Source organism: Spirulina subsalsa FACHB-351 (assembly GCF_026130165.1).
Taxonomy (GTDB): Bacteria; Cyanobacteriota; Cyanobacteriia; order Cyanobacteriales; family Spirulinaceae; genus Spirulina_A; species Spirulina_A subsalsa_A.
Window position 1 is genome coordinate 1 of the sequence record NZ_JAIHOM010000009.1, and the last position, 57,671, is coordinate 57,671.

The window sequence follows — 57,671 nt, forward strand, 5'->3', positions numbered from 1 at the left end:
AAATGCGGTCGGGCAGACCGTATCAACGCTCGTCGAGGGTAAAGATATCGGGGTTGGAGTTTATACTCCAGCTAGAGTCTCCCTGTGACACGAGAATCCCCGACCGTTTACGGCGGGGAGTTGTCAACGATAGTCTGGACGTTGGATATCCGCTAATCGGGCTTCTGGACGCAGAAAACGATCTAACTGACCCTCGAAGAAGTCCCGATTTTTTTGTAAGTGTTCAGGATCAGGATCATCTAGGGGGTAGCAGGTGGCTTGACGTAGGGCTTGAATGACGGCGGAGGTGACGTTATACATGGAACGCTGGAAGGTAATCCCTAACTGGATTAATTGGTCATCTTCCCCCCGACAATGTTGTTTGTAATACTCCTGTAAGTAGGGGGGCAGGAAATGGGACATATCCTGCATGAGTAGGGTGGGGGGAATGCCTGCACTGCCGACGGGGAACACATCGGCGTAGAGAATGCCATAGTGGAAGTCTTTTTGTTCTGAGGGAACTTGTTTGGCTTGGGCGTTATAGGATTTTGTGCCTCGGAAGGGTGCAGTACGGTAAAAGACGGCTTCTACATAGGGTAGGGCGGCTTCGTAGAGCCAAGTAAAGCCTTGGGATTTGGGAATAATTTCGTAACATTCCCCTCGGATATAAACGTGATGGTAAATGGGACGACTGGCGACGGCAAAAATCCCGTTAACGAGGAATTCCATGGCGGCGGGGACGCTGGTTAATTTGCCTTCGTCGTAGAGGTCGGACATTTCAAAGAAGACGGGGGCCATGACTTCCCAGAAGAGGCCGAGGTTGGCATAGTAGGAGAGTTGGCGCACCTGTTCTAAAAACATGGTGGGGAAGAGTTTATAGAGTCCGAGCATAAGGGGATTGCCTTTAAAATAGGCTCGGATGGCGCGATCGCAATTGGCGATATAGTCCTCACTTTCGAGGTACTCATAAAAGCCCCCCCCCATGCCTTGATGCCACAGCATGGCGCGCATACAAGCTTCCGCAAACTCCATGTTAATCCGATCATGCCAGAGGTGATGGAACAACTTGGGCATTTTGCGGGTTTCGCCCCGCTCCATAAATTCCAACAGTTCAGGATGCGCCCCGGCTCCCCCCCGCCAAACTCTTAGTTCTGATTGTTCTCCGGCATAACTATTGGGACGATCTAGATAGGATTGGGGCAGAAAATATTTAAAGGCGGGTAGGGGATTGAGAAAGACTTGTTCGGCAATATAGAGTAAGTCCCGCCAGTAAAAATCCATGGGGACAGCATAGGCTTTATAGATACCGATAATTTGCATCAGGTTTTCTGGAGTGTCGGGCAGCATGGACCCCCCGGCTTCCAGACGGTGGATAATTTCAGCATAGGGATGCTGGGAGGGGGGAAGGGGGTTTTTGGTGGGTTGGGGAGGGGATTGAACCATAATATTTAGGTAAAAGAACGATCAAAAGAGGGTTATTGGGGCTGTTGGGCAATGAGTTCCGGGGTGGGGGGTAGGGTGGAGGCAATGGCCACAGCCGTGGGCTGCATCCAACGAATCAGGGCGTTCGGTTGTAGCCCAAAGTAGAAGATTGTGGCACACAACACTAAAGCCGGCCATCGTTCGGCCCAAGTCAGACGATCATAATAGGCGAGGTTGTTGTCTAGTTTGCCGAAACAGGTACGATTGAGCAGAATGACAAAATAAACGGCGGTTAACCCCGAGGAGAGGATACAAACGAGGGTAGGTAGGGGAAACACGGGAAAACTGCCCTGAAAGACGATAAATTCAGCCGCAAACCCCACTAATCCCGGAATTCCGGCGCTGGCCATCCCGGCTGTTACCAGTAAACCACTGACGAGAGGTAGCCCACGAATGGGGTTCATTAAACCGTTGAGTTTTGAGAGTTCCCGGGTGCCGACTTTGGTTTCTACTATGCCGACGAGGTTAAAGAGGAGGGCGAGAATTAAGCCGTGGGCAATCATTTGGGCGATCGCACCTAAAATGCTCAATTCGGTCCCGGCGGCGGCAGAAACGAGGATATAGCCCATGTGACCAATGGAACTGTAGGCCACCATGCGCTTGATATCTTGTTGGGCGATCGCATTCAAAGACCCATACATCACACTAATGGCACCAATAACCGCTAATCCGGGGGCGACAATGGACCAAGTTTGGGGGAACATCTGGAGGCCAAAGCGAATTAAGCCGTAGGTGCCAAGTTTAGCCAGAATACCCCCCAAGAGAATGGCAATAGGAGGAGAAGCTTCCACATAGGCATCCGGGGACCAAGTATGGAGGGGAACCAAGGGGATTTTAATACCTAAACCCACTAACAGAAGGGTCAGGATAATCAATTGGGCTTGGAGGGAGAGGTTTTGACTCGCGAGACTGTCGTAATCAAAGTTGAGGCGACCACTGAGGACGACTACCCCCAAAAAAGCGGCCAAGATTAAAATTCCCGACAGTGCCGTATAGAGGAGGAATTTCATGGCTGCATAGCCCCGTTTTTCGCCCCCCCAGATGGCAATGAGTAAGTAAAGGGGAATTAACTCCAATTCAAAGCAGAGGACGAAGAGCAGCAGATTCTGGGCAAGGAAAGCCCCGGCCACCCCGGCATTCACCAAGAGAATGAGGGCGTAGTAGAGTTGAGAACGTCCAATCTCGGCGGTACTACTATAGACCACGACAGCCGTTAAAAAGGCATTTAAGACCAACAAGGGCAGAGACAGACCATCTACACCGAGGCTATAACTTAAACCAATGGCATCGGCCCAGGGGATATATTCGGAAAATTGCAGGCCGCTCCCGTTTAAATCAAATTGACTCAAGAGCCAGAGCGTCCAGATAAAGGCTACCGTAGCCGTCCCGAGGGCAAACTGACGGGCGGCGGTACCCGATTTGACGAGGCTAATCAGTAACGCTCCGATTAAGGGAATGAGAATCAGGGTTGTGAGCATGGTTGATTAACAAGATGTAATAGAGTTGAGCAGGATTGCTAAGGGAGTATCCCCCCTAGTTGCCAAGTTGGGGGATTTATCGCCCCTAGCCCCCCTTTGAGTGGATTTATCGCCCCTAGCCCCCCTTTGAGTGGATTTATCGCCCCTAGTTGCCAAGTTGGGGGATTTATCGCCCCTAGCCCCCCTTTGAGTGGATTTATCGCCCCTAGCCCCCCTTTGAGTGGATTTATCGCCCCTAGCCCCCCTTTGGAAGGGGGGAACAAGATGGGGGGAACAAGATGGGGGGAACAAGATGGGGGGAACAAGATGGGGGGAATAAGATGGGGGGAACAAGATGGGGATTAGAGGCTAGAAAAATAGGGGAAGATGGTTAGGACAATGAAGACAGCGACACTGAGAATAATGGAGAAAGCGTAAAATTGCGATCGCCCACTGGTGTTATATTTGAGCGTTTCCCCACTAAACACCGTCGCCAAACCGACCAAATTCACCGCCCCATCAATGATGTAGCGGTCTAACCAATACACCGCTTTAGAAATCCGATCCACCACAAAAATGATCGTTCCCTTATACAGTTGGGGAGTATAGAAATCATAGGCAAAGAAATCTTGTAGGGCTTGGGAACTGAGTTTAACGGGTTTAGGCCAGTTAGGATTCAGATAAACCATAGCCCCCAAGCCAATTCCCCCTAAACTCGACCCCGTAAGCAAAACCGCCAGAACCGGATTCACCGTCGCCCAATCGGGAAGCAGTTGCCATTGCACAAACAGTAAAGGCAAATGGAGGGTGACACCCGCGACCACAGTCATCGGCAGGACTAGCAACCAAAGCCCCTCCGGGGAACGACGGGTAAAATCCGTCACAGCCCCAGCAAACATTCGCCCAAAGAGACGAGTTACACTAAAAGCTACGATGGCGTTAACCGCCAACACTACGACAAACAATGAGGGATGACTGTCCCAGAGTGCTTCAGCAATGGGGACTAAAGACCAAAAGCCAGCAAAGGGAGGGAGAGCAATCAGGGACACACCCCCCACCATCAGACAGAGGCCCGAAATGGGACGACGGGACCATAGACCGCCATATTGGGTGAGGTCTTGGCTGATGTTGTTGAGAACAATTCCCCCGGTACTCATAATCAGGAGGGACATGGCCAGAGCATAGGTGAGGAGTAAGACTAGCGCGGCCTGAGTTGCCCCAACACCGACGGCGATGAAAATAATCCCCAGATAGGCGCTGGTGAGATAGGACAAAACCCGTTTCACATCAATTTGAGCCACAGAAATCAGGCTGGTTCCCACCGCAGTAGCTGCCCCAATGGCGAAGACAACGCTAGACCCCAAGGGGGAAAGGGCGAGAATGGGTTGCACTTTAATCAACACCCAAGCGCCTGTAGATACCACGACGGTATTCCGGAGAATGGTGGCGGGGTAGGGTCCCTCCATGGCTTCATCGAGCCAGAGGTGAAGGGGAAACTGGGCGCATTTGGCCACCGGACCGGCAATTAGAGCTAGGGCCAACAGGGTGGCTAGGGTGGGGTCAAGGTTTACCGTTTGCGCCCAGAGCGCTAGTTCCCTAAAGTTCCAGGTTCCCGAGAGGGGCAAGAGGGCAACCACGGCCATCAACAGAATCAGGTCGCCCACCCGTTTGGTGAGAAACGCATCTCGGGCCCCAGTGACCACGAGGGATTGATTGTACCAAATCCCCACAATTAGATAGGTGCCGAGGGTGAGGATTTCTAGAATGACGTAGCTGAAGAAGAGGGAGCTACAGAGGACTAGCAGACACATTCCCGCTTCAAACAGTCCCAGGAGGGAGTAAAGACGGGCCCAGCCCCAATCCATTTCTAGGTAGGCGATCGCATAAATTTGAGCGACCAAGTTTAAACCCGTAATCAGAACACAAGCCCCTAGGGCGACGCTGGAAATTTCCAAGTCTAGGCTAATGGTTAATCCGGGAGCATTGAGCCACTCGAAGGAAAGACCATAAGGCGGCTGTTTCCAGCTTTGCACTAAGGCAATCAGGCTATGGACAAACGCCATGAAGGTCATCAGGGCGTTAATATATCCGGCCGGGCGGGGTCCGGTTCGGCGAATAAATCCCGGCGACCAAGGTAGGGCAAGACCCGCACCAATCAAGGCATAGCAGGGAATGAGCCAAATGGTCTGGCTGAAAAAATCAGGCATAGAAACACTACCTCACGATTTGGGGCTGGCAATCCCACCGCTTTGGGGGATCAATGGGGACAATTTTAGGAAATTTTAATGGTTTCATCATAGACAATCGTCTAGACTTTTGTCTCTTTCGATAGGGAGAAACCAATTATTTTTTATATAAGTAAAAATTATATAAATTCACTCAGGATTTTTGCCGAGTCATGGCTACAATGTGCTCAACTGTAAGTTCTAGACCCAATCTCCTTGAGTCAAGAACTCCGTCAGAGGGGTTGTGGTGAGGGACGGCGGCATATATCTTAAGATAGGGTTTGGGGAAGACTACTGCATTTTAATAATTCATCAGGTATTGTCTACTCAAGAGAACAAGCCAACTGAATCAATTGATCCACCAACTCCGGAAAGGGGACACCCGTCGCCTCCCATAACTGAGGATACATACTGGTGGCCGTAAAACCCGGTAAGGTGTTCACCTCATTAATTAATACCTCCCCCGTGGACTCCACATAGAAAAAGTCCACCCGAGCTAATCCAGCACAGTCTAGAGTCGTGAACGCTTGAATAGCCATCTCCTGAATTTGTTGGCTAACCGACTCTGGGAGAGCAGCAGGAATAGTTAAATCCGCTCGTCCGGCCGTGTATTTCGTTTCGTAGTCGTAGAAGTCGCTGTTAAAGCTAATTTCACCCACAACAGAAGCTTGAGGCTGCTCTTTACCCAAAACCGCACATTCCACCTCCCGCGCTGTTACACCCGCCTCAATAATAATCCGGCGGTCGTAACTGGCGGCACTATCTAAGGCAGCTTCCAACTCGCTACGGGTGCGGACCTTGCTAATGCCAACGGAAGAGCCTAGATTCGCAGGTTTGACAAAACAGGGATAACCTAATGTAGCCTCAATCTCATCGCAGAGTTTGGGAAATACACAGGGATTAGACCAGACTTGGGAACGAGTCACGCCCATATACTTCACTTGGGGCAGTCCCGCTTGACCGAAAACCCCCTTCATGGCCAACTTATCCATCCCCACGGCGGATCCGAGTACCCCACTCCCCACACAGGGGACTTGCATTAAGGTTAATAAACCTTGTATGGTGCCATCTTCACCGTTGGGACCGTGGAGGATGGGGAACCAGACCTCGATTTCCGCCGCTTCTGGGGGAAATTGCCAGAGTTGGGCGGGCTGAATATCGGTTTCCGGTAGCGGAACACCTTGGGCTAAGACCTCTTGGGAGACGGTGGGAGGATGCCAGACCCCATTTTTATCAATGTAAAACAGAGTCAGGCTGTATTTGCTTTGGTTTTCGGGGGCGGTAATCCCTCGGGCGATCGCCTGGGCCGAGGCAATGGACACCTCATGCTCTCCCGACCGTCCCCCAAATAAAAGACCGACTTTTAACTGTGTCATCTTGCCTTCTCCTCACCCAGTCACGCCATGTTAAACCGTATTCTACGCTCTCCTGTCTTCCTTGTGCAAAATCTAGCCACATCCTAACGGGGGGAAGTTTTCTCCGGGGAGTTCAGTGACCTAGTTGCGCCTTCGCCTGTTGCCACATTTGGTCTAATTCTGCTCCAGAGTATTCAGTAAGAGAACCACTCACCAATTCTTCCATTTTTTCCAAACGCTGGATAAAACGGTGATTGGTGCCTTGGATGGCTTGGGACGGGTCGAGATCATACCACCGGGCTAAATTGACTAAGGTAAAGAGTAAATCCCCTAATTCCGCTTGTTGATGGGCTTTGTCCTCTGTGGCGAGGGCGGCTTGAAATTCCTCTAGTTCTTCGTGGAATTTCGCCCAAACATCCTCAATACAGTCCCACTCTAACCCGGCGGCGGCGGCTTTTTGGGAGAGTTTGAGGGTGGCGAGGAGGGGGGGCAGTTTGCGGGGGTATTCGGCCACTTTTTGGCTGAGGGGTGGGGGATTGTCGGGAGATTGTCCTTTTTCGGCGGCTTTGATGGCTTCCCAGTTGCGGTGGATTTGCTCTAAATTCTCTACGGGTAAGTCCCCAAAAACGTGGGGATGACGGCGGATGAGTTTCTCGCTGATGCCTTGGGCGACTTCGGCTAGGGTAAATTGGGCTTCATCTTGGGCGATTTGGGCTTGTAGAACGACTTGTAGGAGTAGGTCGCCCAGTTCTTCGACTATGGCTTTTTGATCGCCGCTTTGGATGGCCGCAACGACTTCGTAGGCTTCTTCAATAACGTAGGGGATGAGGCTTTCCGGGGTTTGTTGGAGATCCCAAGGACATCCACCTTCGGGCGATCGCAATTGTGCCACGACTTTAACTAAATCTTCGAGGGCGGTGAGGATGGCTTGGGTCAGTTGGGGATCGGGATGGTGAGAAACAGACATAGCATCAAAGGAATCAGTTCACAACAATAGTTTATTGGCGTTTGGTGAGGGTTTTACGACGAGTTTTACGCTTTTTGGGTTGGGGGAGGAGGGTTTTCCAGCCTTTTCGTTGAATACGTTTGTGGGTCGAACCGGTCCAGTCGGCGAGACTGTGACTCATCGCTCCTAATTCTAAACCGACAAAAAGAGCGATCGCCTCAGCTTGATAATGGGGGAAGTTTTGCCAACTGCTAACTACCACACGCTGCCAGTTCCAGGCAAAACCCCAAATCAGTTGGGCGATCGCAATTCCCAATAAACTCACCCCCCACACAATCACCCCCAAATACACCACCCGTAGAATCGTGCCAATTAAAAACCCATGAGACAACTTAGAACGATGACTCAACGCCTTTTGATAGGGAATCCACAGCCAGCGCAGTTTACCCCAGCGCTTAAACTGCACTGAATAAATATCCAAATCCGGGCCAAACATCAACCCACTAAACAAAAACCCCCCCGTGATAATTAACGTCAACTCCCCACTCCGCGTCACCGCAAACGCTCCCCCCGCAATCCAGGGAAGACTCCATAACGTCACTCGATCATGAATTCGACCAGAAGGCATTGCAATTTTAAAAAAGTGTGCTAATATACATAAGGTTCAACAAAGGGGCGGTTAGCTCAGTTGGTAGAGCGCCTGCCTTACAAGCAGGATGTCACTGGTTCGAGTCCAGTACCGCCCATACCCTTTAAAACCTTACTGCATATAGGCCTTAAGAATTCACTCAATTCTTGGTTATCTCGATTTACTCAAAATTTACATTTTTGCCTTCCTGTACAAAACCTGTATAAACCTATACAACATTGAAATGTCCACCTGTATAGGAATACACAGGTTTAGCCCGTAGTCCATGCTATATAATTGGGGCAATATAATTGGGAGGATAAAAGTGGACGCAACTGGGTTCGAACCAGTGACCCCTACGATGTCAACGTAGTACTCTAACCAACTGAGCTATGCGTCCTTCCGATTTACTAACATAACACACCCACCCACTTTTGACAAGTAGAATTGGCCAGCAACATCATCTCATCTTTTTCTGCCAGCCCCTACCCCAAAGGAGTGACAGTAGTCAATCTAAGTCTTGCCCTGATAATGTTTCTCTATTTCCGAGAGAGCAAACAACGAGCAGTGGAATTATTAAGTCTTGATCCGAATTTACCCAATTTCGGCAACAAGTGAGATTCTCTCCGAGTATTGATGGGTTAACCCAACAACTCGCCACAAAACAGTAGTCAACACCTAGGAAAAAAGGGGGAAATCATTTAAGACTTCCCCCTTCTTAAGTTCAATAAGAACTAGAGAACCTTAGTAACGGCTCATACCGGGTTTGTACACAATGAAACTCATGGTTTGGCATTGTTTGATATTGTCAAACCCAATCACGCGCACATAGCTGTTAGGATACTCTTGACGGCACTCCCGCACTTCGTTCAGCACTTCTTGAGAAGAGTTAGCAGAGAACAGAGGCAGTTTCCACAGAGTCCAGTGGTGATCCGCAGGACTGGGATCTTCTTCAAATTCCACCGCCGGGATAAAGCCTTGTTCCAGCATATACTCGATCTGCTTGGCCACTTGCTGATCCGTCAAAGGAGGTAAGTAGGACAGAGTTTCGTAACGTTTCTCTTTAGGTAATGTCTTCATTCGTTTCTCTTCCTCGTGGATGGTAATAATTAATCAGTAGAGCTAGGCTCATCTTGTCGCGGAGGACTACCCCCCTCTAACTCAGTCATGGACTCTAAAGAAGGGATCTCAGTCAGGGGTTGAGAACGAGTTAAGCGTTCTAAGACTTGGCGACGATACTCCGCATTAGACTGTTGAATGCCTATTTGTACCATCTCCGGTAAAAACTCTAGAACCGCTTCGGCAATCGTTTCTCGTACAGTGAGAATCCTCAGCACCAGATCCTTATGCTCCAACATCAAGCCTTCTAGGTAGATTTCACCATCCTGCATTTTGCCCGCAGAATACTGACTTAACCAAATAGCTTGGGTGGGATTAGTTTCCGATAACTGATCAACAATCGTCCGTACTGCCTGATAAGTTAAATAACTTTGCAGAACTTTGGCTGTGTCTTTGGCAATTTGCTTTGGATTCATGCGGCATAAGCTGTCCCAACCCGACTGATTTTAGGGTCAAGCAAAAAGGAGAAAAGTAACTCTAGGTACTTTTTCCTTCTTACTTGTCCTTCCTTCTTACAGGGTGTCCATTGCCTCGAACTCGAATTTGATTTCTTTCCAGAGTTCACAAGCCGCTTTCAGTTCAGGACTCCAACGGCAAGCTTCACGGATGACATCATTGCCTTCCCGTGCCAAGCTGCGACCTTCGTTCCGAGCTTGGACACAAGCTTCAAGAGCCACACGGTTAGCGGTTGCACCGGGTGCATTCCCCCAGGGGTGTCCCAGAGTACCACCACCGAACTGTAAGCAGGAATCATCGCCGAAGATTTCCACCAGGGCGGGCATATGCCATACGTGAATCCCACCGGAAGCCACAGGCATGGTTCCAGGCATGGAAGCCCAGTCTTGGGTGAAGAAAATACCGCGAGAACGATCTTCTTCTACATAGTCTTCGCGCATCAGGTCAACGAAGCCCATTGTAATGCCCCGTTCCCCTTCTAATTTACCCACAACGGTTCCCGAGTGCAGGTGGTCCCCACCGGACATCCGTAAGCACTTGGCTAGCACACGGAAGTGAATCCCGTGGTTGCGTTGACGGTCAATTACGGCGTGCATGGCACGGTGGATGTGCAGCAGAACGCCATTGTCCCGACACCAGCGCGCTAAGGTGGTGTTAGCGGTGAAACCCCCGGTTATGAAGTCGTGCATGATGATGGGGGTGCCGATTTCTTTAGCGAATTCTGCCCGTTTGAGCATTTCTTCGCAGGTGGCGGCGGTTACGTTCAGGTAGTGACCTTTGATTTCGTTGGTTTCAGCTTGGGCTTTTTCGATGGCTTCTTGGACGAAGAGGAAGCGATCGCGCCAACGCATGAAAGGTTGAGAGTTAATGTTTTCGTCGTCTTTGGTGAAGTCCAAACCACCACGTAAACACTCATATACAGCGCGTCCGTAGTTCTTCGCAGACAGACCCAGTTTGGGCTTAATGGTACAACCTAACAGAGGACGACCATATTTGTTGAGTTTGTCCCGTTCTACTACAATCCCGTGAGGAGGCCCTTGGAAGGTTTTCAGCAGGGCAACGGGAATCCGTAAGTCTTCTAAACGCAGCGCACGCAGGGCTTTGAAACCAAATACGTTCCCAACCAAGGAGGTCAGGATGTTGGTGACAGATCCTTCTTCAAACAGATCCAAGGGATAAGCCACGAAACAGAAGTATTGGTTGTCTTCACCGGGTACGGCTTCGACTTCATAACAACGACCTTTATAACGGTCTAAGTCGGTCAGGTTATCAGTCCAAACCGTGGTCCATGTCCCTGTAGAAGATTCTGCGGCTACCGCAGCACCTGCTTCTTCAGGAGGAACACCGGGTTGGGGTGTCATCCGAAAGCAGGCCAGAAGATCTGTATCCTTGGGTGTGTAATCCGGGGTGTAATAGGTCAGGCGGTAGTCTTGGACACCAGCCTTGAACCCAGGAGCAGATTTCGCTTGTACCATATTCCTCGATTCCTCCTTCAACTTTGAGGCGTATTCCTTACTCTTAGCTTTTGCATTTGAATGCAATTTATCTGTTAGGGAGAAGCGACCACTACGGAAAGTCTGTCTACATTACTCGGACTGCACGGGAAAAAAACCCAGACTCCTTTGCTGCCCAAGTTGTGGCAACAACTCGGGGAACTGGCAAATTTGGCTGTTTTACCCTAAGCCGGAAGAATGCCTCAGACTGATAGCCCACTTCTTCTTAACTGTGAAGTCAAACTTAATGTCAACGATTTGCTTCTGATAGACTTCAGCTTACCATGAACTTTGTTTTTTTTTAATAAATATTTTGAACTTGTGACTTTTTTTAAATATTTCTTTCTTCTAAGTAAGATTAAATAAATTAATGATTGGTAAATGGCTGTAAAAAAACACAAAGTTCCAAGATCCTCATTCGGAGAACCTTGATAGATTATGCACTATTTAAAACTTTTGAGATGCCCAGAAAAAATAATTTTAGGGATCAAGACAATCGAACTTGTTTTCGACTAAAAAACTGAGTTAAAACTATTGCTTAAGTTTTTTCTTGCCTTTGCCACTAGGGCAATCTTGACACTCCTTTGTCTAATTCACGCTAAAACTTTTCCTTAAGTTTTTATTTTTTTACCTGAGTAAATACTCTCACAAACGGTAAAAAAGATGAACCTGATTTACGAATTGTTTCAGACCTAGCGATGAGCTAAAGAGTTAGCTGGACAAACTCCAACCCGAGTTTGTTTTATGGACTCCAACTCAGGGGACACTAGGGGAAGGTCTGACTCATTTCTCATCACCATTGCGCTGATTTAAAGAGTGACCTTGGGGGAATAAGGTTAGTAATAATTGATTGACATAAACCTTACCAAATACGGGAGTTCCGGGGGGTTTAACTGATTCCTCTGAATCCTGAAAGAATTCTTGGGCTTCTGGTTGAGGGGCTGTGGTTTCGAGTTCTCCCTCTGTCCATTGGGGTGGTTCCTCGGGTGGGGAGTCTTCTGACCATAAATCGTCGGTTAAAGAACTAGAATCGGCTGTGCTAGACTCTACCGGGCTGGACTCCAAAGCCGGAGTTTCTGAAATAACCACTTGCCGAGAAGGATCTCCGATTAAAGATCCGGCGGGAATCACTTGTAGAGCAGGAACATCAGCGTTATAAATAGTTGTTGCTCCCCCAATACAAGTATTAGCCCCGATTTTGCACTGTCCGACGATTAAAACCCCAGGCCCCAGACTGACCCCAGTTTCTAGTTCTATGGTGCCTTGATAGGCATTGAGAATGACACCCATACCAATACAAGCCCCGGCTGCAATGATAATCTGACTCTGGGGTGCAGCTTGTAGGATAACTCCGGGGGCGATCGCAGCGCTGGGATGAATGGTTACATCACCGTTGATTCGCACAGTGGGCGTATCAACCAGTTGCAAAGGTTGCAAAGGCATGGTTCAAGGGGGCGGGATAAACGAGATCAGAGAAAACTCACTCTTACCAAGAGTCAGGTTAGGGGGAGAGATCGGACTTGAATCTATTCCCCTCACCTAGGCTTTCAAGGAAAGCACCTTACGGCCGTTGGATGACCTCTTCAACAACCCGACGTTTGGCTTGGGTATCAATCCCTAACAACCGAACATATTCCCCTTGGTGTTCAGCTAAACAGCCTTCCAAATGGGCTAATACTTCCGGTTCGTAGGACGAGTTAATGGGGGAGCAGGACTGCCAAGATTTCACCCGATAGCGGCGTTTATCCGCGTGTTCGGTGCCGACTTGATAGCCTTGGCGCAGGATCGAACGCACCAAGTCCACTACTTCGGGGTTTAATTTCCCTTGGACTTTGCCATTGCCGTTGCTGGTCGGGGCTGGTGCTTCTACGGCACTGCTAGCGGTGGCGGTGCGAGAGGTAGGGGCGGGGGCAGGAGCAGCCGCTTCGGGACGTTGGATGATGGTTTGTGTTACCCGACGTTTGGCGTTAGAATCGACTCCAATCAACCGGACATATTCCCCAGCGTGTTCGGCCAAGCGATTTTTCAGTTCGGCGAGAACTTGCGCTTCAGTGTTGCCGTTAATGCCATCACAGGTCAGCCAAGACTTGGAACGATAACGGCGTTTATCGGCGTGTTCGGCGCTGATGCTGTAGCCTTGACGGAGCAGGGAGCGCACTTGCTCGATAGTTTCGGGGCTTAAACCGCCAGCGCCGTTCCCGTTGCCATTACCATTGCCATTATAAGCAGGACTAGCTCCATTACTAGAGCTAGTAAAGTGGCTGGATGCTGTGCTGGGGGCGCTGTCGTCCGGGCGTTGGATGATCATTTCCAGAACGCGACGTTTGGCGCTTGAGTCAATACCAATCAGGCGCACATATTCCCCTTGATGCTCTTCTAAGCAGGCGGCTAATTCTTGTAAAGCTCCGGCTTCATGGGTGGCTTGAATTTGGGGGCAGGTGAGCCAAGATTTGGAGCGATAACGGCGCTTGTCGGCGTGTTCGGTGCCGATTCTATAGCCTTGACGCAGGAGGGCGCGGACTTGTTCGACTACTTCGGGACTCAGGCCGCCGGAACTGCTGCCACCACTGCCACTAGAGGCCTTAGCGCGGACAACTTTGCCGGGGCGGGTCCGTTGGGGGGTGGCGATGCCGTCGGGGCGTTGAATAATGGCTTCGAGGACGCGGCGCTTGGCGTTGGTATCAATGCCAATTAAGCGCACGTACTCGCCGCTATATTCGGCTAGGATGTTTTCGATTTGTGCGAGAACTTGGTCTTCGCGGTGTCCTTCGACGGCTCCACAAGTGAGCCAAGATTTGGAACGGTAACGACGCTTGTCGGCGTGTTCTAGTCCGATGCCATAACCTTGTCTCAAGAGCGATCGCACTTGATCAACTGTTTCTGTATTCAAACTCATACTTCCTACCAATGTTTGATAATCAACTTGATAATCAACTTCTGCCGTTTGGCCATTTCCTAGACTAAACTGGCTCGCCCCATCACCTTGGGGTACCTGACAACTGGCATCCTCGGCACTACAATACTCGGGGTGAAATACCTTTTCGATGCCCATTACATGACGAGCAAATTTTTTGTCTTGCTCTTCCACATCCGGGAGACGATCGGCCTGTTGCTGATTAGTAATCACGGAGCCGGAGGGAACATATTTCCCCGGTGCAATCTCGACATCTTGAATGAGGGTGTGCATCATCACGATACAACCGTGACCGATGCGAGCATTAAACACGGTGGACCGGAAGCCAATAAAGCAATCATTGCCCACATAAGCTGGGCCATGAATCAACGCCATATGGGTCACATAGGTGTTGTTGCCAATCCAAGCGGAGTAAATTTGTCCGTCATCTCCAATGACTCGACCCCGTTCTAATCCATGAATCACAACCCCATCTTGAATCGTTGCGTTTTCCCCGATATAAAAGGGGAAACCTTCATCGGCTCGGATGGATGTGCCGGGCGAAATTCGCGCATTCGCACTGACGCGCACATCTCCGATGATGTTGGCGAACGAGTGGATTTGAGCGGTTTTGTTGATTTGGGGTTCGGCTAAACCCGGAGTTGGAGGAGCCGCTTTCCTGCGGACTGCCATGACTCTATCCCTCCCAAAATTAAGGGCCATTTGTGCGGTTTGGATGGGGGGTCAGGATCAAGTTTTGAGGAATCGGTTTGAAACCTTGGGGTCTGACCTGACTTGCCCCTGACAAGAGTTACACTTTGGTCAGAGCCTTTCCCTCCTCAACTTGAGCTTTAGGTGCTACTCTGGCTGAGTAGATGGCTTATCCGACCCGTAGGATCTTGCGTTAAAATTTGGCAATTTATTAATAGAATGTTTGCCGTTGAGACTGTGCGCGAATTAGCAGCCTTTCCTATCCTTAGCGGTAACGGTATTCGTCTTTCTTGCTATACAGCAAACCGTTGCTTACGGATACGGTGTCGATAATGCCCACAATCATTGCATCGACGGGACGGACATCAGCGCCTTCTGGATGGGGTGCGATCGCCCGACGACTGACTAACACCCATTCATCTAAACCTGCTCCCACTTGATCACTTGCCACTTCGTAGCGAGGCAACAGTTCCCCCTCTCGATCAACAAACTGAACCAGTAAAAGCTTAACCCCCGTCATTGTCGGAAGTTTCTGCGTGCTGACTACCGTGCCACAAACCTTTGCAATCTGCATTATGATGGTCTTGCTTATCGTCTCAAAGCACTAGGGTTTACACTTTCTCGGAACTGTTCGACCGCCTCGGTGTAACGAATGGGCAGAACGTATTCTAAGTTCTCATGGGGACGTGCAATGATATGAGTCGAAAGCACTTGTCCACCGTTGACTCGTTTAACGTTTTCAATGCCCGCAGAGACAGACGCTTGGACTTCAGAAACATCACCCCGCACAATTACGGTGACACGACCTGAACCAATTTTTTCATAACCCACTAACGTGACACGGGCGGCTTTCACCATCGCGTCTGCCGCTTCTACGACGGCAGGAAAACCTAATGTTTCAACCATTCCAACAGCAATTGACATGAGTTTATACTCCTATTTTAATAATCGAAAGGGATGTTCCTAAAGCCGCTTGCCTGATTCAGCACAGGCTAATAGGTTCGGAACTGTTCCACCTCTTCGGTGTAACGAATGGGTAGGACATATTCCAAGTTTTCATGGGGACGGGCAATAATGTGAGTCGAAAGAACTTCACCACCATTGACGCGACGAGCCGACTCGATTCCCGCAGAAACAGAAGCCTGCACTTCAGAAACATCACCCCGCACAATAACTGTGACACGACCTGACCCGATTTTTTCATAACCCACTAACGTGACACGGGCAGCCTTCACCATTGCATCAGCAGCTTCCACTACAGCCGGGAAACCTAACGTCTCAATCATTCCTACAGCAATTGGCATATCTTAAAACTCCTCTGGGGCAAGCAATCACAAAATAAAAAGGACAATCCATGAATGAACTCAACTGAATTGATCTGCGCTTTAGCGAATGCCAGATCCAAAATTCTGGGTCATTTCACCCACATAACTAGCTTACATGAGCAGGGGACACAAACTGAATGAATTGGCTCACCCAGTTTTAGATTGACTCCGTTTTAGATTGACTCAGTTTGAGTATCATTCCTTGGGGTAATTCTTAATGAATTTACCTCCCACCCCCAGCCTGAACACTTAGTCATAACCAGTGTGCATCACTGATCGCAACCTTACCCAACATTCTGCTATCCAACACGGACTACTCCAATGTTGAGCCATGATTTTTTCAACCAAGACTTTAAGCACGGGGGGGGGGAATTTTTAACCTAGAGACAAGCATAGGAAACCGTTGTACCTTTGACAATATAAATCTTTATGATATTTTTAAATGACACCGTTAACAAAAATTAATAAGTCAAGAGAAACGCTCTGTCCAAAGGGGCGACCATTCTTTCCCGAGGGGTATTTTCCTTGGCTTGACTGTGTTTTATAATTTCTTCACCTCAAAGGCCGTCGGGTCAATTTTCCACCAGTCAAAGGCTAAAGCCCAGAAGGTTTAACAAAATGTTGCTGAATTCCCCTTCCTCCCTTGCAGGGAGGGGATGAATAGCAACCAATAAACCAACTGAGCGATAGGGAATCATCGGATGAGCAGCTACAATGTGATCGGCAACAGCAAATAAAGATAATGTATAAGGCATACAAGTATCGCATCTACCCAACCGACGACCAAAAAGCGTCTCTCGCCAAGGCCTTTGGATGCTGTCGTTGGTATTGGAATTTTGCACTCAACCTATGCCAAGAAACCTATCTCAAGACAGGCAAAGGATTATCTCGTGGATATATCCAGGGTCTGTTACCAGGGTTAAAAAAGGAATACCCTTGGCTAACGGATGCCTATTCCCAGTCCTTGCAAGTTGTTGCTCTTAATCTTTCCACTGCCTATAAAAACTTCTTTGAGAAGCGGGCGCAATTGCCCCGTTTCAAGTCAAAGCATGGTCGGCAGTCATTAAGTTATCCCGCCAACGTTAAGTTTGAGGGAGACTCTATCAAACTACCTGGGAAGATTGGGCTAGTCTACTGCCATCGTCATCGAGAATTTGAAGGGACAATCAAAACTGTGACTGTCTCCCAGAATTCTGATGGACAATACTATGCTTCGGTATTGGTGGATGATGGGCAAGAAACTCCCAGTCAGTCTACCGAAGGTAAAGCGGTTGGCATTGACGTTGGATTGACTCATTTCGCCATTACCAGTGATGGGTCAAAGTATGATAATCCCCGTCATTTCGCCAAACATCACCGTAACCTTAAACGCCAACAACAAAAACTATCCCGGAAGCAAAAGGGGAGTCAGAATAGAACTAAAGCCAAACAAAAAGTAGCTAAGGTTTATGGCAAGACGGCCCGTTGCCGTGAAGACTTTCTACACAAACTATCCCGCAAGATAGTCAACGAAAACCAAGTTATTGCTGTAGAGAATCTGAATGTAAAAGGGATGGTACGAAACCCCAAACTAGCCAAGGCGATTAGTGATGTAGGCTGGGGAATGTTCACCACAATGCTTAAATATAAAGCGGAGTGGGAAGGAAAAACCTATATTGAGGTTGACCGTTTCTTTGCCTCCTCTAAAACCTGTCACGTTTGCCTCAACCGAGTAGATAGTTTGTCGTTAGATATTCGTCAATGGCAATGTCAACATTGTGGGACTTGCCATGATCGAGATGTCAACGCAGCCCAAAATATCAGAAATGAAGCCTTGCGGATCTTGTCGTTGGGAACCAGCGATACTGCCTGGGGAGGGAGTGTAAGACAACCTGGCAAAACATCGGTTTTGTTGGATGCAGTTCCCGTTGAATCAGGAAGCCCCATCCTCGCCAACGGCAGGGTGGGGTAGTTCACACTCTTACGCCTCATCTAGGTCTGGTTATCTCTGCTCATTTGTCAATGAGTAATTGCTCACAAAAACGTGAAAAAACCTCAATGTTAAAAAATATCTCAAATTCTAAGGGAACTCATGGAGTGGTAGGGAAGCCTTGAGGAGTGGGGAATAGTGAACATAAAAACGGTGGCCCTGTGGGTTTATATTTATAAAATTAGAGGCAGCTGCCGAGGGATTAGATTGAGCATAAGTCAAGGCTCTTTTTTTGTAAAAATTTGACGTAAATCTTTTGACATTCTGTCAAGCAATTTTATGTTTTTTGATTTTTGTATTTGCCACTATATTTTATGACAAATTTTTTGGTAGAAACGAGTTGGTTTATTCCAATTTATGGGTTGATCGGTGCAGTTTTAACCCTACCTTGGTCGATGGGGATTGTGCGCAGAACCGGACCGCGACCAGCGGCCTACTTTAACCTTTTGATGAGCCTTGCCGCTTTTCTGCATGGCTCTATTGCCTTTCAATCGATTTGGGGAAAACCAGCCCAGCAGTTAACTTTAAATTGGTTGCAGGTGGCGGATTTAAAGTTAACGTTAGCGGTAGAAATTTCTCCGGTGAGTTTAGGGGCGTTAGAGGTGGTGACGGTGATTAGTTTACTCACCCAAATCTATGCTCTGGGTTATATGGAAAAGGACTGGTCTTTAGCCCGTTTTTATGGGTTGATGGGGTTCTTTGAAGCGGCGTTAGGGGGAATTACGATTAGTGATTCTTTACTCTTAAGCTACGGGCTATTGGAGGGTTTAACGCTCTCGACCTATTTATTGGTGGGTTTTTGGTATGCTCAACCGTTGGTAGTAACGGCCGCCCGGGATGCCTTCCTGACTAAACGGGTGGGGGATATTATGCTGTTAATGGGTGTGGTGGCTCTCTCCAGTTATGGGGAAGGGTTGGACTTTAGTGATTTAGAAAGTTGGGCGGAAACGGCCCCGGTTGCCCCATTAACGGCCACCTTATTGGGATTAGCCTTAATTGCCGGACCGACAGGGAAATGCGCCCAATTTCCTCTAAATTTGTGGTTAGATGAGGCGATGGAAGGACCGAATCCGGCAGGGATTATGCGGAACTCCATTGTGGTGAGTGCGGGGGCTTATGTGTTGGTGAAGTTGCAGCCCGTTTTTACCCTATCGCCCATTGCTTCGGATGCTTTGATTGTGATTGGGACGGTGACAGCAATTGGGGCTTCTTGGATGGCGATCGCACAAATTGACATCAAGCGCACCCTATCCCACTCCACCAGCGTCTATCTGGGTTTAGTCTTTATTGCCGTGGGACTAGGACAAGTAGATATTGCCTTTATCCTACTCTGTACTCATGCGATCGCCAAAGCCCTACTATTCATGAGTATTGGTTCTATTATCCTCAACACCAGCAACCAAAACATCACCGAAATGGGCGGCCTCTGGGCGAAAATGCCCGCCACAACCAGCGCCTTTGTAGTCGGTTCCGCCGGATTAATTGGTTTACTCCCCTTGGGAATGTTCTGGACCCTCCAACGCTGGTTAAATGGCTCCTGGCACATCCCCTGGTGGTTAATGCTCATCCTGTTGTTCGTCAACCTCTTGAGTGCCATTAACCTCACCCGGGTATTCCGTTTAGTCTTCTTGGGGTCAACCCAACCCAAAACCCGACGCGCCCCCGAGGCCCCTTGGGCGATGGCCTTCCCCATGGTGACCTTAACGGTTCTCACCTTACTCGCCCCCATCGTCCCCATTCGTTGGCCCTTTTGGCTGAGTCTCGCGGCTCCCCTGAGTGAACCCGATAGTGCATGGTTGCCCTTTGCCATTCCCCTAATGATGGCCTCGGGTTTATTGGGTTGTGTGATTGGCTTCACCCTACCCCTAAATCGGTCTTGGGCAAGGTCTAGCCGGGTCTATATCCGCTTTTTTCAAGACCTCTTTGCCTACGACTTCTACATTGCCAAAATCTACGATTTAACCGTAGTCTGGGCGGTTTCCAGCCTCTCTCACCTCACCGCTTGGATAGATCGCTATATTGTCGATGGAGCCGTTAATTTAGTAGGATTCGCCACCTTCTTCAGTGGCAATACCTTGAAATACAACATTTCCGGTCAATCCCAATTCTATGTCCTGACCATTTTATTGGGGGTTGCGGTCTTACTCTGGCTAACCTTTAGTGGTCAATGGTCGTTCATCTTGAACTATTGGTCTTCGGTTCTCAGTCAAGTGTCTAATTTGGCCTAACTGGCGTGGGGAGTAGGGAATTGAGAATTGAGAATTGATAATTGATATTAGAAACCGGGTTTTTACTAGGGTGTATCGAGAAAACTAGACAATGAACGCAACCCGGTTTCTGGCTAAAGTTAGTCAATGACATTACACCCGACTCCTGACCCCCCCACTCCTCCGCTCCCCTGCTCCCGACTCCCTTTCGTTGTTGCTTCTCTGGAAAAACCATGCTCAGTGCTTTTATTCTGCTTCCAGTCCTTGGTGCCATTCTGATTAGTCTGGTTCCCAATACCAACCCCAATCAAAACCGACCGCGAATAATTGCCCTCCTTTTTGGGGGGGTAATTTTATTGTGGAATGTGATTCTGGGGTTTCAGTTTGACCCCAGTCAAACCGCCATGCAGTTTACAGAATATATCCCTTGGATTAGTTGGTTAGGGTTTAACTACCATCTGGGGTTAGACGGTTTGTCCTTGCCCTTGCTGTTTTTAAATAGCTTTTTAACCCTTATAGCGATTTACAGCAGCAATGTGAATATTCAACGCCCCCGTTTTTACTACGCCCTGATTTTGTTATTAAGCACTGGGGTAGCGGGGGCATTTTTAGCCCAAGACCTGTTACTGTTTTTCCTGTTCTATGAACTGGAAATTATCCCCCTTTACTTCCTGATTGCGATTTGGGGGGGCGGGCGACGGACTTATGCGGCCATGAAGTTCTTAATCTATACTGCCCTGTCGGGAATTTTAGTCCTAGCGGCCTTCTTGGGGTTAGTTTGGTTTAGTGGTGCCAGTACCTTTGACTATGAACCCTTACGGGAGCAAGTGATTCCCTTGGGGATTCAACTGTGGTTATTAGCGGCCTTGTTAGTGGGGTTATTGATCAAAATCCCCATTTTCCCCTTCCATACTTGGCTTCCCGATGCCCACGTTGAGGCCTCGACTCCCGTTTCTGTCCTTTTGGCGGGGGTGTTGTTGAAATTGGGAACTTACGGTTTATTGCGCTTTGGGGTGGGGTTATTCTTTGAGGCTTGGATTACCCTCGCCCCGTGGTTAGCTACCTTAGCGGCGATTAGTGCCTTGTATGGGGCCTTTGCTGCGATCGCACAACAAGATATGAAAAAAGTGGTCGCCTACTCCTCCATTGCTCACATGGCCTACGTTCTCTTGGCGGCTAGTGCTTCTACCCCCCTCGCCTTAACGGCCGCCATGTTCCAGATGATCAGTCATGGTTTAATCTCTGCCCTCTTGTTCCTCTTAGTGGGCGTGGTGTATAAAAAAACCGGCACCCGGGATGTGAATGTGTTACGGGGGCTGTTGAATCCGGAGAAAGGCCTCCCGATTATTGGCAGTTTGATGATTTTAGGCGTAATGGCCAGTGCTGGAATTCCGGGCATGGTGGGCTTTATCGCCGAATTTTTGGTTTTTCGGGCAGCTTTCCCGATTTTTCCACTACAAACCTTGGTTTGTTTAGTGGGAACAGGACTAACGGCCGTTTACTTCCTGTTAATGATTAACAAAGTCTTTTTCGGGCGTTTAACGGAGTCTTTAAGTCAACTGCCTCAAGTGGACTGGGGCGATCGCATTCCCGCGATCATTCTCGCCTTATTTATTGTTATTTTGGGATTACAACCCAGTTGGATGGTGCGCTGGAGTGAAACCGATGCCACAGCCCTAGTGGTCAGTCCCAGTTTACTCAGTCAGGTCGCCCAAGCCCCAGATCAAGCCTTGTCCCTTGGTGACGAGTTAAGCATGAATGTTCTCCCGTCAAGGTCAGGGAATAATTAACAATTATCAATCATTAATCATTAATTATTAATTCACAATTATTAATTATCAATTCTCAAAGCTCCATGCCTAGCCTCTCTTCTTGATTTGCCCCCCTAAACAACACTATGGTAAACACTCCCACCAAATCCCTTGCACAACATCCCCTCATTGATTACATTGAACGGTTAGAAAGGGGAGAAGCATTACTCCAAGATTCCCCCCAAAATGTGATGGAAGTCGTCGGCATCCTCAAAAGTTACGGCGTAGTCTTGGATGCTTACTCCCGTAACCTGATCTACACCTCACAACATCAGTTTCTCGTCCTCTTTCCCTTCTTCAAATACTTTAACGGGGATGTTTCTCCCTCCCGTCTGCTCAAACATTGGTGGCACGACCGGATTAACTTTGAATATGCGGAATACTGCATGAAAGCCATGTTCTGGCACGGAGGAGGCCCACTGGATGAATACCTAGACACCCCGGAATTTAGACAACGGGCTAAAGAAGCCTTAAAAGCCCGTTGGCGGGGTAATCCCTTTATGTTAACCCTGAATAAAATTTTCCCAGAATTTCTGCCCGAACAGGTGCGCGTTATGGCTTACTACAGCGCCCTAGGGCAGTTTTGGCGCGTGATGAGTGATATTTTTATTGAATTGAGCGATCGCTATGATCAGGGCGAAATCCAACATATTCCCGACGTAGTGCAGCATATCCTCAACGGTTTAGTCGCCGATGCCAACCGACCCATCACCTACCAAGTCGAAATCCGCGGCCAAACCTACCCCATTATCCCCCCCGAAGTCGGATTAACCTTCCTCATGGATACCGCCGTCCCCTACGTTGAGGCCGTCTTCTTCCGAGGGACTCCCTTCCCGGGTACGATTTCCTACAACGCCCAAGCCTACCAAATCCCCGGCGACCAAGCCAGTTTCACCTACGGCGCACTCTACGCCGATCCCTTACCTGTTGGGGGGTCTGGCATTCCCCCCACCCTCTTAATGCAGGATATGCGCCACTACCTCCCCGACTATCTGCACAAAATCTATCAAGCCACCCCACGCCAAGAAGATGATTTATTGGTGCAAATTTGCGCCACCTTTCAAAAGTCGATGTTTTGCGTCACCACCGCCGCCATTACTGGGTTAGCACCCCATCCCCTAAATACTACTGACCCAGCCGAAAAAGCCGCTAATCGGGAATATTTAGTCAATTGGATGAATCGGTTTATCACCTCTCGGGTGGAATCGATTAATCGTTGAAAATTCCCCGCCCTAAAAGGACGGGGCTTTATACTCAGTTTCCTGGGTGAAGAATCCCCCGGATAAACCCAGTGAAGGGGTTAGAAATTTTCGTGTTGGGCGATCGCACCCTGAATTTTCTCTAACACCTCTGCCACCTCCATAGAACCCAAATCCCCACTCGCCCGGGTGCGAAGACTCAAGGTTTGGCTCTCCACCTCCTTCGCCCCGACAATGGCCATCACAGGCACTTTCTGCTTTTCTGCATTGCGGATCATCTTAGCCAGTCGTTCGCCGCTATAGTCCACCTCAGCCCGCAATCCGGCCCCTTTGAGTTGCCCACAAACCTGATCCGCATAAGCCCGAAACTCATCACTCACCGACAGTAAACGCACCTGCACCGGAGCCAACCACAGGGGAAAATCCCCCGCATACTCTTCAATGAGAATCCCGATCAATCGTTCTAATGAACCAAAGGGCGCACGGTGAATCATGACGGGACGCTGGCGGGTGCCATCTTCGGCCACATACTCCAGATCAAAACGCTGAGGTAGATTATAATCCACCTGCACCGTCCCTAACTGCCATTCCCGTTCTAAAGCATCTTGGAAAATAAAATCCAGTTTAGGGCCATAAAACGCCGCCTCACCGGGTGCCTCAAAATGATCCATCCCCAAATGTTGCACCGCGTGACGGATAGCATTTTCAGCCTTATTCCAAATTTCATCAGAACCCATGTATTTATCCGAAGCGGGATCGCGGAAACTCAAACGGGCTTGGAAGTTCTTCAACTGCAAACTTTTAAACACCGTGAGAATTAAATCCACCACATTGAGAAATTCTGATTCAAGTTGATCTGGAGTCACAAACAAATGGGAGTCATCTTGGGTAAAACCGCGCACCCGAGTTAATCCCCCGAGTTCCCCAGATTGTTCATAACGGTAGACGGTGCCGAATTCCGCAAAACGCAAGGGCAAATCCCGATAGGAACGCAACTGGCTTTTATAAATCTGCACATGGAACGGACAGTTCATGGGTTTTAGCACAAACCCCTGTTCTGACTCGGCTGATTCTGCATCCTCGGCCATCATCGGGAACATATCCTCGCGGTAGTTTTGCCAATGTCCCGAGGTTTTGAATAAGTCTACTTTGGCAATGTGGGGCGTTACGACTTGTTGATAACCCCGTTTGACTTGTTCTTCCCGTAAGAAGTTTTCGAGGAGGGAACGGATGATCGTTCCTTTAGGAGTCCAGAGGGGCAAACCTGGACCCACGGGATCGGCGAAAATAAATAACCCCAATTCTTTTCCCAGTTTCCGGTGATCTCGTTTAAGGGCTTCTTCCTTGCGGCGCTTATATTCGGCCAGTTGTTCGGGGGTTTCCCAAGCGGTGGCATAAATACGCTGGAGTTGTTGGCGTTTCTCATCTCCGCGCCAATAGGCTCCGGCAATGGATTCTAGTGCGATCGCCTTGGGATTCAATTCCTCCGTCGTCTCCACATGGGGCCCCGCACAGAGATCCCACCATTCCTCCCCCAAATGATAGAGGGTGATCGGGTCTTGTTTAATAATCTCGTTGAGGATTTCTAGCTTGTAGGGTTCTTGAATCTCTTGGATACGACGTTCTGCCTCTTCCCGCGTCACTTCCTCCCGAATCACAGGCAGTTTTTTCCGGATAATTTTATCCATCTCTTTCTTGATGGTCTTTAAATCCTTTTCCGTAAAGGGTTCGGGATTGTCAAAATCATAATAAAACCCGGTTTCTGTCCAAGGGCCAATCGTTACCTGTGCCTTGGGGAATAGTTTTTGGACAGCCATTGCCATGACATGGGAAGCAGTATGGCGAATTCGTTTGAGTTTTTCCGATTCACTGGTGCGCGGCAAACGAATGGCTTCTGGATTTTCAGCACTCGGCATCGATTGTTTAACCATGCTCCTCTTCAATAGGACGAACTAATATCTGGACTATTTCTTATGATAACGGTTGGGTTGAACAGGTATTGATCCACCTTGACAAGTTCAGCTGGTGTGCATTGTGTCAAGTCGTAGAATGGGGACTGGTTTCCCCAGTCAGGCTAACGCCAACAATCTGGCCCTAGTCCGATGTACTCTCAACTGGGGATTGAGTAATGGGGATAGTAATACGGAATTCTGTTCCCGTTTCTGGAGTGGAAAAACATTCGAGTTGACCACGATGTTTTTCCGTCACGATTTGATAACTAATGGACAGTCCTAAGCCCGTACCTTTGCCAATCGTTTTGGTGGTAAAAAAGGGATCGAACAAGCGCGGCTGAATGTGTTCAGGAATGCCGGGGCCGTTGTCTTGAATACGGACTTGAATTTGTTCGCTGTTGAGTTGTTCGGTGGTAATGCGAATGGTGCTGGGATTTTCTTGGATTTCTTCGTAAGAGCGCGTTTGATCTCGTTCTTCTAAGGCATCAATGGCATTGGCTAAGATATTCATGAAGACTTGATTGAGTTGCCCGGCATAGCATTCAATGGGCGGAAGGTTGCCGTAGTGTTTTTTAAGGGCGATCGCAGGACGTTCGGTTTTCCCCTTCAAACGGTTGTGCAGAATCATCAGGGTGCTATCAATCCCATCGTGAAGATTAACCGCTTTTCGCTCCGCTTCGTCCATGCGGGAGAAGTTGCGCAGGGATGCCACAATTCCCTTAATCCGATCTGCCCCTACTTTCATCGATTGTAGGAGTTTCGGTAAATCATCCAAGACAAATTCTAGGTCAATTTCCTCGATAATCTCGGCAATTTCCGGCACGGGTTGGGGATACTGTTGCCCATACTGTTCAATGAGATCAATTAAGTCCCCAATATACTGATCCGCATGGCTTAGATTGCCATAGATAAAGTTCACCGGATTATTAATTTCATGGGCTACCCCGGCCACTAATTGCCCCAAACTCGACATTTTTTCCCGTTGAATTAGTTGAGTTTGGGTACGTTGGAGTTCGTGTAACGTATTTTCCAACTCCGTGGCATAGGTTCGTAATTGGGCTTCTGATTCTCGCAAAGAGGCCTCAGCCCGTTTTCGTTCCCGGATATCCGTTGCCATGCCCAGTAAGCCCACAATCTGCCCCTGCTGGTCTAAGATGGCGTTAGCTCTGAGAAACACGGGGCGGATTTTTCCTTTCAGGGAAACTTGCTCCACTTCATGGGTCCAGGATTGACGATTCATCACGGTGGAAAACATTCCTTGAATCACCGTGGGATCGGCAAATAGAGCGGAAATCCCCCCTTTGCGGTTTAATTGCCGTACTGATTCACAGTCGTAGAGTTTGCCAAAGGCTTGGTTAAAGTAAATCAGTTGACCATGGGCGTTCGTAATCCCAATAGCATCGCTAGCACTATCTACCGCTTGTTTATAGCGTAGCAGTTCTGCCTCAGCTTGTTTGCGATCGCGAACATCTCGGCTAATAGTTGCCGTGGCAATGATTTCCCCACTGTCAGGATCTTGAATGGTGAACATTTTGGAGTCCATCGGAACCCCCTCATCGCTCCCAAAATGATGAAACTCTACTTCCCCTTGCCAGTTCCCCTGCCGCATCAGTTGGGGCATAATTTGCTCTTCTAAGCGTTTTTGATCCTTAGCATGAATAAACTGGGCAATCTTGAAGGTTTTGGCTTCTTCTAAAGAAGGCAAACCCAAGATTTCTTGTCCTGCTTGATTGATAAAAACAGGATTACCTTCTAAGTCAGCAATCCCAATAAAATCGGAACTATTTTCCACCAAGGTCACCAGTTTCTGCATTTCCTCCCGGGCTTGTTTTTCGAGGGTAATATCCCGCACATTGGCTAAAATCACCACTTCCGACTGTAAAACAATTTTCCGTAGACGAACCTCTACATCAAAAGTGTGACCATCTAGAGGACGCTGGCCTTGCCATTCAAATTGTAAGTCTTCCCCAGCTATTGCCCGTTCCCACTTCTCATCAATATGGCTAAAGTCGGCATCAGGGCTGGAATAATCTTGCAGCGTATATTGTTTAAACGTCTCCCGAGTCACCCCGTAGAGTTGCAACACCGGATCATTCACATCAATAATTGTACCATCTGCCCTATGGAGGAAAATAGCATCATAGACCCCATTCAAAATCGTCCGCAAATCCTGTTCTGATGCCCGTAAAGCCGCTTCCGTTTCCTTATGCTCTGTTACATCAGTACAAGTCCCCACATAGCCTTGAATAGCGGTTTCTGACCCTTCTGCGCGCAGGGCTTGAGCTTGCATATAAACCCAACGGATCGAACCATCGGGACGGAGAAAACGAAACTCCGATTGGAACCAGTGACCCCCTCCTACCAGTCTTTCCCATTCTTGATGAACATGATCCCGATCTTCGGGGTGAATGGCCTTTAACCAACCGTCTTGTAACAGGTTGCTGTTAGAAAGTCCCGTCAGGATGGAGAGTTGGGGGTTAGCATAGACACATTGGCCCCACTGGTTGCCGTTAAATATCCCCACGGGAGAGGTTTCCGCGAGGGCCTGATAGCGTTGTTCACTACCTCGTAGGGCGGCCTCGGTTTCTTTGCGGTCCGTGACATCCCGTGCTAATCCATAAATGCGGTTTTGACCGGGGAGTAAGGTGGCAATCCAAGCTAACCAGCGATAACTCCCGTCGGGACAACGATAGCGATTCTCAAAGGTGATTTTTGTCTCTCCGTTGACCAGTCGCTGGGCAATTTCTCGGGTTGTGGCTTGGTCTTCAGGATGTATCCAATGTGAATAGGGTTGACTATACAATTCCTCCCTTGTCCAGCCTAAACTGATTTCCCAAGCAGGGTTTAAGTGGAGAAACTGACCCTCTAATCCGGTAATACAAATCATGCTGGGGGAAGCGTTAAACACCTCATACCAGTAAGTTTCCGATTGAATGCGTTCTGTAATCCACTCACTACATATCATCACCCCCCCAATCGCTCCCCCGCTTTCGGTCCAAGGGGAAATTTCCCATTTCACCCACTCGATGCGCTCAGGAGATAAGGCATAGGGTTCTCCTGCTTCTTTGAGGGTTTCTCCCCCTAATGCCCGTTGATGGGCTAATCGCCAATGGTCGGGGGTGTCGGGGAATACGTCATAATAATGCTGTCCGAGGATGATTTCTGTTTGTTGATAATCTTGATACCAGCGTTGGGTGGCCAAGATAAAACACAAGTCGCGGTCTAATAGTGCGATCGCCACAGGGGACTGTTCTAAAATCACCTTGAACCAAGCTAACTCGCTCGATACAGACTGATGGGAGTTATGAGAAAGAGGAACATTCATCACAGAAGCTCATAAGGCAATAAATTCAACTAAGGCAAAATCGGCAAGGTAATCACAAACTTCGTGCCTTCACCCGGAGTAGATTGACAATGGAGACGACCTCGGTGTTTTTCCGTGATAATTTGATGGCTAATGGCTAGTCCTAACCCTGTCCCTTTTCCCACGGGCTTGGTCGTGAAAAACGGATCAAACAAGTGGTCTTGAACAGTGGGAGGAATCCCCGGCCCATTGTCTGCGATGCACACCTCTACCATTCTAGGGTCTGTTCCCAGATTGTCCATTCCTACTCCCCAAGACTCCCCAGAGAGGGATGTTGTAATTGTAATCGTTCGTAACGGACAGTTTAAACCATCTTCAGAATAACTTTGGGCTTGCTCTTCTAGGGCATCTATAGCGTTACTTAAAATATTCATAAAAACTTGATTTAACTGTCCTAGAAAGCATTTAATTTTAGGGATTTTTTGATATTTTCTTATAATGCGTATTTCCGGAGAATTTGGCTGTGCTTTCAGACGATGTTCTAAAATTAGTAATGTACTCTCTAAGCCTTCATGAATATCCACCAGTTGGCTTTGGCGATTATCCATACGGGAAAACGTCCTCAAAGATGCCACGATTTCTTGAATGCGTTTTGTGCCAAAACTCATGGAATTAATCACTTTTTTCAAGTCATCGAGCAAAAAATCTAAGTCAATTTCAGCTAAATAATTTTCAATTTCAGGAATGGGATTAACCCCATGTTTTTGATATAAATCAACCAACCTCAATAGGTCTTCAATATACTCCTGAGCATAGGTTAAATTGCCATAAATAAAGTTCACAGGATTATTGATTTCATGGGCAACTCCCGCTAAAAGCTGCCCCAAACTAGACATTTTCTCCGTCTGAATTAACTGGGCTTGAGTTTGACGCAAATCTTGCAAGGCTTGCGCGAGATCCTCCGCTTGTTGTTGATACTGTGTCTCAACCTGCTTCTGTTCCGTAATATCTACTAAAATTGTTCCCACTCCGAGGATTTCCTGCTCATAATTCAGGGGAAATACTGAAATCAGCCGCGTCCAAATCTCTGAAGGATTCTGATGACTCACCTGGTTGACTTCTCGGGCTAAAATCGCTTGTCCTGTCTTTACCACCTGTTGCAGTAAAGGGGTAAGCTGTTCTGATAGGGTGGGATTAATTTGTTCTAAGCGTTTTCCCTGATGATCCTGCACAGAAACCCCATTCATCTGGGCAAAGCGAGGATTGAGACGGACATAATATAACTGGGGATCCTGAATCGCTAATCCCACGGGAGCGTGCTTGACAAAAGCATCTAATTGTGCTTGACGTAGGGCTAATTCTTGTTCTAATTCTTTCCGTTGGCGTAGGTCGGTAATCGCGCCAATAAAATATTGGGGTTGACCCTGACTATCTCGCACCACAGATTTCGTTAAATTGACCCAGATTTCACTGCCATCCGCCCGTAAATAGCGTTTTTCTAAAACGTAAGTATGGCCTTGTTCAGCTAACAGTGCGGCCTGTTGCTCGGCATCTTTAGCCCAGTCCTCGGGGTGGGTAATATCTTGAATGGTGAGTTGGGAGAGTTCTTGAGGGGAGTAACCTAAGATTTCACAAAAGCGTTGATTGACCCGTAAAAAACGCCCGTCTCGGTCAACATAATCTAACCCTACTCCAGCCTGTTCAAAAACGGTATTCAGTTCCCGGTTGCGGTATTCTAAGGCGGCGGTATGTTTTTTGATAACTTGTTTTAAACGCTCTTGTTTCCGTTGATAGCGTCGTGCTTGTTGTTGTTGGGTGGTGACAATTTCACTGGTTAAGATCAACCCCAGAATTTCTCCCAATTGGAGCGGACCCGTCCCGTCCCTCTCGGCTCGCCACGGTTTAACTTGCCATTTCACCCACTCCTGATTCCCCCTCGGTAGAATAATCTCCTCAATCACTGGCTCTTGTGTGACTCCCGCTAATGCCATTTGATGACTAATCCGCCAATGATCAGGAACTTGGGGGAAGAGGTCGTAGAATGATTGACCTTTAAAGTCTTTTCCTAGTAAGTTGTAGTCTTCCTGCCAAGGACGACTCGCTACGGTGTAACAATAATCACAATCTAGTAAAGCTATGGCAACAGGGAGTTGTTCTATCACGATCAGACATTAACCCTTGAGAGCGAGAAAACGTTCAGAAATGGGCTTTTCCCTATTATAATCCACCTGAACTTTGGGATCCCCTAGATTTTACTACTTTGGGGCGCTGTACCGGGAAAAAGACGGGATCCCAGAAACCGGGTTTTTGGCAGGGTTTAGCGGAGAAACGAGAGAATCAACACAACTTGGTTTCTCCCCTAGATATCCGTAGGTTGGGTACAGCGGAGCGCAAAACCTAACAACTCACCACTGAACCCCCCAAAACTTAAAAATCCCCGAGGATTGCCGAACCCCCCTCAACAGACTGCTAAAATCTAAAATCTGCAATCTAAACCCAGAAACCCTATGTCTGCTCCCTTCTCCCCCCAAGAAATCGCCGCAGAAGGCCTTAAACCCCAAGAATATGAGGAAATAGTCCACCGCCTTGGTAGACACCCCAACAAAGCCGAATTAGGGATGTTTGGCGTAATGTGGAGTGAACACTGCTGCTATAAAAACTCCCGCCCCCTCCTTGGCCAATTCCCCACCACCGGAGAACATATCCTCGTCGGCCCCGGTGAAAATGCTGGCATTGTAGACCTCGGCGATGGACTGCACCTGGCCTTTAAAATTGAGTCCCATAATCACCCCTCGGCCATTGAACCTTTCCAAGGGGCAGCGACGGGGGTAGGGGGCATCCTACGGGATATTTTTACTATGGGCGCTCGTCCCATTGCCATTCTCAACTCCCTACGCTTTGGAACCCTCGACAATGCCCGCACGCGCCGCATTTTTAGCGGGGTAGTCGAAGGTATCAGCCACTATGGAAATTGTGTCGGCGTGCCAACGGTGGGGGGTGAGGTCTATTTTGACCCCGCCTACACCGGAAACCCCTTAGTTAATGCGATGGCGCTGGGGATTATGGAAACCTCAGAAATCGTCAAGGCCGGAGCTGTCGGTGTGGGGAATCCCGTTCTCTATGTGGGGTCAACTACCGGGCGGGATGGTATGGGAGGCGCGAGTTTCGCCAGTTCCGAATTAACCGACCAGTCGATGGATGACCGCCCGGCTGTGCAGGTGGGAGATCCTTTTTTAGAAAAGTCTCTCATTGAAGCCTGTTTAGAGGCTTTTAAAACCGGGGCTGTGGCTTCGGCCCAAGATATGGGCGCGGCCGGGATTACTTGTTCCACCTCGGAAATGGCGGCGAAGGGGGGAGTGGGTATTGAGTTAGACCTGGATAAAATTCCGGTGCGGGAAACGGGGATGGTGCCTTATGAGTACCTGCTCTCGGAGTCTCAGGAACGGATGCTTTTTGTGGCGCACAAGGGACGGGAACAGGAGTTAATCGACATTTTCCACCGTTGGGGCCTTCAGGCGGTGATGGCGGGGGAAGTGATTGAGGAACCCATTGTGCGGATTTTGTTTCAAGGAGAGGTGGCGGCGGAAATTCCGGCGACGGCCTTGGCGGATAATACGCCGATTTATCATCGGGAATTGTTGGCCGAAGCACCGGATTATGCCCAAAAGGCTTGGCAGTGGACGAGGGCGGATTTGCCAGCCTGTGATGGGTTGGGGATTACGGTGGGGGGAGAAGCCCTGAGTTGGGGGGCGGTGTTGTTGCGTTTGTTGGATAGCCCTTCTTTGGCCTCGAAACGCTGGGTTTATCGTCAGTATGACCACCAGGTGCAAAATAATACGGTGTTGCTGCCGGGGGGGGCTGATGCGGCGGTGATTCGCATTCGACCCCAAGAACCGATTCCCAATGTGTCCGCTACGGCGTTTACGAAGGGGGTGGCGGCGACGACGGATTGTAATGCCCGTTATGTGTATTTGGACCCCTATGAGGGGGCTAAGGCGGCGGTGGCTGAGGCGGCGCGCAATTTAAGCTGTGTGGGGGCGCAACCGTTGGCGGTGACGGATAACTTGAATTTTGGCAGTCCTGAACATCCGGTGGGCTACTGGCAGTTGGCGAAGGCCTGTGAGGGGATTGCGGAGGCCTGTGGGGAGTTTGGGACTCCGGTGACGGGGGGGAATGTGTCGCTGTATAACGAGACGTTGGATAGTGAGGGCAAACCCCAAGCGATTTATCCGACTCCGGTGATTGGCATGGTGGGGCTGGTGCCGGATGTGACGCGCCTCTGTGGTCAGGGTTGGCAAGAGGCGGGGGATTTGATTTATTTAATTGGCTCTCCTACTGTGACCTTGGGGGGGTCGGAGTATTTGGCGCTGGTTCATGGCACGGTGGCGGGTCTGCCCCCTCGGGTGGATTTTGAGGCGGAACGCCGGGTGCAGGAGGTCTGTCGGGAGGGGATTTATCAGGGGTGGTTACGGTCGGCTCATGATTGCGCGGAAGGGGGTCTAGGGGTGGCTGTGGCGGAATGTTGCCTGGCTGGGGAGTTGGGGGCGGAGATTAGTCTCGAAGGCTCGGGGGATTTACGCTGGGATGAGGTGCTGTTTGGGGAAGGGGGGGCGCGGATTGTGGTGTCGGTTTCGCCTGAGTTCCAAGCTCTTTGGGAGGACTATGCTCGCTCTTTGTTAGGGGAGGGGGTCTGGTTACTGGGGACGGTACGGGCAACGGCCAATTTACGGGTTTTTACGAGTAACCAAGAAACACTCCTTGACGTTAGCATGAAGGAGTTGGGCGATCGCTGGCATTGGGCCCTAGAACGTCGCTTAACGCTCTAGCCGTCGTTTTCACCTCTTGGGAAACGAGAACGGAATCCTCGGAATCGGGTGGGTTTGCCCCGGTCTGTGGGTTCAAGGCCTTAACCCCCTAACTTTTAATTCCCCCCTCGGTAGACTCTGCCCTCTTGTTTAAATATTAAGAAAAATTTAAGCTAGCTTAAAGGATTGATCTTTTTTTCTTAAAACATTTGCGGGGATTTGGAAGTGCTGTCTTTTTCTCGCCCTATCTTGAATAGCATCCAGTGGCTCAGTCTTAGGGTTGAGTCCGCTTGTTGCTTTTAATTGACCTACCCTTAATCACTGCCGCACAGAGGAGCCTTAAATCACCAATGATGCCTAATGAATCCCGCTACGCTGATGAGTGCAATAGTCAACCGGAAGCACGCTCTCCTGAAAGACCCGATAAAATGGAAGAAGCCTGTGGGATCTTCGGTGTATATGCCCCGGAGGAAGATGTTGCCAAATTAACTTACTTTGGTCTTTATGCCTTGCAACATCGAGGTCAGGAGTCGGCTGGTATCGCTACCTTTGCCGGAGAGGCTATCCACCACTATAAAAACATGGGGCTTGTTTCTCAGGTTTTTAATGAGGAGATTTTAAGTAAACTCCCCGGGGAAATAGCCGTCGGCCATACTCGGTATTCCACCACGGGATCGAGTTTAAAGGTGAATGCTCAACCTGCGGTAGTGGAAACTCGTTTAGGGAGTTTAGCTCTAGCACATAATGGGAATCTTGTCAATACTAAAGAGTTGCGAGAAGAACTGACGCGGCGCAATTGTAGTTTCCTGACCACGACGGATTCCGAAATGATTGCGATCGCCATTGGCAACGAAGTAGACCAAGGCAAAGACTGGTTAGAAGCCGCCCTCACGGCCTTTCAACTGTGTCAGGGGGCCTATAGTTTAGTGGTAGGAACCCCCGTGGGACTAATGGGGGTGCGAGATCCCCACGGGATTCGCCCCCTGGTGGTCGGTCTTTTACCCAGCACCAGCACCCGCCCCGCCCGTTACGTCCTCGCCTCCGAAACCTGCGGCTTAGATATTATTGGGGCGGAATACTTGCGTTCCGTGGAACCGGGGGAATTAGTGTGGATTACTGAGGAAGGGATGGCCTCTTTCCACTGGGCGGAAAAACCCCAGCCCAAAATGTGCGTTTTCGAGATGATTTACTTCGCCCGTCCTGATAGCGTGGTGCATGACGAGAGCTTGTATAGTTACCGGATGCGCATTGGGGAACGTTTGGCCGAAGAATCCCACACTGATGCGGATATTGTGATTGCGGTGCCAGATTCCGGAGTTCCGGCCGCTATTGGTTACGCCAAAAAATCGGGCATTCCCTACGGTGAAGGATTAATCAAAAACCGTTATGTGGGGCGCACCTTTATCCAACCGACCCAAGCCATGCGGGAGTCGGGCATTCGCATGAAATTAAACCCCTTACGGGATGTTTTAGCGGGGAAACGGGTGATTTTAGTGGATGATTCCATTGTGCGGGGAACCACCAGTAAAAAAATTGTCAAAGCCTTGCGAGATGCGGGCGCAACGGAAGTTCACATGAAGATTTCCTCGCCGCCAGTGACCCATCCTTGTTTTTATGGGTTGGATACGGACACCCAAGATCAATTAATTGCGGCGACTAAAAGTATTGAAGAAATTGCCCAGCAAATTGGGGTAGATTCTCTGACTTACTTAAGTTGGCAAGGAATGTTAGAAACGACGGGAGAGGATATTAATCATTTCTGTTCTGCTTGTTTCACTGGAGATTATCCGATTACCATTCCCGAGAATGTGAAACGGGCGAAGTTGATTTTAGAGCAAGCGAAAGTCTAAATAGGGAGAGGGGGAGCAGGGGAGCAGGGGAGCAGGGGAGCAGTAATAGGGAATTGATAATTGACAATTGTTTCCGATTCCCGATTCCACTTCGACTAAGCTCAGTGACCACCGACTCCCGACTCCCGACTCCCGAATATCTCCGGATTCCCGATTGCCCGAGTTATTCACCAAGCCCTATCTAATCCTTCCTTTTTCCCAAGATTGGTTTTCACAGTTCAGGAGATGGTCAATAAAAGCGATCGCCTCTTGATTAGGAGAAACGCGGATCTGTTGTTCCTTGGCGATATTGAAGATTTCCATTTGTAACCGTTCTAGTAACGTATTGTTTACCCGAGAAACACGCTGGGTAAACGGCAAACGGTTCAAATTCTCACGGTAAGACCGTTGTAAGTCAAACCCAAAACGATCCGCGATCGCCAAAATCACATACTCCTGCTCCGGTCGCGCCAAATCCACAAAAGCCTCTAAGGGTTGAGATAGCCACAGGGAACGCTCTTGGGGAGTGACTTGCTCTTGTAACCACACCTCCAAGGTCGAGACAGGCAAATCCGTTGTTTTAAGATCCACCTTGGCAAAAGCATGGGCTTCTTGGTAAGACACCCGACCATCCCGATCATAATCGGCCGATGCCACCGCCTCCCCCAGGCGATTTTTGCCACTTAATCCCGCGAAGAAACTGGAACTATAATCCACATAGTCCGCCTCATTCACCTCGGGACTACACCCCACAGAAGGACGAGTGCGCACCGTGGCAAAAAAACCACAACGATTATGAGGTGCGATCGCCGCCGTAGAATCTCCCCCCTCATAAATCAAATCGGCAAAAGATCCCGCAAAACATTGCGCCATCATCGTCACCACAGGCTTTTCAGGCGGCAATTGATCCAACTGTTGCGCCAAATCTTGCACCGAAACCCTTGTATCTTCCCAGAGAATCAACTCATTGGGTAAACCGTGACCCGTAAAGTAAAAAAAGAGCGGCCGATTGGGTTTCTGTCGTCCTGCCTCCTGTAACCACCGTTTGAGATTCTCCGGAGTCGAAGCACCCCGCACCTCGGGAATTTCCGGCGATTTAAACAAACTCTGTCCCCGTCCATTGACAAAACGCACCGTTGCCTCGCGACTATTCCCACTGGCAAAAAACACATCGGCTGCTTTGGGATTAAAGCCTAAATGGGAGAGAATACGCTGAAAATACAACACATTCTTTTCTAAAGCAATCTCAGTATTATCCCGAGTGCCTCCCCCGGCCATTACTAAAAAATGAGTCGGTTGCGCTGACGAAGATTGACAAAATGAATCCAGTTTAGACCACAGAGGATCACTTTCCAGTAGAGGACTCCCCCCCAAAAGTAACCCCAACGCACTCCCCACCATTGACTGAATCACTGAAACCATACACCACTTACCAGATAAACTTACAAATAAGCTACCCCTATAAGCTATCATGCTTTCTGCTGTGGTTTTGAGCGAACCATGACGTTAACTTGTGGATAGTGTCTTTACGAATACAAGAAATACGCTTAATAAAACTTGATTGAACCTGAGCAAATTTTTGGCAATGAATTATGAATTACTGGCTTGTTAAATCTGAACCTCTAACCTATAGTATTGAACAGTTTAAAGATGATAAAACCACCCTCTGGGATGGTGTGCGGAACTATCAAGCCCGCAACTTCCTACAAGCCATGACCTTGGGTGATCTGGCTTTCTTCTACCATTCTAATACTAAAGTTCCCGGGATTGTTGGCTTAGGGAAAGTTAGCCAAACTCAAGTCATTGATCCCACACAATTTAATCCCCAAAGCCCCTATTTTGACCCTAAATCCAGTCCCGACTCTCCCCGGTGGTTTACCGTTGAGTTAGTTTATGTAAAAACCTTTGCTCAGGTGATTTCTTTGGCTCAATTAAAAGAACAGTTCAAGGGAGAAGATTTTGCCTTGGTGAAAAAAGGAAATCGTTTATCGGTGATGCCTGTACCGGAAAAGATTGCTCAAAAAATTCTCACTCAAAAAATTTTCAGTGGGGTGTGATGATGAAATTCTTCTTTAATAGCGGATGGGAATTTCAATAAAAAAGGTTGTCCCTTGACCAATTTGGGATTCACAGGTTAGGGTTCCCTTATGATTTTGGGTAATTATTTCTTGACTCATGGATAAGCCTAAACCTGTTCCTTGCTCCGAGGATTTGGTGGTAAAAAAGGGCTGAAAGATTTGGGGTAAGATATCCTCGGGAATCCCATCTCCGGTATCACTAAAGGTAATTTTAATCTGGTTAGATTGGGTTTTTTCGGTGGTGATGGTGATGGTGGGTTTACGGTCGGTTTGACCTAAGCGGACGGTGGTTAAGGCATCAATGGCATTACTAAAGAGGTTCATCAAGACCTGATTCAGTTGTCCGGGGTAGCCTTGGGTGATGGGAATATCGCCGTAGTTTTTAACAACTTCAATTTCGAGTTCTGCTCCTTTGGCTTTTAGTTGGTTGTGCAGAATCACTTCTAAACTGTCTACAATGTCGTGGATATTCACATCTTTAATATCGGATTCATCAGCCCGAGCAAAGTTACTTAAGGAGAGCAGAATGGACTGCATTCGACTAGCTCCGGTTTGCATAGAATTGAGCAGTTTAGGCAGGTCTTCTAGGAGAAATTCGAGGTCATATTCTTCGATTAAATCTTCTACATCTGCGGCGGGTTCGGGGTAATTTTCTTGATAAGCGTTGACGATTTCAACTAATTGTTCTAGGTATTCTTTGGCATAAACTAAATTACCGGAAATAAAGTTCACGGAGTTGTTAATTTCATGGGTAACTCCCCCGACTAAATGCCCTAACATGGACATTTTTGCACTCTGCATGAGTTGGTTTTGGGTGCGTTTTAAGGTGTCGGTGTCGGAGGATGAAGTGGGGGTGGGGGCGGATTGACTCGTGGTGGGGGCGGAGTGGTTCCTGGAGAGGGCGATCGCACTTTGTTGGGTAATCAGCCTCAAATGTTCCTCCTCTATGCCTTCTCTGCCCTCGCTGTTGGCCAGTTCTACATATAAAACCCCTAGGGGGATGTTTTGGCGGTTCAAGGGCGCACAGTAGATGCTAGCCCCCTCTGAGGCAATGGTTACTTGTTGACTGGTCCAGACTTGTTCAATTAGGGAGAGGGGCAGATCGGGACAGTCGGTGAGGGGTAGGGGGGCGGTATCATAACAGGTGATGGAGGGGGGGGTGGCGGCCCGGGCGATCGCCATCACTCGCAAACTTCCCGCCACATTCCAGACTAATCCGGCCTTTTGCCCTCCCCCTTCTGTCAACACAACTGTCATTACAGCCCGCAACAAGTCCCCCTGTTGGCTTGGAGAAAACAGGCTTTCGCTAATTTTTAAGGTCTGATCTAAGTTCAACATAGGAAATTACTTGACAATTTCGCCAAAATCTGCTAGCACGCGGGCATGATTACGCAGGAGTCCCAATAAGTTTAAACGATTGGCTTGCACGGCGGGGTTTTTATCCATGACCAAGACGCTATCTTCCCCATCAAAAAAGCGGCTGACGGTGGGGGCAAAGGCCGCTAAACTGTCTACGAGACGCTGATAATTGCGTTCAGCTTGGGCGGTTTGAGTTTGGGGGACTAACTGCACTAAACCGTCATAAAAGGCCTGTTCTGAGGACTGTTCAAACAAGTCTGGACGCACGACAGAGGAGGGATCCAGTTGTTGGGTGTCTAAGCTCCCTTTGGCAGCTAAACGGGCTGAACGGTTAATGGTTTCATAGATTTTAGCCAGTTCTTGGCTGTTGCGGATCTGTTGGAGGAATAAAGCGCGATCGCGTAGGTCTAAGATATCGCCTAATGCCCGTTCTGTGTATTCTCCATCGTTGTTTCCTAAGACGGCATTCACCAAATCATAGTCTACTTGATATTCTTCCTGTAACAAGGTGCGCAGCCGTTGCAGAAAGAACTCTTGTAAGTCCTTGAGGGGAGATTTTCGTTCAGGATTACCACTGACAAAAGCCTCAGAAAACTGTTCTATTAAATCCCCTAAATTGACGCTTAAATTACCAGCCCAAGCAATATTTAAAATGCCATTAGCCGCCCGTCTTAAGGCAAAGGGATCTGATGATCCAGTGGGAATCATTCCTAAACCAAAAATCGACACCAAAGTATCGAATCGATCGGCAATTCCCACCACTTGCCCAGTTAAGGTTTGGGGCAAGCTATCCCCCGCCCCTCGGGGTAGATAATGCTCAAAAATTGCCTCAGCTACTTCGGGATCTTCTCCCGATTTTAGGGCATATTTTTGTCCCATAATGCCTTGTAATTCGGGGAATTCATAGACCATCTGAGAGACTAAATCCACTTTACACAACAGCGCCGCTCGTTCCACTTTTTCCCACTGTTGGGAGCTTAACTGTAACTGTTTCGCCAGTTCTTCGGCTACCTCAATAATGCGATCTACTTTATCCCGAATTGAGCCTAAATCTTCTTGGAAGGTCACGGTTTCTAAACTCGGAAGATAGGCTTCTAAGGGTTCGTCTGAATCGGAATCATAGAAAAACTTGGCATCGGCTAAACGAGCGCGAATCACTCGCCCATTCCCGGTGGCGATGATCTCGGCTTTGGCTGGATCACCATTAGAAATTGTGATAAAATAGGGCAGGAGCGGACTGTTTTCCTGCGCTTCTGCTTTGACGGGAAAATAACGTTGGTGCGTAACCATGACCATTTTAATCACTTCTGTGGGGAGTTCTAAAAATTCTGGGTCAAATTTTCCCACTACCCCATGAGGAGATTCCACTAAGTTAACAACTTCCGCTAAAAGTTCGTGGGGAATTTCCGCATAGCCTTGGACTGAAGCAGCTGCCTTTGTAACTTGTTCTTCAATTTGTCTTTGACGAGTTTTTGGATCTACTTCAATGCCAGCCTGTTGTAAACAGGATACATAGTTAGAAGCTTCAGAAATGACAATGGAATCTGGGTGTAATACCCGATGACCTCTAGAAAAACGGTCACTTTTTAGTTGTTCTGAACCATTGATAATTTCAAGGGGGAGAATGTCTTTATCCCATAGGGCAACTAACCAGCGAATGGGACGGGGAAAGCGTAAATCTCCATCTCCCCAACGCATAAAACGACGACCTTCTAAGCGATTAATCCACTGGGGAACTAATTCCCTCAAAATGTCTGTTGTGGGTTGTCCGGGGATGTTTTTCTGGAGAAAAACAAATTCCCCTTTATCTGTTGCGCGGAGTTCGAGGGCCTCAACGTCTACTTCTTGTTTCTTGGCAAAACCAACGGCCGCGGGGGTAGGTTTTCCATCTTTAAAGGCAATTTGTGCAGGGGGGCCTTTAATTTCTTCTTCACGGTTAGGTTGTTGGGAGGGGAGTCCAGTGATGAGAACCGCTAAACGACGGGGTGTCGCGTAAACTTCAACCCCTTGGGGGGTCAAATGGTGTTCTGTCAAGCTTTCGGGGATCAAACTCTGCCACTGGGCGATCGCACCATCCATAAAATCGGCGGGCAGTTCTTCTGTACCAACTTCTAATAAAAAATGTGGCATAACACAGGACTAAAATAACCATTTACTGGATTAGTGTATCTCATCTGTGGACTAGAAAACAGACCAGAATCTATGTTTTCTCCGGGTGTCCCTTTGTCAACCTTAATTTTTAGACTCTAACAGCGATGAAAATTCAACGGTTTGATGCTGGATTAAAAAAGATGACCCTTCCGGCCGTTTTTGTGATTCCCTTTGTTTTACAAATTCTGGGAACTGTCAGTTTAGTGGGATATCTCTCATTTCGCAATGGACGAAACGCTGTAGAGTCCTTAGTTGAAGCTTTAATGGAAGAAATTGGCGATCGCATTGAACAGGAAGTTCACAGTTATTTAGATATCCCCGTGCAAATTGTTCGCAATCATCAGTCTTTAATAACCTCCGGTGTCCTCAATTTAGAGGATATAGATCAATGGTTGCCCTATTTGTTTGATCAGTATCAAACGAATCGCTTTAATGCTGTTACAGGAATTCAATTAGTGAACGTCAATAATGGGGAATATAGGGGCGCAGGACAAGCTTATCTCAATGACGTGCTTCTAGAAGGGGTCGCCATTCATGGGGTTAGCACAAACTTTCGTTATCTGGGGTTTTTAACCCTAGAAGATGCCGAAAATTTAACCAATGCTAAAATTGATTTACCCAATTTTATCCTTGAGGAAAGATCTTGGTATAAAAAAGCCATCACCCATCAAAATGAGGTTTGGGTAGACGTCTATCAGCGCTTTATTAATCGCAATCGTTTTTCTATCGCTTTATCTAGACCTTTATATGTACCGGGAGTTGATGCCCCTCAAGGGGTGAGTGCCGTCCAGTTAGACATTAGGAATTTACAAAAGTTTCTCGAATCCTTAAAAATTGGTCGCACAGGACAGGCTTTCATTTTAGATAAAGCGGGTCAAGTTGTAGCAACTTCTATTCAAGAGCCTACTATTTTTATCGAAAATGACAATATCCGACGGCTAAATGGAATAAAGAGTGAAAACCTCCTCACTCGTCAGGTTTCTAAGCATTTAGAAAACTCTAATTATGGAAATTTATTAACTTATCAATCAATTAATTTAATTGAATTAAATCACGAAAAATATTATATTAAGTCTCTCAATCTAACTGAACAATATGAATTAAGTTGGCAATTATTCGTCATCATTCCTCAAGATGATTTTATGGCAGAAATTAAAGCCAGTACACGCCAAACAATATTTATTTCCCTGATTGCCCTAGGGGGAGCTATTTTAATTGGAAGTATGACCGCTCACTGGGTGACTCAGCCCATTTTGCGCTTAAACAAAGCCGCTCAAGAGTTAGCTAAAGGAAACTGGGAAAAACCTATTCTTACTAGGAGAAATGATGAGTTAGGGCAGCTTACTGTATCTTACAATATCATGGCACAGCAGTTAAAACAAATGTTTTCAGAACTGCAAACAGTCAATATTCAATTAGAAAAGAAAGTCAAAGAAAGAACATCTGATTTAGCAGAAGCTAAAGATAAAGCCGAAGTAGCGAACCAAGCTAAAAGCACATTTTTAGCGAATATGAGCCATGAGTTAAGATCCCCCCTAAACGCCATTTTAGGGTTTTCTCAATTGATGCTGAATGACAGTGATTTAGATGAGGAAACACAAGAAAATATAGAAACGATTTATCGAAGTGGTCAATATTTACTGACCTTAATTAATCAGGTTTTGGATTTATCTAAAATTGAAGCTGGTAAGATGTTACTAGAGATTGAGACTTTTGATTTACACTATCTGCTCAAAGAGGTTGAAGGTTTATTTGAAATTACCGCCGAAAGTAAGGGCTTGTATTTTTACCTTGAACCCTCCGGTAATGTTCCCCAATATATCCAATCTGATCCCTTAAAATTGCGTCAGGTGCTAATTAATCTTTTAAGCAATGCTTTCAAATTTACCCAGGTAGGTGGTGTTTCGCTTTGTGTTAGATACGACAAAACAAAGCAAGACAATATAGAACAAGATAGACTGTTTTTTCGAGTAACAGATACTGGTCTAGGAATTTCTTCGGCAGAAATCAATGATTTATTTACTCCTTTTACCCAAACGACAACAGGAAAAAATGCCCAAGAAGGAACAGGATTAGGACTATCCTTATGTCAAAAAATTGTGCAGTTAATGCAGGGAAAAATCACTGTTTGTAGTCAAGTGGGTGCAGGCACAACATTTGAGTTTAATTTTCCGATTACTCTTGGGGTAGAAGTTGCCCATTTGCCTGATCTTCCTTGTCGTCGAGTAATAGGACTTGAACCCAATCAACCTACCTATCGTCTTTTAGCGGTTGATGATAAACCTGTTAATTGTCAACTATTAGTTAAACTGCTGAAACCCTTGGGTTTTGAGGTTAAAACAGCCCATAATGGAGAAGAGGCGATCGCAATCTGGGAAACCTGGAGTCCTCATTTAATCTGGATGGACATGAGAATGCCTGTTTTAGATGGCTATGCCGCAACGCAAAAGATTAAAAGTAGTCCCAAAGGAAATGCTACCATCATTATTGCCCTGACGGCTAGTGTTTTAGGTGAAGAAAGAAATATAATTGATGTCATTGGTTGTGATGATTTTGTGCGTAAACCCTTTCAAGAAAACCAGATCATACAGATGTTAGAAAAACACTTAGGGGTTTATTTTCTTTACGAAACCATCCTTGAAAAACCTGCCCAAGCCAAGAAAATAAAAGATTTAACCTCACTGGATTTTAAGGCAATGCCTCAAGATTGGCTTGTGCTTGTATATCGAGCTTCAGTAGACTTAGAAGAGGAAGAACTGGTAGAACTAATTGAGCAAATTCCTGCCACTCAGTCTGAATTGTCTCAGGGTTTAAGTGAATTAGTTTTACAATACCGCTTTGATAAAATTAGATTATTAGTTGAACCCCTAATCACTCTCTAAAGTCCAGTTAACAACTATGACTCAAAATAAGCAAAATATTCTGCTGGTAGACGACTTAAAAGAAAATTTACAAGTCTTAGATAAAATTCTATCCAATCATGGCTACAAAGTTCGTAAAACATTAGATCCAGAAACCGCTTTATTAGCTTGTCAATCCAGTCAGCCAGACTTAGTTATATTGGATATTAGAATGCCTAAGATGGATGGTTATACCGTTTGTCAAAGGCTGAAAAGTAATCTATTAACCTCTGATATTCCGGTTATCTTTATTAGTGCCTTAAATGATGTGTTAGATAAAGTCAAAGCCTTTCAGGTAGGAGGAGCGGATTATGTCAGTAAACCTTTTCAGGAGGAAGAAGTGCTAGCACGGGTAAAGCACCAACTTTTATTAAAACAACAACGAAAAAATTTAGAGGCAGAGATTAAAAAGCGTCAGAAAAAGGAAGAAGAGTTACAACAAGAAATTTTTAGACATCAACAAACCACCGAAATCCTTTATCAGTCTCGGGCTTTTATTAGTAGTATTTTAAACCATTCTTTAGATGGGATTGCGGCTTTAGAAGCCGTCAGAGATCCCAAAACGGGAAATATTGAAGATTTTCGTTGTTTACTGGTTAATCCAGTGATTGCCAATATTTTAGACCGCTCCAAGGATCAGTTAATCGGTAAAATCTTATTTAAGCGGATTGTGAGTCGAATTGATCCTTATTTAATCTCTAAAGTGGTGGAAGTTGTAGAAACAGGTCATTCTTTTAAGGAGGATTTTTACTATAAAACGGAACATCAAGAAGCTTGGTATCATGTCATTGCGGTGAAATTAGGAGACGGCGTTTCTTTAACCATTCGGGATGTGACGGAGCGTAAGTTATTAGAATTACAGTTAAGTCACGCCAATAAAGAACTGAAAAATTTAGCCATTGTTGATGGTTTAACGCAACTAAAAAATCGTTTTTATTTTGACCAAAGGTTTGAGCAAGAGTGGCGGCGTTGTATGAGAGAATCTCAACATCTCGCGCTGATTATGTGTGATGTAGATTATTTTAAATCCTATAATGACACTTATGGGCATCCGATGGGAGATGAATGTTTAAAACAGGTGGCGGATGTGATTCAAGGCATAATAAAGCGTCCTTCAGATTTGGCGGCCCGTTATGGGGGGGAGGAGTTTATTCTGTTGTTAGCCAATACCAGTTTAGAGGGAGCGTTAAGGATTGCGGAGTCGGTGCGGCAAGGGGTGGAGGTGTTGCGGATTCCCCATGAGCGATCGCCTATTTCTCCCCATGTCACCCTCAGTTGCGGCGTAGCCACCATGATTCCCACCTTAGATGCTTTATCGGGGACTTTATTATATATGGCAGATCAAGCCCTCTATGAGGCGAAAAATCGCGGTCGGAATCAAGTCGTTTAAAGGGTTAGTTCAGGATATCTCTACTATAACAGTAGACCTAAGCCCCCAGACCGTTGAGAGAGAACAAAATAGGCTATAAAGAAATGAGGAGAAAGGAAATGAACCCGGGCATTCCGGGGAGAGTCCTTTCCCTTTTTTCTTTTTTTAAATGGTTTTCCTTCATGTTGCAACGCCCATTTAGTCAGAATTTGGCTTGGAAAGCTTGGATTGCTCGTTGGCAAAATCTTGATTTGACCCTCATGGGTCTAATCATCGCCCTCACCGTTTTAGGAGGGTTAATGATTCGCTCCACCGAATTAAATGACGGCTTAACCGATTGGTGGCAGCATTGGATTATAGGCGGTTTAGGTTTAATCCTAGCCTTAATTGCAGCCCGGTGGCGTTATGAGTTTCTCCTTCAGTGGCATTGGGTCATCTACGTTTTAACCAATATTTCCCTCCTCTTAGTCATTTTCATTGGGGTAGAAGCCAATGGCGCCCAAAGTTGGGTCAATATCGGCACGTTTAACGTCCAACCTTCGGAATTTGCCAAAGTGGGTTTAATTATTACCCAGGCCGCCCTACTCCATCATCGTCCAGCCTCGACGATTACCGCCGTGTTTCGGTCTTTAGCCGTTACGGCCTTGCCTTGGGGGTTAATTCTCCTCCAACCCGACTTAGGAACATCCCTCGTATTTGGAGCGATTACTTTAGGAATGTTGTACTGGGCCAATGCAAACCCCGGTTGGTTAATTTTACTCATCTCCCCCCTCGTTGCGGCCATTGTATACAACGTCTATCTCCCCAGTTGGTTTCTCTGGGTAGGATTAATGAGTCTAGTGGCTTGGTTTACCCTACCTTGGCGGATGATTGGGACATTTGTTGCTGTGTTGGTCAATGTTGTGGCTGGGGGGGCTGGCGGTTTTTTGTGGGGACTGCTCAAACCCTATCAAAAAGACCGTCTCACCCTCTTTTTACACCCGGAAAAAGACCCATTAGGGGGGGGATACCACTTGATTCAATCCCGCATTGCCGTCGGGGCTGGAGAAGTGTGGGGAACAGGATTAAATGAGGGCAGCCAAACCCAGTTAAATTTCATCCCCGAGCAACATACAGACTTTATTTTTTCCGCCATTGGGGAAGAATTGGGCTTTGTGGGAGCTATTTTGGTCTTGTTGGCCTTTTGGCTCATTTGCCTTCGCCTGCTGATTATTGCCCAAAACTCAACGGAGGATTTTGGTTCTCTTTTGGCGGTGGGAGTGTTATCGATGATTGCTTTTCAGGTCTTTGTGAATATCAGCATGACCGTTGGATTAGCCCCCATTACCGGGATTCCGTTACCTTGGTTAAGTTACGGTCGTTCTGCCCTCTTGACCAATTTTATCGCCTTGGGGTTAGTGGAATCGGTGGCGACCCATCGGCCCCGCCGCCATTTTCGGACTTAGCGGTTGATTCAACCTGTTCCACTCCTTTGTTAAGCTAAAAGCATAAACACTCAGCGTAAAAAAAGATGATTTTGCCCGGAGCAACGGTTCGCGTGACGAATGTTGATGATACCTACTATCGTTTTGAGGGACTGGTTCAGCGTGTCAGTGATGGCAAGGCGGCTGTGTTATTTGAAGGGGGAAATTGGGACAAATTAGTAACGTTTCGCCTTTCGGAGTTAGAACCAGTGAACCTGAAAGCCGGAAAGTAATGGTAGGAGTTTTAGCTGCTCTGAACAGCTAAAGTCCTTGGTGTGAGGAAGGCTGAGGAAGAGGGACGGGCATTCAATACCCCTGTCCCTCTTTCTCGTGTTTTTCCCCATCCTTTTCACCCCTCACCGAGCCACATAGATAGGGCTTGCTGAATAACTCTACTCGTGGGGCTAGGGAGCAGGGGAGCGGGGGAGCGGGGGAGCAGGGGAGCAGGGGAGCGGGGGAGCAGAGGAGAGAGGAGAGAGGGGGAGTCGGGAATAATTATCAATTATCAATTATCAATTATCAATTATCAATTATCAATTCCCAGGTTATTCAGCAGACCCCACATAATCACTCCCATCGGGCATAGTAGCCCCTTGCCATTCTACCCAAGTCAGCACCGCACTACTTAACTCCGCCCGCACTAGGTTAGCTTGGCGGAAATTTGCCCCGGTGAAGTCGGTGCGCGCACAATAGGCCTCAATAAGAGACGCTTCTTCTAAGTTGGCATTTTTTAAGGTTGCTCGGCTTAAATCCGCCCGATTTAAACGGGCTTTGGCTAGATTAGCTCGGGTTAAATTGGCTTTGCTCAAACGCGCATCGGGCAGCAAAGCCCCCTCTAAGGACACTTCAGCTAAATCCGCATCCATCAACCAAACTCGTTCTAATTTGGCTTGGGTTAAAATGGCTCCGGCTAATTTGGCTCCGGTTAAGTTGGCATCGGTTAAATAGGCCCCAGTTAAATCGGCTCCGGTTAAATCGGCTCCGGTTAAGTTAGCATCCCGCAAATTGACCTCGCGTAAATTTGCCCCGCTTAGGTTGACTTTTGGGAGTTCAGCCCCTTTTAAATCAGACCCTTGTAAATCGACTTGACAGAGAATAGTCCCCACTAATTGAGCGGTATAAATGCGCTTTTCTTCTCGTAAATTAGCCCCGCGTAAACAAGCCCCTGTGAGATTTGCCCCGCTTAATTTTGCCCCGCGTAAATCTGCATTGATTAAGTTGGCATCAAGGAGGGTAGCTAGGGTTAAATCGGCGCTGCGTAGGTCCGCTTCTTGTAGTGTTGCACCATGTAAATCGGCAGAGTGGAGATTAGCCCCGGTTAAGGAGGCTTGATTGAGGTTTGCCCCGCTTAGTTTTGCCCCTTGTAAGTTGCTTTTATTCAGCTTGGCACGACTCAGATAAGCAAAGACTAAAATGGTGCCGTGTAAGTCTGCTTGACGGAGGTCAATCCCAATTAAATCGGCATTAAATAAGTTTGCACCACTGACAGATACTCCTGTAAATTGAGTTTGTCCAGCTTCATAACGAGCAATCAACTCTTGAGCATTCATGGAATTAGTTTGAGGACGTAGATAGGTGTTGAACCGATTAGGAATAATAGGGTTTTATGGCTTGTAAAATGGCTTCTGCAACTTGAGCATTTTCTTCGGGATAGTCAAGATGGCTCAGGGTTGTATAGAGTTGGTTGGCGAGTTCGGAATATTCAGAGTATTGATTATACAGTTCAAAGAGGAGGTAGTTGAGGGTTTGCGATCGCAAATTTGACCAGTCGGCACTACTCCCATCAAATGTGGGGTGTAAGACCGAGTAAACCAGAATTTTGGCGCGCAAGGGGTTCGCGTACTTCATTACCTCCAGACGGACTTTAAAGGGGTCGTAGGTAGCACTTTTAGGCGGGGGTGCAGGGGTTGGGATAGAATCTTGGATGGCAGAGGGTTCAATTAAACCTGTTTCCTCTAAGGGGGGTTCAGCCCAAAGGTCTAAGGCTAAACTATCATAGGATACTGAACCATGATTGAGGGGGCTGGTGACTTCTTCTATCTCATAAGCTGGGGGAGGTTTCACTGGGGAGGGTAAGGATTGAGGAGCAACACGCAAAACGGTCTTTTCTTCTTGAGTTGATTGGGGGTATAAAAGACCCATTTGAGAGAGTAAAACGTTGCTAATTTTGGCGTAGGTTGCCTTACGATTTAAACTTTTAACAATCACTTGCAAGGTTAAACTTAAATCGTCTAAACTTTGATTTTGTTCTCGTAGGGTTAACAGTTCTTCGGTTAAGTTAAAACCCATCAAAACATGGGGATTATTTTCCCATTTATTGTAACAAGCACAATAAATTAATTTACGAAGGCGCAAAACTTCGGGATGTTGATCCAGTTGAGCCGCTATTTTACTCAGGGATATTTGATAGGAATTAATCGGCGTAAATTCAGTAACCTCTAAGGGGGGGAAAAACTCGGTTGATTCAGCAATGATTTCATAGAGTTTTTCAAGTTCAGCAATAATAAAGTTAGCAACTTTAGTATATTCGCCCTGGCGGTTCAAATGATTAACAATATGGAATAGGGATTCCGTACATTGATCGAGGGTTAGATTATTACTATAAAATTCTTGCAGTAAACGAGCTAAGTCAAGCTGTTCTAAAACCTTGCGATCGCCTTCCCAGCGTTGATGACAGGCACAAAACAGCAGTTTCCGAATCCGCAAAGCGTTTTTATGCTGATCCAGAGTGCTAGCAATTTCATCAATCAACAAGGAGATGGACATCGGGTAGAGCGCTTGGAAATACAGAGGTTCTCTCTTGCTATGAATTAGAGGGTGAATTCTTCAGCACAAAACGTCACCTCTACAGAGATTGACCTCAGTATATCATCACCGAGGGAAGAGAGGGAGTTAGGGCTTGCTGAATAACTGGGGGAGCAGGGGAGCAGGGGGGCAGGGGAGACAGGAATAATTATCAATTATCAATTGTCAATTATCAATTCCCTTGTTGATTCTAGCGTTGGGCTTTTTCAGCAGACCCTAGCTAAATTGATTCGCTGAACGGAAGAGGAGTAATCCCCCCACTACAATCCCAAACATATTGGCTAGCCAAGCGGCAAAAAAGGGCGAGAAAATGCCCACTAAACCCATCGCTCCGGTGACGAAAAAGAGCAGATAATAACTAAACACGACTACCACACTAATCCCGAAACTGGTGGCGCGACTGGTTTGTTGGGGTTGGTTGCCTAAAGCGGCCCCGAGCAGGGCGAATACAATACAAACGAAGGGAAAGGCGTATTTTTGTTGAATGCGGACTTTGAGTTTCCGGAGTTCTGCCTCATCCCCACTCACTTTGAGGATTTCTAAACGTTCTCGCGCTTGAGCAATATTCATTTCTTGGTTGCCTCTTGCCCGTTGCGCTAGGTCAAGGGGAGTGCGCGGCAGTTGTAGCATTTGCCGATCAAAACGGAGAATATTACGGAAAGAACCGTCAGAGGAAATGAGATAAATTACCCCATCCACAAAGTCCCATTTGTTTTCTCGGAAGTTCCAAGAAGCCGATTCTGAGGTGACAATTTGACTTACCCCGTCTTGGGTTCGGTCTAATACGGTTAAACGTTTCATGTTTTTGCCGTCGAATTGTTCGGCATAAAATAAACGGCTGAGAATGGGACGACTCCGGCCATTTTCGTCTTGAATTTGGGTATATTCGGGGTAAAAAATATTATTTTCTTGAAATTTCGGCTGTTCTTGGTTTAAGGCTCGTTCTAAGGTGAGGGCGGCTTGATAGTTGGCGGCCGGAACGACTAATTCATTAAAAAGGAAGGTTAATCCGGTCACTGCAACACTCATGATGAGGGTGGGAACGACGAGGCGATAGGTGCTAATGCCAACACTGCGTAGGGCAATGAGTTCACTATCTCCCGACAGACGACTATAGGTCATCAGGGTGGTGAGCAGGAGGGAGACGGGGAGGGCGTAGGCGGCAAATTCGGGGACTTTGAGCAGTAAAACTTTAATGGCTACGTCTAGGAGTAGACCGTATTCGGTGACTTGACGGACTAAATCAAAGACGGTTCCGACGGCTACCCCGAGGGAAGAAAATAGACCTACGCCAAAGAGGAAGGGCGGCAGGAGTTCCCCAATGAGATAACGGTCTAATAGGGAAAGTCGGAAGAATCGGGAGATAAATAGATTAACGTGAGCGATGGCCATGAGTGGGAACTGTGAGAGCAGTAAAGAAAGAGGTTTAATGGCTAGATTTCAGTGACATACTCCCACACTAATCTGACGGTATAGTGTGGGGCTTCTCGGTTTGATCGCTAAATTTGGAAGTTATCTCCTAGATAGTATTGTCTAACTAAGGTGTTAGCATACAGTTCTTTGTCATTGCCCGAGGCGAGAATTTCCCCATCGTGGAGGATGTAGGCGCGGTCGGTGATTTCGAGGGTTTCTCGAACGTTGTGATCGGTGATTAGGATGCCCATATTGCGATCGCGCAGTTCGCCGACAATGGTCTGAATTTCCGTCACCGCAATGGGATCGACCCCCGCAAAAGGTTCATCTAATAACAAAAACTGGGGGCCGTCTTTCCCCGAAGCCAAAGCGCGGGCAATTTCTGTCCGTCTCCGTTCCCCCCCCGAAACAAAACGCCCCGGAGTCTTGGCGACTTTCTCCAGACGAAATTCACTCAGCAGTTGCCAGAGGCGTTGTTCCCGTTGGCGATGGGTCATGTTGTTTTGCTCCAACACCAGACGGATATTATCGCTTACGGTGAGATTGCGGAAGATGCTGGGTTGTTGGGTGAGGTAGCCTAACCCTAAGTGCGATCGCTGGTTAATCGTCAACTTCGTGACTTCATGACCATTGAGCCAAACACTGCCCAAGTTCGGTTTCACTAACCCCGTCGCAATATAAAAGGTTGTTGTTTTTCCCGCCCCATTGGGTCCCAACAACCCCACAATTTCCCCTCGGGACACCTTAAGGCTCACCCGATTAACAATCGTGCGTTTCCCATAGGATTTTTGAATATCTTGCAAAACAATGGTCATAGGAATAGGGAATAGGGAATAGGGAATAGGGAGTCGGGAATAATTAACAATTATTAATTATCCATTCCCTGTTCCCTTGTTCAGTCCAGAGTAGGCGCGTTATATGCCTAAGGGTACGTTCCGCGTTAGCGTTCAAGTATTGTGTCGTAGGCATAGCTTCAGGAAGTGGGACAGCAGACCCTAATCAATAATTATTAATTTACTGATTACTGATCACTGGGTCACTGTGAGCCTCTTTAAAGGCAGGTTTAGGATTAAAAGGAGTCGGGGGGGCTGCATTTGCCGTGGGGCGAGGTGCTTCGGGATCGGAGATAATATAAACCGATTCTACTTGACGATTGGCTTGGGGTGTAGCAATAAAACGCCCTTCTTCAATCAAATAGGTAATGGTTTCCCCGCGTACTGTGTTCCCCTCTTGAACCACAAATACATTGCCCGTTAAAACAATCCGCCCCTCTTGGCTAAAATACTGCGCTTGGGCAGAAGTCGCTTTAATATCGCGGGCGGGATAAAAAATCTGGACATTGCCTCGCGCTGTTACTACCCCTGTAACTTGGTTGGCTTCTTGAATATCAGAAAGTACCGTAATCGCTCGGCCATCTTGGACTTGAGCGCGAGCATTAGGGGCGAGGAAGGCAGCCCCTAGCCCAGTAGCAAGACCCGAGAGTAGGAGCAAAAGGCCCCAACGACGGGAGAAATCGGCTAACCCAAATTGCTGAACCATAAAACCTTGTGATTTGCGAACTGGTGAGTTGAGAGTGTCTTACCTGACGATAACAAGTGGGAGCAAGTTTCCTTGACACTCCCCGGCCTAAAGGCATGGGGATTCTTCACTATTAATCAAGGGGAAGGCTCTTGAACCGGATAAATTTTAGGGTAGGGCGTGGTTTTAACCCATTGGGGAATCACTTCGGGAGTCATTTGTTGCACTTGATACAATAAATCCAAACTGTCTTCTAACAGTTGACTCACATTCACACCTTCATAATTCGGTTGGTAGGAACGCAATCTGCGTGTTCCCTCACCTAAGAGGGTGACGGTACCGCGCCAATTATGGTTACTGAGATGATAACAAGCGACGGCTATTTGTAGAATGCCTTGATAGAAATTCCGCTCTCCTTCGGGTGCTTCCATCCAAATGGCTTCTAGGGTATCGTGGCGGGCGTAAAAGTCTTGTTGGTTAAATTGTTCAATACCTTGGTCAAGGGGAGACGATGACATGAGCTTGAGGGGAGTGCATTCTGTGGGACAAATTAATTCAGAATTGAGAATTAGTAATTGATAATTGATAATTCGTTGATTCTTTGAGGAATTGATAGCCCTTGGAATTCCTAGGAGGCTAAACTTTCGCGAACTTTGATAATTTCTTCCATGGCAATGTCTTGTTTATCTCCGGCGAATTCATTATCTGGTGTAATAAACAGCATACAGTGGCACTCTTTGCGTTCCCGCATGGGTACACAAGGACAGTTCCAGTAGGCGGCTTTCACTTCGGCTTCTTTGTCCTCATAATGGCGACAAGGACAGAGGGGTGCGCCTAGTTCTTGTTTATGTTTAGCTAATCCTTCAATGACTACGGCAGTGACAGAAGGTTCTGAACAAAAGTAAGTATCTGTTCTTTTCGCATAGGTTTCCGCAAAACTTTTCATCGCGTCTAATACTTTGTCGTCTTGCGTTTTGTCGGTATTGGCAGAGGTCATATATCTTATACGCTAGTTCTTCAGGGATGATATGTTGAGCATTTTAACGCAAGGCGACCCTAGAATTGTATCTGTACTTTGGCTTAGATGGGGGGAAAAGGGATGAAGCGCTGGGGATGGGAGAGTTTTTTGTCGTTGTTTTTAAGCACGAATTGTCCATTGTGCGATCGCAAGGCGGATATCTGTCTTTGTTCAAGTTGCCGGCGTCAACTCCAACGTTGTCAACTCCCCGCTTCCCAAGCGGTGTGGGAAGATGAAATCAAGGGATTTGCTTGGGGAGCTTATCAAGGGGTGCTAAAACGGGCGATCGCGGTCCTAAAATATGATAATCAACCCCAACTGGCTGAACCCTTGGGACAGTGGATGGGAGTAGCTTGGCTCAAAACCTCTCCTTTTCCCCCTCCTCATCACTATGTAGTAGTTCCCATCCCCCTCCACACCCAACGTCAACAACAACGAGGATTCAATCAAGCCGAACTCTTAGCGCTTAGTTTTTGCCGATTTACAGGTTTGCGGTTACAATCACAAGGTTTAAAGCGCGATCGCGAAACCCAAGCCATGTATAGCTTAAACCCCGAAGAACGGGCAGAAAACCTCAAAAATGCCTTTTGTCTCGGCACACCCTTCCAGAAGCGTCTTCCTCGCTCTCCTGTCCTCCTTCTAGACGACATTTACACCACAGGTGCAACCATTCGTTCAGCCCGTCAAATTTTAACCCAAGCGGGAATTCCTGTAGCCGGAGTAGTTACTTTAGCTAAAACGTCCTTTAATCATGAATCAGCTACAAACTCGTATCACTAACTTTTATAACAATTCAGTTGTCCGGTGGTGGATTATTGGGCTATTTTTCACCGGAATTAATTTTCCCGTTTTATATGTCTTAGTAGAATTACTACGCATCCCCGAAATTTGGGCTACCCTACTCGCCGCAGAAATTTCTACCTTATTACGTTTCCCCCTCAATGATCGTTGGGTGTTTGGCTACCGTTACCCCACCTTAAAACGCCTGTGGCAATATCATGTCAGTACCCTAAGCGGGTTTCTCATTTGGTGGGGAGGAACCGTGATTTTTATTGAATTTTTCGGCATTCATTACATGATTTCAGCCTTACTAGCTACCTGTATTTCTGTGGGGTGGAATATGGCGACCAATTTCCTCTGGGTTTGGAAGAAAAAATCATCAGAAGATTGACAATCCCACAGCTAAAGCACTTAGGATTCTTAGTTCTCCGACTTGTATACTGCTCCCTGTTCTCTGTTCTCTTTGCTTTCCCTTATGGATGACAAAACTCAAATAGAAACGCTATAAGAGCTAAAGGGTGAGATTAAGGGGCAGTCAGGAGGGGGAAATGCAACCAGAACATGGCTCAGGATAACAAGAACGTTCAGCCTCACGGAAGAACCTGCTAGACTGGATAGGAAAAAATGTTACCGAACCGTTACAAAGAGACTGAATCGTGCTATTGCAAACAAAACCCTCGGTGCAACTGGTTGACACCGAAACTCACAAACTGATTGACTGGGTGAACCAAGTAGAACAATCGGATCAGACGATTTTTGAGAAATCCCAGATGTTAGCCACGAAACTGGGCGCTCATTATCGCCCTGATGGCCTCGTGGAAATTGGCTTTTGGACTCCCTTGTTGATTGCGCAGGTGATGCGCAAAATGGAGATTTATCTAGAAGTTTTAACACCGATTGATCCCATTGATCTGCGGGCAACAGAACAGATTGTGCATTTTCGGCGCGATCGCATTAACCTCATCCAACAAGGCGAATTTCACTGGGGCGTTGTAGAAGGGATGAATCCCGGCAGTCGCGACCAAATTGGCTCATTCTACTGGTTACGCTACATCGACCAAAACGACCAATTACAAGCCATTCGCGACCCCTTAGCCTATTCCCTCCCCTACGGAGTCTTTGCACCAGCCGAACTCTATGATATGGCCAGTTTACAACGGGAACGGGGGGATCTCGACTATATCCGTCGCACTAGCGCCTCTGCTTTGCCAGATAATAACCAATTAGCCCTAGCCAAGGCAACACCCCGCATCCCTCGGGTACGCGCCCCCCATAATATCCTACAACTCCACATCGGCACAGCGTCGGCCGAGGGAACAATGGAAGGATTAACCCAGCTTTATCAAACCATCTCCGATAAGTTATCGGCTGGGATTCCCCTCACTCCAACCGAGGAAAACTATATCGGTTATGATGCGGTGCAGTTTCTGCCCACGGAACCCACCATTGAATATCGGGATGAGTACAGTCCCGAAAGTGAGTTTTTCTCCTTCATGGGGGCGAAGGAGGATATCCTCACCATCGAGTTAACTAAACCCCACACCCAAGACTGGGGTTATGATGTACCGATTTTAGGCTCTAGCACAACCAATCCGGCACTTTTGGGCAGTTTACGACCCGATGAGGTGATTGATCTCATTTCCACCCTGCATAATTTCGCCACTGGTCCGATTCAGGTGATTTATGATTTGGTCTACGGTCACGCAGACAACCAATCGGAATTATTACTCTCCCGTCAATTCCTGAAAGGACCGAATATGTACGGTCAGGATTTAAACCATCAATTCCCCATGGTGCGGTCAATTTTCTTGGAAATGCAGCGTCGGAAAATTAACACCGGGGCGGATGGAATCCGAGTCGATGGCGGACAAGATTTCCGCTTTTTTAATCCTCTCACCGGACGGGTAGAATATGATGATGCTTACCTGTTGGCTATGAGTGATTTAGTCCAAGAAATTGAGGGCTGCCAACGGTTATTATTTACCATCTATGAGGACGGTCGTCCTTGGCCTCAAGAGGGGTGGGAAGAGATTTCAACGTATCGAGAATTGATTGAGCTTAAACCGGATTCTTATCAGTGGGGACCCTTGATTTTTGCCCATAATACCCCTACATTAAAAGGGTTTTGGGAGCGTAAATGGCGCAGAGTTTGCGAGGTCATTTATCAAGGAGAAAATTGGATCACAGGCTGCGCCAATCATGACACGGTACGGCGGGGGAATCAAGTCGATCCCGAGGCTGATATTAACTGGAATTTGGGGCATAATTTAGCCCAAGTGTTGCGCAATGCTTACGATAACCAGGCGGTGACGCTGTGGGTTTATGGCTTTAGTCCGGGCTTGCCCATGGACTTTATTAATGCCACAATGCACGCCCCTTGGATGTTTTTTAGGAATACTGATGAACGGTATGGGGTGAAAGTAGTTTCGGAGGAAATTGGCTTTTTGGACTGGCAAATTACCCCAGAAATTTATCAAAAAAGAAACCATTTCACTCGCTTGAAACATTTAGGGTTTAAACGCCTAGATGATGTGCGGGATTTTGGCAAAGCCCTGCAAAGCATTATGGAACAGAAAGATTACAATATTTCTGAGGTGGTTAAAGCGGTGCGCCTATGTATGGAGGGTCAAGAGGAAGCTTGTGAAATCCCCAAAATTAAAACCCTCAATCGTTCAGGAATGTTGCGCTTTTTGGGTAAGTTAGATTTAGACCGTTTAAAGTCTTTTGCTCGCCTGTTTATGGAAGATTGTTATGAGATTTGTAACGTCTCTCATTATAGCCAAAATTTGAAGCCAGAACAGACGCAATTTAATCTGAGTTTGCGCAATTTCCGCCATCAACATCCCTGGTTACGTCGCAATTTAGCGGGGATGGATCAGTTTAATAAACACAGTGAAGAAAATGCCACGGTGTTTTACGGGGTGCGTAGTAATCCTGAACAAGTTGAGGATTCTGTCCTGATGGTTGCCCATATGGGTGGAGATCCGGTAACAGTGGAATTGGAGGAATGGTTACAAGTGGAAACCAGTCAGTGGGAAGTAGCGATCGCCTCCCCCGGTTTTCATCTGAAAAACCCGAAAAAGTTCAAACTCAAGGACTCCCAAGGGGTTTTATTGCGACCGTCCCTAAGCACTTCCGCTTAAACCTGTGAAATCTGGGATTGTTTGTTCCGCCAATAATCCCAATTCACAACCCGCTAGATGTTTTAATAAAATGTTGCTTCCTCCCTTGCAGGGAGGAGATGAATAGCAACCAATAAACAAACTGAGCGATCGCGAATCCTCGGATGAGCAGGTACAATGTGATCGGCAACAGCAAATCAAGATAATGTATAAGGCATACAAGTATCGCATCTACCCAACCGACGACCAAAAAGTGTCTCTCGCCAAGGCCTTTGGATGCTGTCGTTGGTATTGGAATTTTGCACTCAACCTATGCCAAGAAACCTATCTCAAGACAGGCAAGGGATTATCTCGTGGATATATCCAGAGTCTGTTGCCGGGGTTCAAAAAGGAATACCCTTGGCTAAGGGATGCCTATTCCCAGTCCTTGCAAGTTGTTGCTCTCAATCTTTCCACTGCCGACAAAAACTGCTTTGAGAAGCGGGCGCAATTGCCCCGTTTCACGTCAAAGCATGGTCGGCAGTCATTAAGTTATCCCGCCAACGTTAAG

General features: G+C 47.4%; 41 protein-coding genes, 2 tRNA genes and 1 pseudogene (1 of these 44 running past the window's edge). 16 read left to right on the top strand and 28 right to left on the bottom strand.

Annotated elements, in window-relative coordinates; translation table 11 throughout:
- Positions 1 to 123 precede the first annotated feature (123 nt).
- From K4A83_RS02750 to K4A83_RS02775, 6 genes are all read right to left on the bottom strand, one after another.
- Positions 124 to 1,422, bottom strand: a complete 1,299-nt coding sequence (locus K4A83_RS02750) for a CO2 hydration protein (RefSeq protein WP_265262860.1) — start codon at positions 1,420 to 1,422, stop codon at positions 124 to 126.
- Positions 1,423 to 1,454: 32 nt separating this feature from the next.
- Positions 1,455 to 2,939, bottom strand: coding sequence for an NADH-quinone oxidoreductase subunit M (locus K4A83_RS02755; RefSeq protein WP_265262861.1), 1,485 nt, complete (start codon positions 2,937 to 2,939; stop codon positions 1,455 to 1,457).
- A gap of 341 nt (positions 2,940 to 3,280) precedes the next feature.
- On the bottom strand, positions 3,281 to 5,125 hold the full coding sequence (locus tag K4A83_RS02760; protein WP_265262862.1) for an NAD(P)H-quinone oxidoreductase subunit F: 1,845 nt from the start codon (positions 5,123 to 5,125) through the stop codon (positions 3,281 to 3,283).
- Positions 5,126 to 5,466: 341 nt separating this feature from the next.
- Complete coding sequence (locus tag K4A83_RS02765; protein ID WP_265262864.1) at positions 5,467 to 6,519, bottom strand: D-alanine--D-alanine ligase family protein; 1,053 nt, start codon at positions 6,517 to 6,519, stop codon at positions 5,467 to 5,469.
- A 112-nt stretch (positions 6,520 to 6,631) separates the two neighbouring features.
- Positions 6,632 to 7,465: a nucleoside triphosphate pyrophosphohydrolase gene (gene mazG / locus K4A83_RS02770; protein WP_265262865.1), complete on the bottom strand. Its 834-nt coding sequence runs from the start codon at positions 7,463 to 7,465 to the stop codon at positions 6,632 to 6,634.
- A gap of 31 nt (positions 7,466 to 7,496) precedes the next feature.
- Complete coding sequence (locus K4A83_RS02775; RefSeq protein ID WP_265262866.1) at positions 7,497 to 8,072, bottom strand: metal-binding protein; 576 nt, start codon at positions 8,070 to 8,072, stop codon at positions 7,497 to 7,499.
- A gap of 45 nt (positions 8,073 to 8,117) precedes the next feature.
- On the opposite strand from K4A83_RS02775, the gene K4A83_RS02780 reads away from it, so the two are divergent.
- Positions 8,118 to 8,190: transfer RNA gene (locus tag K4A83_RS02780), tRNA-Val, on the top strand.
- Between the two features lie 208 nt (positions 8,191 to 8,398).
- Here the strand turns inward: K4A83_RS02780 and K4A83_RS02785 are convergent.
- The 9 genes from K4A83_RS02785 to K4A83_RS02825 form a co-directional block, all read right to left on the bottom strand.
- Positions 8,399 to 8,472: transfer RNA gene (locus K4A83_RS02785), tRNA-Val, on the bottom strand.
- Between the two features lie 344 nt (positions 8,473 to 8,816).
- Positions 8,817 to 9,152, bottom strand: coding sequence for a ribulose bisphosphate carboxylase small subunit (locus K4A83_RS02790; RefSeq protein ID WP_265262868.1), 336 nt, complete (start codon positions 9,150 to 9,152; stop codon positions 8,817 to 8,819).
- A gap of 29 nt (positions 9,153 to 9,181) precedes the next feature.
- Positions 9,182 to 9,607 carry a RuBisCO chaperone RbcX gene (rcbX, locus tag K4A83_RS02795; RefSeq protein ID WP_265262869.1) on the bottom strand — a complete coding sequence of 142 codons (426 nt, stop codon included), beginning with the start codon at positions 9,605 to 9,607 and terminating at the stop codon, positions 9,182 to 9,184.
- A 96-nt stretch (positions 9,608 to 9,703) separates the two neighbouring features.
- Positions 9,704 to 11,122: a form I ribulose bisphosphate carboxylase large subunit gene (locus tag K4A83_RS02800; protein ID WP_265262870.1), complete on the bottom strand. Its 1,419-nt coding sequence runs from the start codon at positions 11,120 to 11,122 to the stop codon at positions 9,704 to 9,706.
- A gap of 801 nt (positions 11,123 to 11,923) precedes the next feature.
- Positions 11,924 to 12,583 carry an LbetaH domain-containing protein gene (locus tag K4A83_RS02805; RefSeq protein WP_265262871.1) on the bottom strand — a complete coding sequence of 220 codons (660 nt, stop codon included), beginning with the start codon at positions 12,581 to 12,583 and terminating at the stop codon, positions 11,924 to 11,926.
- Positions 12,584 to 12,701: 118 nt separating this feature from the next.
- Entirely contained in the window at positions 12,702 to 14,726 is a 2,025-nt protein-coding gene (locus K4A83_RS02810) for a ribulose bisphosphate carboxylase small subunit (protein WP_265262872.1), read from the bottom strand.
- A gap of 283 nt (positions 14,727 to 15,009) precedes the next feature.
- Positions 15,010 to 15,318, bottom strand: a complete 309-nt coding sequence (locus K4A83_RS02815) for a EutN/CcmL family microcompartment protein (RefSeq protein ID WP_265262873.1) — start codon at positions 15,316 to 15,318, stop codon at positions 15,010 to 15,012.
- A gap of 14 nt (positions 15,319 to 15,332) precedes the next feature.
- Positions 15,333 to 15,668: a carbon dioxide-concentrating mechanism protein CcmK gene (locus K4A83_RS02820; RefSeq protein ID WP_017305976.1), complete on the bottom strand. Its 336-nt coding sequence runs from the start codon at positions 15,666 to 15,668 to the stop codon at positions 15,333 to 15,335.
- Between the two features lie 68 nt (positions 15,669 to 15,736).
- Entirely contained in the window at positions 15,737 to 16,048 is a 312-nt protein-coding gene (locus tag K4A83_RS02825) for a carbon dioxide-concentrating mechanism protein CcmK (protein WP_017305975.1), read from the bottom strand.
- A gap of 763 nt (positions 16,049 to 16,811) precedes the next feature.
- Between K4A83_RS02825 and K4A83_RS02830 the strand changes: the two genes are divergently transcribed.
- From K4A83_RS02830 to K4A83_RS02845, 4 genes are all read left to right on the top strand, one after another.
- Positions 16,812 to 18,020, top strand: coding sequence for an RNA-guided endonuclease InsQ/TnpB family protein (locus K4A83_RS02830; RefSeq protein WP_265262874.1), 1,209 nt, complete (start codon positions 16,812 to 16,814; stop codon positions 18,018 to 18,020).
- Positions 18,021 to 18,352: 332 nt separating this feature from the next.
- Positions 18,353 to 20,266, top strand: coding sequence for an NAD(P)H-quinone oxidoreductase subunit F (locus K4A83_RS02835; protein ID WP_265262875.1), 1,914 nt, complete (start codon positions 18,353 to 18,355; stop codon positions 20,264 to 20,266).
- 212 nt (positions 20,267 to 20,478) lie between these two features.
- Positions 20,479 to 22,035, top strand: coding sequence for an NADH-quinone oxidoreductase subunit M (locus K4A83_RS02840; protein WP_265262876.1), 1,557 nt, complete (start codon positions 20,479 to 20,481; stop codon positions 22,033 to 22,035).
- 107 nt (positions 22,036 to 22,142) lie between these two features.
- A complete protein-coding gene (locus K4A83_RS02845) occupies positions 22,143 to 23,276 on the top strand; it encodes a CO2 hydration protein (protein ID WP_265262877.1) in 1,134 nt (377 codons plus the stop codon).
- A gap of 80 nt (positions 23,277 to 23,356) precedes the next feature.
- Here the strand turns inward: K4A83_RS02845 and thrS are convergent, their stop codons facing one another.
- The 3 genes from thrS to K4A83_RS02860 all read right to left on the bottom strand — a co-directional run bounded on the left by thrS (position 23,357) and on the right by K4A83_RS02860 (position 30,673).
- Positions 23,357 to 25,186: a threonine--tRNA ligase gene (thrS, locus tag K4A83_RS02850; protein ID WP_265262878.1), complete on the bottom strand. Its 1,830-nt coding sequence runs from the start codon at positions 25,184 to 25,186 to the stop codon at positions 23,357 to 23,359.
- A gap of 163 nt (positions 25,187 to 25,349) precedes the next feature.
- Positions 25,350 to 28,532: a PAS domain S-box protein gene (locus K4A83_RS02855; RefSeq protein ID WP_265262879.1), complete on the bottom strand. Its 3,183-nt coding sequence runs from the start codon at positions 28,530 to 28,532 to the stop codon at positions 25,350 to 25,352.
- Positions 28,533 to 28,561: 29 nt separating this feature from the next.
- Positions 28,562 to 30,673, bottom strand: coding sequence for a PAS domain S-box protein (locus K4A83_RS02860; RefSeq protein WP_265262880.1), 2,112 nt, complete (start codon positions 30,671 to 30,673; stop codon positions 28,562 to 28,564).
- A 345-nt stretch (positions 30,674 to 31,018) separates the two neighbouring features.
- On the opposite strand from K4A83_RS02860, the gene purL reads away from it, so the two are divergent.
- Positions 31,019 to 33,337: a phosphoribosylformylglycinamidine synthase subunit PurL gene (gene purL / locus K4A83_RS02865; protein ID WP_265262881.1), complete on the top strand. Its 2,319-nt coding sequence runs from the start codon at positions 31,019 to 31,021 to the stop codon at positions 33,335 to 33,337.
- 329 nt (positions 33,338 to 33,666) lie between these two features.
- Complete coding sequence (gene purF, locus K4A83_RS02870; protein ID WP_265262883.1) at positions 33,667 to 35,166, top strand: amidophosphoribosyltransferase; 1,500 nt, start codon at positions 33,667 to 33,669, stop codon at positions 35,164 to 35,166.
- Between the two features lie 177 nt (positions 35,167 to 35,343).
- Here purF and K4A83_RS02875 read toward each other — a convergent pair whose 3' ends face one another.
- On the bottom strand, positions 35,344 to 36,567 hold the full coding sequence (locus tag K4A83_RS02875; RefSeq protein WP_265262885.1) for a Caspase domain-containing protein: 1,224 nt from the start codon (positions 36,565 to 36,567) through the stop codon (positions 35,344 to 35,346).
- A 170-nt stretch (positions 36,568 to 36,737) separates the two neighbouring features.
- On the opposite strand from K4A83_RS02875, the gene K4A83_RS02880 reads away from it, so the two are divergent.
- A complete protein-coding gene (locus K4A83_RS02880) occupies positions 36,738 to 37,202 on the top strand; it encodes an EVE domain-containing protein (RefSeq protein WP_265262886.1) in 465 nt (154 codons plus the stop codon).
- 15 nt (positions 37,203 to 37,217) lie between these two features.
- Here the strand turns inward: K4A83_RS02880 and K4A83_RS02885 are convergent, their stop codons facing one another.
- Both K4A83_RS02885 and glyS read right to left on the bottom strand, forming a co-directional pair.
- Positions 37,218 to 38,561 carry a sensor histidine kinase gene (locus tag K4A83_RS02885; RefSeq protein WP_265262887.1) on the bottom strand — a complete coding sequence of 448 codons (1,344 nt, stop codon included), beginning with the start codon at positions 38,559 to 38,561 and terminating at the stop codon, positions 37,218 to 37,220.
- A 6-nt stretch (positions 38,562 to 38,567) separates the two neighbouring features.
- Positions 38,568 to 40,712, bottom strand: a complete 2,145-nt coding sequence (gene glyS / locus K4A83_RS02890; RefSeq protein ID WP_265262888.1) for a glycine--tRNA ligase subunit beta — start codon at positions 40,710 to 40,712, stop codon at positions 38,568 to 38,570.
- Positions 40,713 to 41,053: 341 nt separating this feature from the next.
- Between glyS and K4A83_RS02895 the strand changes: the two genes are divergently transcribed.
- The 4 genes from K4A83_RS02895 (at position 41,054) to K4A83_RS02910 (ending at position 46,698) form a co-directional block, all read left to right on the top strand.
- On the top strand, positions 41,054 to 43,615 hold the full coding sequence (locus tag K4A83_RS02895) for a hybrid sensor histidine kinase/response regulator (protein WP_407809796.1): 2,562 nt from the start codon (positions 41,054 to 41,056) through the stop codon (positions 43,613 to 43,615).
- Positions 43,616 to 43,631: 16 nt separating this feature from the next.
- Positions 43,632 to 45,023 (top strand): diguanylate cyclase domain-containing protein, encoded by a 1,392-nt coding sequence (locus tag K4A83_RS02900; protein WP_265262889.1) that lies wholly within the window; start codon positions 43,632 to 43,634, stop codon positions 45,021 to 45,023.
- A 161-nt stretch (positions 45,024 to 45,184) separates the two neighbouring features.
- Entirely contained in the window at positions 45,185 to 46,447 is a 1,263-nt protein-coding gene (rodA, locus tag K4A83_RS02905; protein ID WP_265262891.1) for a rod shape-determining protein RodA, read from the top strand.
- Positions 46,448 to 46,512: 65 nt separating this feature from the next.
- Positions 46,513 to 46,698: an NAD(P)H dehydrogenase subunit NdhS gene (locus tag K4A83_RS02910; RefSeq protein ID WP_321160991.1), complete on the top strand. Its 186-nt coding sequence runs from the start codon at positions 46,513 to 46,515 to the stop codon at positions 46,696 to 46,698.
- Between the two features lie 312 nt (positions 46,699 to 47,010).
- Here the strand turns inward: K4A83_RS02910 and K4A83_RS02915 are convergent, their stop codons facing one another.
- The 7 genes from K4A83_RS02915 to K4A83_RS02945 form a co-directional block, all read right to left on the bottom strand.
- The gene (locus tag K4A83_RS02915) at positions 47,011 to 48,015 is read right to left on the bottom strand and encodes a pentapeptide repeat-containing protein (RefSeq protein WP_265262892.1); all 1,005 of its coding nucleotides are present in this window, start codon (positions 48,013 to 48,015) and stop codon (positions 47,011 to 47,013) included.
- 37 nt (positions 48,016 to 48,052) lie between these two features.
- Positions 48,053 to 49,231 carry a hypothetical protein gene (locus K4A83_RS02920; RefSeq protein ID WP_265262893.1) on the bottom strand — a complete coding sequence of 393 codons (1,179 nt, stop codon included), beginning with the start codon at positions 49,229 to 49,231 and terminating at the stop codon, positions 48,053 to 48,055.
- A 255-nt stretch (positions 49,232 to 49,486) separates the two neighbouring features.
- Positions 49,487 to 50,662: an LptF/LptG family permease gene (locus K4A83_RS02925; RefSeq protein ID WP_265262894.1), complete on the bottom strand. Its 1,176-nt coding sequence runs from the start codon at positions 50,660 to 50,662 to the stop codon at positions 49,487 to 49,489.
- A gap of 107 nt (positions 50,663 to 50,769) precedes the next feature.
- Positions 50,770 to 51,498, bottom strand: coding sequence for an LPS export ABC transporter ATP-binding protein (gene lptB, locus K4A83_RS02930; protein ID WP_265262896.1), 729 nt, complete (start codon positions 51,496 to 51,498; stop codon positions 50,770 to 50,772).
- Between the two features lie 199 nt (positions 51,499 to 51,697).
- Positions 51,698 to 52,222: an LptA/OstA family protein gene (locus K4A83_RS02935; RefSeq protein WP_265262897.1), complete on the bottom strand. Its 525-nt coding sequence runs from the start codon at positions 52,220 to 52,222 to the stop codon at positions 51,698 to 51,700.
- A gap of 116 nt (positions 52,223 to 52,338) precedes the next feature.
- Positions 52,339 to 52,719, bottom strand: a complete 381-nt coding sequence (locus tag K4A83_RS02940; protein ID WP_265262898.1) for a DUF309 domain-containing protein — start codon at positions 52,717 to 52,719, stop codon at positions 52,339 to 52,341.
- A gap of 110 nt (positions 52,720 to 52,829) precedes the next feature.
- Positions 52,830 to 53,198 (bottom strand): ferredoxin-thioredoxin reductase catalytic domain-containing protein, encoded by a 369-nt coding sequence (locus K4A83_RS02945; protein WP_265262899.1) that lies wholly within the window; start codon positions 53,196 to 53,198, stop codon positions 52,830 to 52,832.
- Between the two features lie 102 nt (positions 53,199 to 53,300).
- Between K4A83_RS02945 and K4A83_RS02950 the strand changes: the two genes are divergently transcribed.
- From K4A83_RS02950 to K4A83_RS02965, 4 genes and pseudogenes are all read left to right on the top strand, one after another.
- Positions 53,301 to 53,999: a ComF family protein gene (locus K4A83_RS02950; protein ID WP_265262900.1), complete on the top strand. Its 699-nt coding sequence runs from the start codon at positions 53,301 to 53,303 to the stop codon at positions 53,997 to 53,999.
- Positions 53,971 to 54,390, top strand: a complete 420-nt coding sequence (locus K4A83_RS02955) for a GtrA family protein (protein WP_265262901.1) — start codon at positions 53,971 to 53,973, stop codon at positions 54,388 to 54,390. Before K4A83_RS02950 ends, K4A83_RS02955 begins: the two co-directional genes overlap by 29 nt.
- Before the next feature lie 265 nt (positions 54,391 to 54,655).
- A complete protein-coding gene (gene gghA, locus K4A83_RS02960; protein WP_265262902.1) occupies positions 54,656 to 57,142 on the top strand; it encodes a glucosylglycerol hydrolase in 2,487 nt (828 codons plus the stop codon).
- 184 nt (positions 57,143 to 57,326) lie between these two features.
- Positions 57,327 to 57,671 (top strand): annotated as a pseudogene (locus K4A83_RS02965) (RNA-guided endonuclease InsQ/TnpB family protein) (its annotated part continues 129 nt past the right edge of the window); the annotation flags it as partial.

What these genes read in the sequence shown, in the direction of transcription:
- K4A83_RS02910 (WP_321160991.1), top strand. Translation starts at nt 46,513, where the DNA reads ATGATTTTGCCCGGAGCAACGGTTCGCGTGACGAATGTTGATGATACC.
- K4A83_RS02775 (WP_265262866.1), bottom strand. Translation starts at nt 8,072, where the DNA reads ATGCCTTCTGGTCGAATTCATGATCGAGTGACGTTATGGAGTCTTCCC.
- K4A83_RS02935 (WP_265262897.1), bottom strand. Translation starts at nt 52,222, where the DNA reads ATGGTTCAGCAATTTGGGTTAGCCGATTTCTCCCGTCGTTGGGGCCTT.
- K4A83_RS02855 (WP_265262879.1), bottom strand. Translation starts at nt 28,532, where the DNA reads ATGAATGTTCCTCTTTCTCATAACTCCCATCAGTCTGTATCGAGCGAG.
- glyS (WP_265262888.1), bottom strand. Translation starts at nt 40,712, where the DNA reads ATGCCACATTTTTTATTAGAAGTTGGTACAGAAGAACTGCCCGCCGAT.
- K4A83_RS02885 (WP_265262887.1), bottom strand. Translation starts at nt 38,561, where the DNA reads ATGTTGAACTTAGATCAGACCTTAAAAATTAGCGAAAGCCTGTTTTCT.
- K4A83_RS02810 (WP_265262872.1), bottom strand. Translation starts at nt 14,726, where the DNA reads ATGGCAGTCCGCAGGAAAGCGGCTCCTCCAACTCCGGGTTTAGCCGAA.
- K4A83_RS02750 (WP_265262860.1), bottom strand. Translation starts at nt 1,422, where the DNA reads ATGGTTCAATCCCCTCCCCAACCCACCAAAAACCCCCTTCCCCCCTCC.
- lptB (WP_265262896.1), bottom strand. Translation starts at nt 51,498, where the DNA reads ATGACCATTGTTTTGCAAGATATTCAAAAATCCTATGGGAAACGCACG.
- mazG (WP_265262865.1), bottom strand. Translation starts at nt 7,465, where the DNA reads ATGTCTGTTTCTCACCATCCCGATCCCCAACTGACCCAAGCCATCCTC.
- rcbX (WP_265262869.1), bottom strand. Translation starts at nt 9,607, where the DNA reads ATGAATCCAAAGCAAATTGCCAAAGACACAGCCAAAGTTCTGCAAAGT.
- K4A83_RS02875 (WP_265262885.1), bottom strand. Translation starts at nt 36,567, where the DNA reads ATGGTTTCAGTGATTCAGTCAATGGTGGGGAGTGCGTTGGGGTTACTT.
- thrS (WP_265262878.1), bottom strand. Translation starts at nt 25,186, where the DNA reads ATGGTTAAACAATCGATGCCGAGTGCTGAAAATCCAGAAGCCATTCGT.
- K4A83_RS02945 (WP_265262899.1), bottom strand. Translation starts at nt 53,198, where the DNA reads ATGACCTCTGCCAATACCGACAAAACGCAAGACGACAAAGTATTAGAC.
- K4A83_RS02765 (WP_265262864.1), bottom strand. Translation starts at nt 6,519, where the DNA reads ATGACACAGTTAAAAGTCGGTCTTTTATTTGGGGGACGGTCGGGAGAG.
- K4A83_RS02900 (WP_265262889.1), top strand. Translation starts at nt 43,632, where the DNA reads ATGACTCAAAATAAGCAAAATATTCTGCTGGTAGACGACTTAAAAGAA.
- K4A83_RS02760 (WP_265262862.1), bottom strand. Translation starts at nt 5,125, where the DNA reads ATGCCTGATTTTTTCAGCCAGACCATTTGGCTCATTCCCTGCTATGCC.
- K4A83_RS02790 (WP_265262868.1), bottom strand. Translation starts at nt 9,152, where the DNA reads ATGAAGACATTACCTAAAGAGAAACGTTACGAAACTCTGTCCTACTTA.
- purL (WP_265262881.1), top strand. Translation starts at nt 31,019, where the DNA reads ATGTCTGCTCCCTTCTCCCCCCAAGAAATCGCCGCAGAAGGCCTTAAA.
- K4A83_RS02825 (WP_017305975.1), bottom strand. Translation starts at nt 16,048, where the DNA reads ATGCCAATTGCTGTAGGAATGATTGAGACGTTAGGTTTCCCGGCTGTA.
- K4A83_RS02815 (WP_265262873.1), bottom strand. Translation starts at nt 15,318, where the DNA reads ATGCAGATTGCAAAGGTTTGTGGCACGGTAGTCAGCACGCAGAAACTT.
- K4A83_RS02830 (WP_265262874.1), top strand. Translation starts at nt 16,812, where the DNA reads ATGTATAAGGCATACAAGTATCGCATCTACCCAACCGACGACCAAAAA.
- K4A83_RS02915 (WP_265262892.1), bottom strand. Translation starts at nt 48,015, where the DNA reads ATGAATGCTCAAGAGTTGATTGCTCGTTATGAAGCTGGACAAACTCAA.
- K4A83_RS02920 (WP_265262893.1), bottom strand. Translation starts at nt 49,231, where the DNA reads ATGTCCATCTCCTTGTTGATTGATGAAATTGCTAGCACTCTGGATCAG.
- K4A83_RS02950 (WP_265262900.1), top strand. Translation starts at nt 53,301, where the DNA reads ATGAAGCGCTGGGGATGGGAGAGTTTTTTGTCGTTGTTTTTAAGCACG.
- K4A83_RS02755 (WP_265262861.1), bottom strand. Translation starts at nt 2,939, where the DNA reads ATGCTCACAACCCTGATTCTCATTCCCTTAATCGGAGCGTTACTGATT.
- K4A83_RS02840 (WP_265262876.1), top strand. Translation starts at nt 20,479, where the DNA reads ATGCTCAGTGCTTTTATTCTGCTTCCAGTCCTTGGTGCCATTCTGATT.
- K4A83_RS02800 (WP_265262870.1), bottom strand. Translation starts at nt 11,122, where the DNA reads ATGGTACAAGCGAAATCTGCTCCTGGGTTCAAGGCTGGTGTCCAAGAC.
- K4A83_RS02835 (WP_265262875.1), top strand. Translation starts at nt 18,353, where the DNA reads ATGACAAATTTTTTGGTAGAAACGAGTTGGTTTATTCCAATTTATGGG.
- K4A83_RS02820 (WP_017305976.1), bottom strand. Translation starts at nt 15,668, where the DNA reads ATGTCAATTGCTGTTGGAATGGTTGAAACATTAGGTTTTCCTGCCGTC.
- K4A83_RS02805 (WP_265262871.1), bottom strand. Translation starts at nt 12,583, where the DNA reads ATGCCTTTGCAACCTTTGCAACTGGTTGATACGCCCACTGTGCGAATC.
- purF (WP_265262883.1), top strand. Translation starts at nt 33,667, where the DNA reads ATGATGCCTAATGAATCCCGCTACGCTGATGAGTGCAATAGTCAACCG.
- K4A83_RS02845 (WP_265262877.1), top strand. Translation starts at nt 22,143, where the DNA reads ATGGTAAACACTCCCACCAAATCCCTTGCACAACATCCCCTCATTGAT.
- K4A83_RS02880 (WP_265262886.1), top strand. Translation starts at nt 36,738, where the DNA reads ATGAATTACTGGCTTGTTAAATCTGAACCTCTAACCTATAGTATTGAA.
- K4A83_RS02925 (WP_265262894.1), bottom strand. Translation starts at nt 50,662, where the DNA reads ATGGCCATCGCTCACGTTAATCTATTTATCTCCCGATTCTTCCGACTT.
- K4A83_RS02940 (WP_265262898.1), bottom strand. Translation starts at nt 52,719, where the DNA reads ATGTCATCGTCTCCCCTTGACCAAGGTATTGAACAATTTAACCAACAA.
- rodA (WP_265262891.1), top strand. Translation starts at nt 45,185, where the DNA reads ATGTTGCAACGCCCATTTAGTCAGAATTTGGCTTGGAAAGCTTGGATT.
- K4A83_RS02955 (WP_265262901.1), top strand. Translation starts at nt 53,971, where the DNA reads ATGAATCAGCTACAAACTCGTATCACTAACTTTTATAACAATTCAGTT.